The sequence below is a fragment of the Variovorax sp. FW301-JW7 genome (assembly GCF_058788795.1).
This window is the reverse complement of record NZ_JBYTBC010000001.1, coordinates 799,936-855,745: the sequence shown is the minus strand read 5'-3', so window position 1 is coordinate 855,745 and position 55,810 is coordinate 799,936. Positions and strand designations below refer to the sequence as shown.

The window sequence follows — 55,810 nt, the reverse complement described above, 5'->3', positions numbered from 1 at the left end:
TGTAATCGACCGCATCGACTTCCAGCGCGAATTGCAGCTGGCGCGTGACCTTTTCACAGTCTTCCACCGTCACAAAGGGTTCGGGCACGCCGGCCGCCACATCTTCAGAGGTGGGGGGCGCCCAGGGCAAATCAATCGTCACGCGCAGCAATCCACCGGCCGAGCGCTCGACCTCGACCAGGTCGTAGCCGAGACCGGCCACGGTTTGTTCTACTGTTTGCTGCAATGCCACGTGTTTGAAAGCGCCTTCTGAATCAATGCCCAAGCCGCAGCACCCGCCCACCACGGATGCCACGACGCCAAATAATTGCTGCTTGAGAATGCATAGACCAAAAAAAACGGGCGGTTGGTACCCGCCCGTTTGGTCGTGAGCCTCGAATTATATGCTATTCGCGTGCATAAATGAAGGACATCGGTATTCAAGCGGCCAGCGGGCGCCTGTATTTCGACCAGACCATGGCAAACAGCACCGCGCCCAATGCCAATGCGGCCGCGGCCACCAGCAAAGGCAGCTGGAAAGAGCCCGTGCGCTGCGCCAGTGGCGCCGCAAACAACGGCCCGATGATCTGCCCCACCCCGTAGGACGCCGTGGCATAGCCGATCAGCCCGGCCGCCGCATTGCCGCGCAGCCGGCGAGCTTCCCGCATGGCGAAAAGCGTGATGGCGGTGAAAGGCATGCCGAGCAGCAGGCTGCCCAGCGCAAAACCGACAATGGTCGGCCAGGCCACTGAAAACACGACGCCCAGGGCCTGCAATGCGTAGGCGGCAGCCAGCAGCAGCCGGTTGTCCCAATGCACCGGGGCGCGGGCGCCAATCAATGCGCCCGGAATGATGGCCGCGCCAAACAACGGCCAGAAGAAATCCGGCCAAGGCGAACCCGGCAGCGCCTGCCGGGCAATCACGGGCAGGAAGGTGGCCGTAATGATGTAACCAAAGCCTGCCAGCCCATAGAGCGCGACCAGCCAGACCGCATCACTGCGCGCCGAGGCCGATCTGGTGACGCCAGCGGTCGCGGCCGGACTGGCCGCCGCCCCGCCCGCCACCGCCCCTACCCGCTCGCCGTCATCGAACACCCGCCAGATCACGGCGATCAGCACCACGGCCAGCAAGCCGAGGCCGATCCAGCCCGCCTCCGAACCCCAGCGACCCAGCGCCCCGCCCAGCAGCCCGGTCATGGCGATCCCGATGCCCGGCCCGGTGTAGATCACGCCGGCCAGCGTGGGCGAATTCGTCTCGGCCAGCCGGCGCAGCCCCCAGCCCGAGGCGAACACGAAGACCCAGGCGCTCATCACCCCGGCCGCCGCGCGCAGCACGCCCCACCCGATGAAGCTGTGCAGCAGTCCCATGCCGACCAGCAACGCCGCTGTCGCCAGCAGGCCGCCACGCACCATGCTCGACGCCTTGATGCCGATGGCCGCGCAGCTGACCGCGCCGAAGAAATAGCCCAGATAATTAAGAGACGCTAGCAGCCCTCCACCGGCCAGCTCGAGTTTTCCCTCGCTCAGCATGATGGGCAGCATGGGCGTGAAGGCGAAGCGCCCCAGGCCCATGGCCACCGCCAGCGTGACCATGCAGGCCAGCGCCGCGCGCCAGGCACCGCGCCGGTCGTGTCCGATTCCCGACATTGCTTGCAATCTCCGTGTTCTATTCCAGCAGCGCCGCGGCCACCAGTTTCTGTGTGTAGGGATGCTCGGGAGCGTCGAGAACGCGCAGGGCCGGGCCCGATTCGAGGATCGCGCCGTCCTTCATCACAATGACCTGGTGCGCCATCGCGCGGATCACCTCGACGTCGTGCGTGATCAGCAGGTAGCTCAGCCCCCGTTCGCGCTGCAGCCGCTGCAGCAGGCCGAGCACCTGCTTCTGGATGGTCACGTCGAGCGCGCTGGTGGGCTCGTCGAGCACCAGCAGCCGCGGATCGACGATCAGCGCCCGGGCGATCGCCAGCCGCTGGCGCTGCCCGCCCGAGAACTCGTGCGGATAGCGGTCGAGCAGCGCCGGAAACTGCGCCTCGCTCAGCCCCACGTCCGCCAGCGCCGCGAGCGCGCGCACCCGTCGGGCGGCGGTGTCGAGCTCGGGCGCATGCACGCGCAGCCCCTCGCCCACGATCTGCTCGACCGTCATGCGCGGCGACAGCGACGAGAACGGGTCCTGGAACACCACCTGCATGGTGCGGCGCAGCGCCAGGTCGGAGGCGCGGTCCACCGCCCAGCCCTTCCCCGTCACCTGCAGTTCGCCCCGGTGCTTGAGCAGGCCGAGCGCGGCCAGCGCCAGCGTCGACTTGCCCGAGCCCGATTCGCCGACCACGCCCAGCGTTTCGCCCGGCGCGATCCGAAAATCGGCGCCCTGCACGGCGACGAACTCGCCCTTGCGGAACCAGCCCGCGAAGCCAGGGCGCGACACCGGATAGCTCACACGCAGCGCGCGGGCTTCGAGCACCGGCAGCGCCGCGCCATCGGCGGCGGCCTCGGCCACGTCGCGCGCCGGATGGCTGTCGATCAGCTTGCGGGTGTAGGCATGCTGCGGCGCTTCGAACACTGTGCCCACCGGGCCGTGCTCGACGATGTGGCCGCGCTCCATCACCGCCACGCGGTCGGCGAAGCGGCGCACCAGGTTCAGGTCGTGGGTGATGAGCAGCACGGCCATGCCGTACTTGCGCTGCAGCTCGGCCAGCAGTTCGAGGATCTGCGCACGCACCGTGACGTCGAGCGCCGTGGTCGGCTCGTCGGCCAGCAGCAGACGCGGCTTGCAGGCCAGTGCCATCGCGATCATCGCGCGCTGGCGCTGCCCGCCCGACAGCTGGTGCGGATACGACCTCGCCCGCCGCGCCGGCTCGGGAATGCCGGTGTCGGCCAGCAGCTGCACGGAAGCCTCTTGCGCCGCACGGGCCGACAGCCCTTCATGCAGCTCGAGCACCTCGGCGATCTGGTCGCCCACGGTGTACAGCGCATTGAGCGCGGTCATCGGCTCCTGGAAGATCATCGCGATCTCCTTGCCGCGGATGCCGCGCAGCTCGCGCTCCGGGATCGACAGCAGGTCGCGCGCACCGCGCTGCGCCTGCGCCCCCGACAGGGTCGCCACCCCGCCAAGGTCGGCGTTCTGCACCAGCCGCAGCAGCGACAGCGCCGTGACCGTCTTGCCCGAGCCCGACTCGCCGACCAGCGCGAGCTTTTCGCCCGCCGCGATCTGCAGGTCGATGCCGTGCACCACCGGCTTGCCGCTGAACGAGACACTCAGCCCCCTCACGTCGAGCAGGGGTGGGTTCTTGGTGTCGTGCGTCGTCGTCATTTGTCGGCCTTCCGGGGGTCGAGCGCATCGCGCAGCGCGTCGCCCATGAAGGTCAGCAGCATCAGCGTGACAACCAGCACGCAGAAGGTGGACAGCGAGATCCACCACGCATCGATGTTCCCCTTGCCCTGGCTCAGCAGTTCACCGAGCGACGGCGTGCCGGGCGGAACACCCAGGCCGAGGAAGTCGAGCGAGGTCAGCGCCAGGATGGCCGCGCTCATGCGGAATGGCAAAAAGGTGACGACCGGCACCATGCTGTTGGGCAGGATGTGGCGCCACATGATCTGCAGGTTGCCCACGCCAAGCGCGCGTGCGGCGCGCACGTAGTCCATCTGGCGGTTGCGCAGGAACTCGGCGCGCACGTAGTCCGACAGGCCCATCCAGCCGAAGAGGCTCAGCAGGATCAAGAGCAGCGACACGCTCGGCGTGAAGATCGCGCTGAAGATGATCAGCAGGTACAGCTCGGGCATCGCGCTCCAGATCTCGATCAGGCGCTGGAAGGTCAGGTCGATCTTGCCGCCGAAGAAGCCCTGCACGGCGCCGGTCGCGATGCCCAGCACCACGCCGACCACCGTGAGCGCCAGCGCGAACAGCACGCTCACGCGAAAGCCGTAGATCAGTTGGGCCAGCAGGTCGCGCCCGCGCTCGTCGGTGCCGAGCAGGTTCTCGGCCGAGGGCGCGGCGGGGTTCGGCGGCTTCGAGAAGTAGTTGAGTGTGGCCGGGCCGTAGCGGTTGGGCGCATACAGCGCCCAGTTGTCGCCCTGGGTGATGCGCTGCTCGATGAAGGGGTCGAGGTAGTCGGCCGGCGTTTCGAAATCGCCGCCGAAGGTCTTCTCGGAATAGTCGCGCAGCACGGGGAAGTAGGTCTGGCCCTCGTAGCGCACCACCAACGGCTTGTCGGTGGAGAGCACGTCGGCGAACAGGCTCAGCACCACCAGCGCCGAGAAGACGACCAGGCTCCAGAACCCCAGCGGGTTGCGGCGGAAACGGCGCCAGGCACGGCGCCCGGGGCTCAGGGACACGGCAGCGGCTTCAGTCAAACTTCACCCTCGGATCGACCCAGACGTAGCAAAGATCGGAAATGAGCTTGGTCACCAGCCCGATCAGCGTGAACAGATAGAGCGTGCCCAGGAACACCGGGTAGTCGCGCCGCAGCACGCTCTCGTAGCTCAGCAGGCCCATGCCGTCGAGCGAGAACAGCGTCTCGATGAGCAGCGCGCCCGAGAAGAAGGCGCCGATGAAGGCCGTCGGAAAGCCCGTGATGATCGGGATCAGCGCATTGCGGAACACGTGCTTCCACAGCACCTGCCGCTCGGCCAGCCCCTTGGCCCGCGCCGTCAGCACGTACTGCTTGCGGATTTCCTCCAGGAAGGAGTTCTTGGTGAGCATCGCGGTGATCGCGAAGCTGCCCAGCACCATGGCCGTCACCGGCAAGGTGATGTGCCACAGGTAGTCGACGATGCGGGCGCCCCAGCTCAGCGACTCCCAGTTCGGCGAGGTCAGCCCGCGCAGCGGGAACCACTGCAGTTGGCCGCCGAAGATCACCAGCAGCGCCACACCCAGCACGAAACCCGGGATGGCGTAGCCGACGAGCACGAGCAGCGTCGTGAAAAAGTCGAAGCGCGAGCCCGCGCGCACCGCCTTGGCCACGCCCAGCGGCACCGCGATGAGGTAGCTGATGAAGAAGGTCCACAGCCCCAGGCTAATCGAGACCGGCAGCTTCTCCTTGATGAGCTGCCACACGTCCTTGCTCTGGAAGAAGCTCTTGCCCAGGTCGAAGCGCGCGAACTGCTTGAGCATCTGCCAGAAGCGCTCGGGGGCCGGCTTGTCGAAACCGTAGAGCGCCTTGATCTCGGCCACCTGCTTGGCGTCGAGCGTGCGGCCGGTGGGGCCACCCGAGATGCGGTTCTCCTTGTTGGTGAGTTGCGAGAGCAGCTGCTCGGCCGGACCGCCGGGCACGAACTGCACGATGGCGAAATTGAGCAGCAGCACGCCGAACAGCGTGGGAATGATCAGCAGGAGGCGTCGGATCAGGTAGGCGGCCATGCGTGTTCTTCTACTTGACGCTCGGGTCGATCCACCACATCGTCAGCATCGCGGACCCCGCCAGCAGGCGCTGCGGCAAGGGCGCGTCCGGTCGACGCAGCTTTCGCTTGTGGGCAATGAAATACTGCTTGCCGTAGTACATCGGGGTCATGTAGTGCTGGTGGAGCAAGTAGCGGTCCAGCAGCCGCGCGGCCGCGGCGAGCGAGGCGCGGTCGTGGCTGTTGACGATCACCTCGACGATCTCGTCGACCACCGGATCGCTGATGCCGCTCAGGTTCTGGCTGCCCTTCTCGCTCGCCGATTTCGAGCTGAAGTCGTCGTACAGCTCGTTGCCCGGACTCGACGATCCGCCGACGAGGCTGATGGCCATGTCGAAGTCGAAGTCGTCCAGCTTCTTCTTCAGCAGGCTCGGGTCGCGCAGGCGGTAGTCGAGCCGGATGCCCAGCTTGCCGAGGTTGCGCGCATACGGCGCGAGCACCACGCCCGAGCTGCGGTCGGCGATGTCGATGGTGATCACGAACGGTGTGCCGGCCTTGTCGCGCAGCGCGCCGTCGCGGTAGGTCCAGCCGGCCTCCTTGAGCAGTTCCTGTGCCTTCACGAGGTTGCGGCGCAGGCCTTCGGCGGTGTCGCCGCTGCTGTCGGGGCGCGGCAGCTCGCCCTTCGTGTTGTCGAGGTAGCGCTGCTTGTTCTTGAGCTTGTCGATCAGCGCCTGCTCCTCGGGGCTGACCTCGGGCTGAGCCATGAGGTCGTCGCTGTTCTGGAAGTAGCTCTGCGTACGCCCGCGGCGGCCGTAGAACAGGTGGGCGTTGAGCCAGTCGAAGTCGAAGGCCAGCGCCAGCGCCCTGCGCACGCGCATGTCGGCGAAGCGCGGCTGCCGCAGGTTGGGCGCCAGGCCTTGCATGCCGGTGAAGCGGCGGTGTGCGATCTCTTCCTTGACCAGCTCGCCGGAGTCGAAGCGGCGGCCCTTGTAGCGGCGCACCCACGCGATGATCGAGCGCTCTTCCATCGCGTCGAGGGCGCCGGCCTTGAGCGATTCTTCCTCTCCGAGCGCGTCCTTGAAGTACTGGTACGACACCGTGTCGTAGTTGAACATTCCCTTGCGCACCGGCAGGTTGGCGGCCCAGTAGTCCGGGCGCCGGCGGTACGAGATGAACTTGCCGAAATCGACCTTGTCCACCACGTAGGGCCCGCTCGCGATCGGCGGCTCGGTCACGATCTGGTCGAAGGGCTTGCCCTTGCCCCAGGCGCTGGAGAACACCGGCAGCCCGCCGATGATCATGTGCAGCTCGGCGTTCTGGCGCACGAAGTCGAAGCGGATGGTGCGCTCGCCCGTCACCACGGCCTCCTTGATGTCGGCCCAGTACGAGCGGAAGGTCGGCCCGGCCAGTTTGCTGCGCAGGGTGTCGAAGGAGTACTTCACGTCTTTCGCCAGCACCGGCGAGCCATCGGAAAAGCGCGCCTTGGGGTTCAAGCGGAACGTGACGCTCAAGCGATCGGGCGCCAGCTGGATGTCTTCGGCCAGCAGGCCGTACTGCGAGAAAGGCTCGTCCTCGCTCGGCGTGGTCAGCGAGTCGAAGAGCAGGCCGTACTCGGAGAACACGAAGCCGTTGGCGCTGTAGCCCATGCCCACCGGGGGCACGCCGCGCAGGGTGAAGGGGTTGAGCTTGTCGAAGCTGCCGGCGGCCGACAGGGTCAGGTCGCCGCCCTTGGGCGCGTTGGGGTTCACGTAGTCGAAATGCGTGAACGACGCCGGGTACTTGGGCTCGTAACCCATGCCCAGCCCGTGCGCCGCCCACGAGGGCAGCGCCAGGAGCGCCAACATCCAGAGCAGCCAACCTCGCATGCGAGAATTCTGCCCAAGATTTTCACGAGGCAACTTCATGGGCTTTCTTTCCGGCAAGAAACTGTTGATCACCGGTGTGTTGAGCAATCGCTCCATTGCATATGGCATTGCCAAGGCCTGTCACGACCAGGGCGCGGAACTCGCCTTCAGTTATGTCGGCGAGCGATTCAAGGACCGTATCACCGAATATGCCGCAGACTTCGGCTCGAAACTGATTTTCGACTGCGACGTGGGCGACGACTCGCAGATCGACAAGCTCTTCACCGACCTTGCCCAGACCTGGCCCAAATTCGACGGCTTCGTGCACAGCATCGGCTTCGCCACGCGCGAATCGATCGCCGGCGACTTCCTGGAAGGCCTCTCGCGCGAAGGCTTCAAGATCGCGCACGACATCAGTGCGTACAGCTTCCCGGCCATGGCCAAGGCGGCACTGCCCTACCTCAACGACAAGTCGGCCCTGCTCACACTGACCTACCTGGGCGCCGAGCGCGCGCTGCCCAACTACAACACCATGGGCCTGGCCAAGGCCTCGCTCGAAGCCTCGGTGCGCTATACCGCCGCCTCGCTCGGCCCGAAGGGCATGCGGGTGAACGGCATCAGCGCCGGCCCCATCAAGACGCTCGCCGCCAGCGGCATCAAGAGCTTCAGCAAGATCCTCACGGCCGTAGCCGACGCCTCGCCGATCCGCCGCAACGTGACCATCGAGGAAGTCGGCAACGTGGCCGCCTTCCTGCTGAGCGACCTCGCCAGCGGCGTGACCGCCGAGATCACCTATGTGGACGGCGGCTTCAGCAACGTGGTCGGGGGCATGGCGGAGTAATTTCTCCTCTCGGCTTCCAGCGCCTGCCACCGTGTTGAACCGACGCACCCTCCTCCTGCTTGCGGGACTGGGCGCAGCCCTCTCGGGTCGCGCCGCGTTCGCGCGCGCCGCCGCACCCGCCCTGATGCTGGCCGAGGTCTACCGCCCCGGCATGTCGCTCGCGGGCTACTGGGTCAGCGAGAAGTTCGACGGCGTGCGCGGCTACTGGGACGGCCAGAAGCTCTGGACCCGCGGCGGCGAGCCCGTCGTGGCGCCCATCTGGTTCACCGCCTCGCTGCCCAAGCAGCCGCTCGACGGCGAACTGTGGGCGGGGCGTGGCCGCTTCAACCACACGATGTCCACCGTGCGCAGCCAGACGCCCAGCGACACCGCCTGGCACGAGATCCGTTTCATGGTGTTCGACCTGCCCGCCCAGGGCGGCGACTTCAACACCCGCCTCGCGGCGCTGCGCAAGCTGCTGCCGATCACCGATGCACCCTGGGTGATGGCCGTGCCGCAGCAGCCCGCCACCACGCACGAGGACCTGCAGGCGCTGCTCGACAAGACCGTGAAGATGGGCGGCGAAGGCCTGATGCTGCACCGGGGCGCGTCGATGTACCGCGGCGAGCGCAACAACGACCTGCTCAAGGTCAAGCCGTTTGACGACGCCGAGGCCCGCGTGGTCGCGCACCTGCCCGGCAAGGGCAAGCACCACGGCCGGCTCGGTGCGTTGATGGTCGAGATGCCCGACGGCCAGCGCTTCCGGCTCGGCACCGGACTGACCGACGCCGAACGCGACCAGCCGCCGCCGATCGGCAGCCTGGTGACCTACCGCTACAACGGCACGCACCCGAGCGGGTTGCCGAAGTTCGCGCGCTTCATGCGCGTGCGCGAAGGCTAGCCCCGCCTTCGCAGACCGTGCCCCTCAACGGGGCACGTCCCTTTCTCAGCTTGCCTTGCGCACGCAGTCCGCGTAGTACCGCTTCTTGCCCGTCTCGTCGACGCGCGCCACCAGACCGTGAATGTCGGTCTCGAAGCCCGGGCACTGCAGGTTGAACTCGCGCGAGAACTTGAGGTAGTCGACGATCTTCTTGTTGAACACTTCGCCCGGGATCAAGAGCGGAATGCCCGGCGGGTACGGCGTGATCAGGCTCGTCGTGATGCGGCCTTCGAGCTCGTCGATCTCCACGCGCTCGGTCTTGCGGTGCGCGATGTGGGCGAAGGCGTCGCTGGGCTTCATGGCCGGCGTCAGGTCGCTCAGGTACATCTCGGTCGTGAGGCGGGCCACGTCGTAGCGCGCGTACAGCTGGTGGATGTGCTGGCACAGGTCGCGCAGGCCCAGGCGCTCGTAGCCCGGGTGCTGCTGGCAGAACTCTGGGAGGATGCGCCACATCGGCTGGTTGCGCGCGTAGTCGTCCTTGAACTGCTGCAGCGCCGTGAGCAGCGTGTTCCAGCGGCCCTTGGTGATGCCGATGGTGAACATGATGAAGAAGCTATAGAGGCCCGTCTTCTCCACGATCACGCCGTGTTCGGCCAGGAACTTGGTCACCACGCTGGCGGGAATGCCGGTCTCGGCAAAGTTGCCTTCCAGGTCCAGGCCCGGCGTGACGATGGTCGACTTGATCGGGTCGAGCATGTTGAAGCCGTCGGCCAGCTCGCCGAAGCCGTGCCAGTTGCGCGGCGACTTCTTGCTCTTGGGCTTGCCGTTCTTCTCGCCGTGCATGATCCAGTCTTCGGCGCGGCCGATGCCTTCGTCGACGAGCTTCTCGGGGCCCCAGACCTTGAACCACCACTCGTCCTTGCCGAACTCTTCCTCGACCTTGCGCATGGCGCGGCGGAAATCGAGCGCTTCCAGGATGCTCTCTTCCACCAGCGCGGTGCCGCCGGGCGGCTCCATCATGGCGGCGGCCACGTCGCAGCTGGCGATGATCGCGTACTGCGGGCTGGTCGACGAGTGCATCAGGTAGGCCTCGTTGAAGAGGTCGCGGTCGAGCGCGCGGTTCTGCGAGTCCTGCACCAGCACGTGGCTGGCCTGGCTGATGCCGGCCAGCAGCTTGTGCGTCGACTGCGTGGCGAACACCAGCGACTCCTTCGGGCGCACGCGGCGCTTGCCCATCGCGTGGTAAGCGCCATAGAACGGATGGAAGGCGGCGTGCGGCAGCCAGGCTTCGTCGAAGTGCAGCGTGTCGACGTAGCCGTCGAGCATGTTCTTGATGGTCTCGGTGTTGTAGATCACGCCGTCGTAGGTCGACTGCGTGAGCGTCATCACGCGCGGCTTGACCTTGTTCGGATCGACGTCGGCGAGCAGCGGGTTGGCCTTGATCTTGGCCTTGATGGCGCTCTGCTCGAACTCGCTCTTCGGAATCGGGCCGATGATGCCGAAGTGGTTGCGCGTGGGCTTCATGAACACCGGAATCGCGCCGGTCATGATGATCGCGTGCAGGATCGACTTGTGGCAGTTGCGGTCCACCACCACCACGTCGTCGGGCGCCACCGTGTGGTGCCACACCATCTTGTTGCTGGTGCTGGTGCCGTTGGTCACGAAGAAGCAGTGGTCGGCATTGAAGATGCGTGCCGCATTGCGCTCGCTGGCCGCCACCGGGCCGGTGTGGTCGAGCAGCTGGCCCAGTTCTTCCACCGCGTTGCAGACGTCGGCGCGCAGCATGTTCTCGCCGAAGAACTGGTGGAACATCTGGCCCACCGGGCTCTTCAGGAACGCCACGCCGCCCGAATGGCCCGGGCAGTGCCACGAGTACGAACCGTCTTCGGCGTAGTCGATCAGCGCCTTGAAGAACGGCGGCTGCACGCCTTCCAGGTAGCTCTTGGCTTCGCGGATGATGTGGCGCGCCACGAATTCGGGGGTGTCCTCGAACATGTGGATGAAGCCGTGCAGCTCGCGCAGGATGTCGTTCGGGATGTGGCGCGAGGTCTTGGTCTCGCCATAGATGTAGATCGGCACGTCGGCGTTCTTGCGACGCACCTCGCCGATGAAGCTGCGCAGGCTCAGCACGGCCGGGTCGAGGTCGGGGCCGACCGTGAACTCTTCGTCGTCGATCGACAGGATGAAGGCACTGGCGCGGCTTTGCTGCTGCGCGAACTGACTCAGGTCACCGTAGCTCGTGACGCCCAGCACCTCGAAGCCCTCGCTTTCGAAGGCCTGCGCGAGCGCGCGGATGCCGAGGCCCGAAGTGTTTTCGGAGCGGAAGTCCTCGTCGATGATGACGATGGGAAAGCGGAATTTCATGAGCGGGGCTCCGGACAGGCAGTCAGACAGGCAATGAGCGAGGCGCGAAGTGTACGGAATTCGGATGACGGATTGCGCCGGCCGGGTTCAAGCCCGCGCAGGTGCGTGACTGCGAAGGGCTCCACCGAGCGTCATACCCCTACGCGACACAGGCGCATGGCACGCCATGCCGCAGAATGGCGACGGTCCAAGTAACAAAAGAAGAGAGGAGTTGCCATGGGAAATCCCACCTTCTGGTGGCTGATCGCAGGCGCGGCCATCGTGGCCGAGTTGTTGTCCGGCACGGTGTACCTGCTGCTGCTGGCCACGGGCTTCGCCGCCGCCGCCATCGCCGCGCACCTGGGCTTCGGCCTCGTCACGCAGCTGCTGGTGGCCGCCGTGGTCGGCGTGGGCTCGGTCGTGACCTGGTACCTGATCCGGCGCAACCGTCCGGCTGCGCCCTCCAGCGACCTCAACCTGGACATCGGCGAGAGCGTGTTCGTCGATGCCTGGAATCCCGACGGCACCGCCACCGTGCGCTACCGCGGCTCGCAATGGACCGTCGTGCTGCGCGCGGGCCATGCGCCCTCCACCGGCGAACACCGCGTGGTCGAGGTCATCGGCAGCCGCCTCGTGGTCGACAAGATCTAGCAGTTCAATCCGCCCGTCAGAAAAACGCATTCGAAAAGGAAGCACACCATGGAATTTTCAGTTCCTCTCATCATCCTGGTCATCGCGATCATCTTCATCAGCCAGTCGGTCAAGTTCGTGCCGCAGCAGAACGCGTGGGTGCGTGAGCGCCTGGGCAAGTACCACGGCACCATGACGCCCGGCCCGAACTTCCTGATCCCGTTCATCGACCGCGTGGCCTACAAGCACAGCCTGAAGGAAATCCCGCTCGACGTGCCCAGCCAGATCTGCATCACGCGCGACAACACGCAGCTGCAGGTCGACGGCATCCTGTACTTCCAGGTGACCGACCCGATGCGCGCGAGCTACGGCTCGTCGAACTACATCGTGGCCGTGACCCAGCTCGCACAGACCTCGCTGCGCAGCGTGATCGGCAAGCTCGAGCTCGACAAGACCTTCGAAGAGCGTGACGTGATCAACGCCCAGGTGGTGGCCGCCATCGACGAGGCCGCGCTCAACTGGGGCGTGAAGGTGCTGCGCTACGAAATCAAGGACCTGACACCGCCGAAGGAAATTCTGCTGGCCATGCAGGCGCAGATCACCGCCGAACGCGGCAAGCGCGCGCTCATCGCCGCTTCGGAAGGCCGTCGCCAGGAACAGATCAACATCGCCACCGGCGAACGCGAAGCCTTCATTGCCCGCTCCGAGGGCGAGAAGCAGGCGCAGATCAACAACGCGCAAGGTGAAGCCGCAGCCATCACCGCAGTGGCCACTGCCACGGCGGACGCCATCGAGCGCGTGGCCGCCGCCATCCAGAAGCCGGGCGGCGAACAGGCCGTGCAGCTGAAGGTGGCCGAACGCGCCGTCGATGCCTACGGCAAGGTGGCCGCCGATTCGAAGACCACGCTCATCGTGCCGAGCAACATGACCGAGACGGCCGCGCTGATCTCGTCGGCCATGCGCATGATCCAAACCGGCAAAAGCTCTGGCCCGACCTGAAAACGGCTGAAAACCCGCGCTACAATCGTGGGCTCAGGAGCGGTGGATGAGCGGTTTAAGTCGCACGCCTGGAAAGCGTGTGAGGGTTAATAGCCCTCCGCGGGTTCGAATCCCGCCTGCTCCGCCAAAACGATGCCCCAGTAGCTGCCAAGCTGCTGGGGCTTTTTGTTTGTGGGGCACCCGCCATGGGTTTGCCTGTGCCTTGCGGACATCGGGCATGCCGTTGCCCGACCTCCTCCGGTTCAGCTGAACACGCTTTCGAGATCGACCTCTTCCGCGCTGTCGTCCAGCTTCAGGCTCTGCTCGATGTGGTCGAGGTGATGCTGCATGAGCTTCTCGGCCCGTGCGGCGTCGCCGCGGTTCACGGCGGTGACGATCTCCTCGTGCTCGTCGGCACGGCAGCTGGTGGCCGTGGGCGCGTCGTACAGCGAGATGATCAGGCAGGTCAGCACCGACAGCTCGCGCATCGAGCGCGCCAGCGCCGAGTTGCCGGCCAGTTCGGCCAGCAGCACATGGAACTCGCCCGACAGCCGCACGATGGCGCGCTTGTCGTCGCGGCGGCGGGCGTCGGCCTCGAGTTCGATGTGGCGTTGCAGGCGCTGCTTCTTGGTGTCGTCGAGCGTGCGGATGAGCCGGCGCAGCACGCCGGGCTCGATGAGGCGGCGCGCCTCGAACACGTCCTGCGCCTGCTCGATGGTGGGCTTGGCGACGAAGGCGCCGCGCTGCGGCACGAGTTCGACGATCTGCTCGTGCGCCAGCCGGGCCAGCACCTCGCGCACCTTGGCGCGGCTGGTCGCGAAGATCGTGGCCAGCCGGTCTTCGCCCAGCTTCGTGCCCGGCGCGAGACGGTGTTCCAGGATGGCGGCCGAGATCTTCTCGGCGATCTCGTCGACGCTGTGTTCGCGGGCAGGGGTGGCACCGGTCGTGCCGGTGGCGCCAGTCGCGCCGTTCGCGCTGGTCTTGCGGGCTGGGGCTTTGGTGGGCATCGGCGCCGATTCTATCGACGCCCCCTCGAGGCTGCAGAGCGTCACGGGGCCCACCGCCTCAGCCTGGCGTGCGGGCGCCGTCGCGTGCCAGGAGCCGCGCCAGGGCCTCGGGCAGCCCCTGGTTCGGCTTGATCGGCGGCGGCGCAAAACTGCCCAGGCGCGCCGGCGCGGGCGCCAGCGAGACGAGCGTCTGCGCGTGGCACACGGCGCTCGACACGCCGTCGACCACGGGCACCGGAATGCGGTCCTTGATGGAGCGCGCCAGGCCCGCCAGCGGCGCGCCGGCAATGATGATCACGTCCGCGCCGTCGTCCTCGATGGCCGACATGCACAGGGCCTCCAGGCGCTGGCCGTGGTCGTCCTGCACGTGGCCGATGTCCTTGAGCGGACCGTCCAGGCTGCGGATGCTCGCCAGCCGGTCGCTGAGGCCGTTGGCCTGCACGCACTCGCGGTACCACGCCGTGATGCGCCGCGAGATCGCGACGATCGAGAAGCGCTTGCCCAGCAGGCACGCGCTCATCAAGGCGGCTTCGGTGAGACCGACCACGGGGATGTCGAGCGCCTCGCGCAGTCCGTCGATGCCGGGGTCGCCGAAGGCCGCGACCACGATGGCGTCGTGCCGCGTGTGGTGCTCGGCCGCGAGCGTGGCGGCGGCGTAGGCGCCGATCAGCGATTCGAAGCGGGTCTCGATGTAGGCCACGCCGAAGGGCGCCGTGAGCACCTCGATGTGCGTGTCGCTCGCGGCCGCGCGCCGGGCCTCGGCCGCGATCAGCTCGGAGACGCTTTGCGAGGTGTTGGGGTTGATGAGCAGCAGGTTCATGGCGATGGCTCCAGGTTCAGGCGGGTCGGCGGCTGGGCAGCAAGGTGGGCTCGCCCCGGCGCAGGAATTCTCCGCGTCCGGCGCGCGGATGGAAGCGTTCGCCGTCCCACACGACCTCGCCGCGCGCCAGCGTCAGCGCCGGCCAGGCCTTCACCTCGATGCCCTCGTAGGGCGTGTAGTCGACGTCGTGGTGCAGGTCGGCGTTGCGGATGGCGCGCGGCGTGGTGCCCCAGACCACGAGGTCGGCATCAGCACCGACGGCGATCGTGCCCTTGCGCGGGTGCAGCCCGTAGGCCTTGGCGGGGTTGGTCGACGTCAGCTCGACGAACTTGTTGATGGTGATGCGCCCGTCGAGCACGCCGTGCGAGAACAACAGCGGCAGCCGCGTCTCGATACCGGGAATGCCGTTCGGGATGTGGCGGAACGCCACCTCTTCGCCACCGGGCTTCTTGCCCTCGGGGGCGTCGTAGCGGAACGGCGCATGGTCCGACGAGAAGATCGTGAACAGCCCGTCGGACAGGCCGTTCCAGATCACCTGCTGGTTCTCGCGGTTGCGCGGCGGCGGGCTGCAGACGCAGCGCGCGCCCTGGTAGCTGTCGTCGATGCCCAGGTCTTCGGCGGTCAGGAACAGGTACTGCGGACAGGTTTCGGCGAACACGCTCAGGCCGTGCGCGCGCGCCCAGCGGATCTGCTCGACGGCTTCGCGCCCCGACACGTGCACGATCATGATCGGCACGTCGACCAGCTCCGACAGCGCGATGGCGCGGTGCGTCGCCTCGCGCTCGACCAGCATCGGCCGCGAATGGGCATGAAAGCGCGGCGCGGTGCGCCCGCTGGCTTCGAGCCGCTTGGTCAGCCACTCGATGCAGTCGGCGTTCTCGGCATGGATCATGGCCATCGCGCCCTGCTCTCTCGCCACCGACAGCACGTCGAGGATCTGGCCGTCGTCCAGCTTCAGATCGTCGTAGGTCATGTAGATCTTGAACGAGGTGTAGCCCTCGGCGATGAGCTGCGGCAGCTCGTGCTTGAGCACTTCCTCGGTCGGGTCGCTCACGATCAGGTGGAAGGCGTGATCGACGTGGGCGCGGCCCTCGGCGCGCTGGTGGTAGTCCTGCACGGCGGCGCGCAGCGACTGGCCCTTCTGCTGCGCGGCGAACGGGATCACGGTGGTGGTGCCGCCGCAGGCCGCGGCGCGGGTGCCGGAGCCGAAGTCGTCGGCCATGCGCACGGGCGGCTCCATCGGCTGGTCGAGGTGGCAGTGGGCGTCGACGCCGCCCGGCGTCACGTAGCGGCCAGCGGCGTCGATCTCCTGCCGGCCGGGCGGCAGGCCGAGGCCGAGCTGCACGATGCGGCCATCGCGGATGCCGATGTCCGAATCGAAGGTGTCGCTGGCGGTGGCAACGCGGGCGTTGCGCACCACGAGATCGAGGTCGCGGAAGGTCATGGTCTTTCTTTGCTTTTCTGTCTGAGTCGGGGGGTGGTTGCGAGCGCTCAGGCGTTCGCGTCGAACAGCCGGCCCCAGCCCTTCACGGCGCCCGGCGCGACGCCGACCGTCTTCAGCGCGCGCCAGACCACGGTGGCCACCGAGTCGTAGATCGGGATGCCGAGCTCGCGCTCCATCTCCTCGACCAGCTGCGCACCGCTCAGGTTCGTGCACATGATGGTGATGGCGTCGGGCCGCTGCTGCGCCACTTCGCGCAGCATGCGGCGCAGCGTGTCGGGCTCGACCTCGCTGAACGAGAAGTTCACCGTGAGGTCCAGGTGGCGCTCGGCCACGCAGTCGATGCCGATGCCCGCGTAGTTGGCGACGATGCGCCGCTGCACGTCTTCGACATACGGCGACACCAGCCCCAGCGTGCGGGCGCCCTGCGCGGCCAGCAGTTCGTTGAGCGCCAGCACCGAGGTGGTCGCCGGGATGCCGGTGGCCTCGGTGATGCGCGCGCACAGCGCCTGGTCTTTCTCGAAGCCGAGCCAGCTGGCCGAGGTGCCGCTCCAGCAGATGGTGTCGACGCGCGCGTCGGCCAGCAGCCGCGCGGCCTCGAGGATCTTGCTGTCGTCGAACTGGTTCAGCGACGCGTCGCGCATCGAGATCTCGGTGACGGTGAAGCGCGAGAAATGCGCCGAGACGCCGGGCACGGCCGCGACCATCGCGCTGGTCAGCGGTTCGAGCGCCGTGTTCGAGGACGGCGTGAGCACGCCGATGAGTTTGCGAGGGGTCATGGGATGAAAGTCGGGGTGGTTGGCCTCAGACCGGCAGCTTCTTGCTGTAGTCGATCAGCATCGTCGAGCAGACGAAGAGGCCCGCACCGGCTGCAGTGAACAGCATGAGCGCCATGAAGTACGAGCCCGTGGCCTGCACGATCAGGCCGACCACGATCGGCACGCCGATGCCCGCCACGTTGCCGCCCAGGTTCATCGTGCCGCCCAGGAAGCCGACCCGGGCACGCGTGCCGAGGATCGACGGCACGCACCAGAACAGACCGCACCAGCGCAGGAAGAACAGCGTGACCGACAGCAGCACGACCACCGCGACCGGGTCCGTGATCCGCGTCACCATGAAGATGGCGATGGTCGCGATGATCGACGAGATGCCGAACAGCGTGCGCAGCACCTTGCTCTGCGACGCGCCGGCCGCCATCCATTTGTCGGCCAGCCAGCCGCCGAACATTTCGCCGACGAAGCCCGAGAAGAACATGATGAACACCGCGCCGCCCATCTGCTTGATGTCGAAGCCGTGCACCTTCGACAGGTAGTTGGGCATCCAGGTGAGCAGGCCGTAGAACAGCGCGTTGAAGCACATCCAGCCGAAGAACATGCCCCACACCGAGCGGTAGCGGAAGAAGTCGAGCACGCGCCCGCTCGCATTGGCCGATTCCTTGGCGGCGTCGGCGGCATGGCTGGCCTCGATGTAGCGCGCCTCGGCCTCGTTCACGTCGGGATGCTGGCGCGGATGGTTGCGGATGTAGCGCCAGGCGAAGTAGCCGGCGATGACGGTGCCGACACCGGCGATCACGAAGGCCAGGCGCCACGAGCCGAGCACGGCGATCAGCGCCGAGATCAGGATCGCGCCCAGCGCCGCGCCCAGGGGCGCGCCGCCGTCGAGCAAGGTGGCGCCGCGCCCGCGTTCGGTCTGCGTCATCCAGATGCCGTTGAGCTTGCCGCCCGCGGGGTAGATCGGCGCTTCGGCCGCGCCCAGGCCCAGCCGCGTCAGCAGCAAGGGAACCCAGCCCGTGCACAAGGCGGCGATGGCCTGGAAGAAGCCCCAACCCACGGTGGCGCCGGCAATGACGACGCGCGGGCCGTAGCGGTCGGCCAGCATGCCGCCCGGGATCTGCATCAGCGCATAGGTCCAGAAGAACGAACTGAGCAGCAGGCCCTGCACGGCCGGGCCGATGTCGAATTCCTTGGCGATCAGCGGCATGGCCACCGAGAGCGAGGCCCGGTCGATGTAGTTGATCGAGATCAGGAACAACATCATCAGGAAGATCTTCCAGCGCACCTTGGTGGGCTGGAGGGCGGCGTCGGGCGCTGCGGCGGTCGCCTTGGCGCCGTCCGTCATGGTGTTTTGCATCGGTTTGTCTCCTTGCAGTGGCACGGATGCCAGCTTGCAAGGAAACGACCCTGCACGCTGGCGAACTTTGCAGTCGCGGGTCGGGCTGGTCCGGTCCAGTGCACCACCGAGGCTGTGGAGCGGAATTTAGGCTTTGTCGAAATCAACGTCAACATCAATGTTGACAATCTTGTTGACGATAATGGCAAACACCTAGATCGCCGCCCCTTCCCCGGGGGATCACGCGGCGTCGACGGCCGGTGTTTGCGCAAAGTACGCCATGGCCGCCAGCACCCCGCTGCCGGCCACCGGCACGCCCGCCAGCTTGAAACCCATCTCGATGCCCGTCAATGCGGCCATCAGCGTGAGGTCGTTGCAGTCGCCCAGGTGCCCGATGCGGAACATGCGGCCCCGCAGCTTGCCCAGCCCCGCACCCAGCGAGAGGTCGAAGCGCTGGTGGATGAGCCGGCGCAGCGCATCGGCATCGACGCCCTGCGGCGTGATGACGCCCGTCAGCACGGGCGAATGCACGCGCGCGTCGGCGCACTGCGTGGGCAGGCCCCAGGCCTGCACGGCGGCGCGCACGCCGCGGCCCCAGCGCTGGTGGCGCGCGAAGATCACGGGCAGGCCCTGCTCCAGCACCATGTCCAGCGCCTCGCTGAGGCCGTACAGCAGGTTCGTGCTCGGCGTGTAGGGCCAGTAGCCGCCCTGGTTCATCTCGATGATCTCGTCCCAGGCCCAGAAGGCCTTGGGCAGGCGCGCGGTCTTCGCCACCTCGAGTGCCTTGGGCGACACCGCGTTGAAGCTGATGCCCGGCGGCAGCATGAGGCCCTTCTGCGAGCCGCTGACGGTGACGTCCACGCCCCATTCGTCGTGCCGGTAGTCGGCACTCGCCAGGCCCGAGATGGTGTCGACCATCAGCAGCGCCGGATGGCCCGCCGCATCGATCGCGCGGCGCACCGCGGCGATGTCGGAGGTGACGCCGGTCGAGGTCTCGTTGTGCACCACGCACACGGCCTTGATGTGGTGCGTGGTGTCCTGGCGCAGGCGCTGCTCGATCAGGTCGGCCTGCACGCCGTGGCGCCAGCTGCGCGGCAGGCCGGTCTCGTCGGTGCCTTCGAGCGCGAGGAACTCGGGCTCCAGGCCGAGCCGACGCGCCATCTTCTGCCACAGCGTCGCGAAGTGGCCGGTCTCGAACATCAGCACGTGGTCGCCCGGGCTCATCACGTTGACCAGCGCCGCCTCCCACGCGCCGGTGCCCGACGCGGGATAGACGACGACCGGGTGTCGGGTCTGGAACACCTGCTGCAGCCCGCCGATGACCTTCTTGCCCAGCGTGGCGAACTCGGGCCCGCGGTGGTCGATGGTCGGCAGGCTGATGGCCCGCAGGATGCGGTCAGGCACGGGGCTGGGGCCCGGGATCTGCAGGAAGTGGCGGCCGCTGGGGTGGTTGTCGAGCGCGATCATGGGGGTTGTCTCCGTTCTGGATGGGTTGTGGAAAGGGCTAGAGCTGCACCGACGCGTGGCCGATGCCCGGGAATTCGGCGGTGACGAGGTCGCCCTCGCCCGCTTCGAGAATGCCGACCCAGGTGCCGGTCGTGACCACGGTGCCCGCGGCGACGGTCTGGCCGTGGCGCGTGGCATGGCGCAGCCACGCGGGCAGCAGCCAGGCGGGGTCGCCGAGCGAATGCGTGCCGCGGCGCACCACGCCCGCCCGCGTGCCGATGTGCACCTCGCAGGCCTGCGCGGCCCAGTCGCGGGCGACGAACGGCACCCACTCGCCCAGCACCAGCGCGCCGTGCGATTGCAGGTCGGCCAGCTTGCACAGCGCGGGCGCGTCGAGCGCCTCCTGCCAGCGGGAATCGACGATCTCGATGGAGACCGTCATGGCGCCGACCAGGGCGCGTGCGCTGTCGACGTCGAGCGTCGCCGCCGACGCCGGATCGACGTCGCGCCCGAGGCGCAGCGCGATCTCGGCCTCGATGCCCCGCAGATGAAACGACCAGTCGCCGGCCACGGCCGGGCTGGTCCACACGCCGCGCGGCGGCAGCGGCGCATGCGTCAGCACGGCATCGCGCGACGGACCGCCGGCCTTCCAGTACCGGGGCGGCGCAGTGCCGAACCAGCCGAGCGCCTGCGCCACCTGCTGCTGCACGGCGTAGGCCTCGTCGGCCTGCGCGAGCCCTCCGGCCACCTCTGCCGCCGGGCACGCGACGTGTGCGCTGCGCGCACGCACCAGCGCCTGCGCGACCGCGTCGATCGTTGAATGGGACATATCGGGTTCCTCCAGTGATCCCAGGAAAAAATTCAGAAGCGCGCGTGCAACGGCGCGAGCCCCTTCACTTCCGCCCGCACGGCCGTGCCCTGCGAGGCGAACAACATGCCGGTGCACGAACCGGTCGTCACGACCTGGCCGGCCCGCAGGCCCTGGCCCCGGGCTGCGCCTTCGTTTGCGAGCCACACGAGCAGCGCGCCGACGTCGGGGTGCGTGTGCTCCCCGACCGTGTGGGCGACGACCTGCGCGTCGAAATGCATCACGACTTCGGTGTGCGCGAGGTCGAGCCACGCACGCTCGAAAGGCGCAGGCTCGCCGAGCACGAGGCCGCCGTGGCACAGCAGGTCGGCCAGCAGCGCCGAGGGGCTGGCGTCGAGCCAGTCGATCAGGCGGGTTTCGGCCACCTCGATCACGGGCAGCACTTCCGCGATGGCATCGGCCACTTCGTCGCGCGTGTAGGGCAACGCGCGCGGCGGCAGGTCGGCGCCGAGGCGGAACGCGAGTTCGGCTTCGACGCCGCGCAGATGCCATGCACCGCCGACCAGCGACGCACCGCCGGGCAGCAGCCCCTCGGCCGGCAGCGGCGCGCACACGGGCTCGTGACCCGGCGCGCTCGCGCCGACCTTCCAGCCGCCGACCACGCCGAGCGCCGCCAGCGTCGCGTCCTGGATCGCATAGGCAGCGCGCCGGTCGTGCGACGGCAGCAGCGAGGACATCACGCGCCGCCCGTCGCGCCGCGCGCGGCACAGCGCCTGCGCGGCCTCGGCCGGCGCGAGCTGCGCCGCCACGGCCTCGGCCAGCGTCACAACGCGGGGAAGCGCCGCCACGGATGGGCCTGTTCGAACGAACTCGCGAGCGCGAGCAAGGCGTCGTCCGCGCCTTCGCGTGCCACGAGCTGCACGCCGACCGGCAGCGGCCCTGCAAAGCCGCACGGCAGCGCGATGGCGGGCAGGCCCACGGCATTCGCGAAGCCGGCGAACACCGCGTGGCCGCGCGGACCGACCTCGCGCCCGTCGATGCGCGTCGGATGGGTTTCGCCGGCAGGCCAGGGCAACGCAGCGGCGGCGGGCGTGAGCAGGAAGTCGTAGCGGTCGAACAACTGCGCCAGCGTGTTGCGCAGCCGCTCGGCCTCGTACAGCAGCTCGAACAGCTCGCTCGCGCTGGCCTTGCGGCCGTTCTCGGCGTTCGCTTGCATCGCGGGGCCGAACAGCGACGCGTCGAAAGGCCGGCTCGACAGCTCCTGCGGATGCGCCACCAGCCAGGCCAGCCCGACCTGCGCCAGCAGCGGCCAGCGCTGGTTGACCGCCTCGGCGATGCCGAAGTCCTGCGCCGTCGTCACCTCGTGGCCGAGCTCAGCCATGTGGCGCGCGGCGGCCTCGGTGAGCGCCGCGATCTGCGGATCGACCGGGTGATCGCCGAAGCGCGGAATGAAGAGAATGCGCGCGCGCTGCGGGCCCGCGCCCTCCTCCACCGGCCGGTCGCCGATCACCTGCATCACCGCCGCCACGTCGGCCACGCTGCGCGCGATCGGGCCCGCGACTTCGAAGCCCAGGAAGATCGGCGGCAGCCCGTCGCCGCGCGGGACGCGGGCGCGCGAGGGCTTGAAGCCGACCAGGTTGGTGTGCGAGGCCGGCCGACGGATGGAGCCGCCGCCGTCGGTGCCCAGCGCAATGGGGCATCGGTGCGGCGTGCTGGTCGCCCTGCGTGAAGTGGCACCCGAGGCTGCGGGCCAGCGCCAGGTCGCGCTCGCCGTCGACGCCCTTCACGAGCAGCGTCGCGTGTTGCTCGCGCGCCATGGCGATCACGCTCGCCAGGATGTGGCGGGCATGCGGGTTCTCGCGCGCCTGCACGAGCTGGCGCGCGTCGATCTGGAGCTCGCTGAACGGCACCTTGAACCAGCGGCTCAGTGTCGAGTCGCCCTGGCCGAAGCGGTCGATGGCGCAGTGGAACCCGCGCAGCCGCAGGTGCGCGACCGCGCCGGCCAGCACGTCGTTGCAGCGGGCGCCGCCGTCTTCGGCGATCTCCAGCACGAGCTGGTCGGCGGCGATACCGACGCGCTCGGCCTGTTCTGCCACGCCCTGCGCCCAGTGCACCGAAGCCGCGACCGACGCCGGCACGCGCACGCCCAGTCGCAGGCCGTGGTCCTTGTGCATGTAGCCGAGCAGTTCGAAGGCGCAGTCGAGCATGCGCTGCACCAGCGCGCCGTGCAGGCCGGCCTGCGCGATGGCGGGCAGGAAGTCGGCTGCGGGCAGCCACGTGTCGTCGGGCCGGTACCAGCCCGGCTGCAGTTCGGCGCCGCGCAGCACGCCGGTGCGCGCGCAGTGCCGGGGCTGGAAGTGGGCGGCGATCTGGCGCGTGGCCAATGCCTCGCGCAGGACCGCGGCGGTGAACGCCGGGGCGCCGCCGTTCGCGAGCGGTGCACTGCCGCGCCGCAGCCCGGCCCGGTGGCGCCGCCCGCGTGCCATGGCCTGCGCCGCCGACGCCATCGTGACCATGGTGCACGGCTTGGCGATGGCCGAGAGCACGCGCGCGCCGCGGGCCCGGGCGTAGTCCGCCGCGGCCTGCAGGATGCGCGGCGGCTGGGCGCTCATGAGCACCAGCGCCGCGGGGCTGCCGGCCTCGACCACCGCGTCGATCATCTGCAGGCCCGTGACTTCGGGCGTGTCGATGTCCACCACCAGCAGGTCGTGGCGGCGGCGCTGCACCGCTTCGACAAAGCCATGGCCGCTGCGCGTGACGTCCACGCGGGGAATGCCGGCGTGGCGCATGAAGGTGGCCAGCGCGAAGCCGGTGCGTTCGACCTGGTCGATCACGAGTGCGTGTCTGATCATGGCTGGCGGGTGGTCCGGTAGGAAGAGATGCCTTGCATCTTCCCGGGCACGGCCCCGTTCCCCCATCGGCCCTGTCCGAATCTCTTGGGCCTCGGGCTAGGACTGCGCGCCGATCTGCGTTGCGTCGCCACAACTGTGCCCGGGGACGCCCACGATCGATGCGCTCCGAGGAGGATGTGAAGAAAAAGGCCGGACGAGGACGAGGCGCCGTCCATTGCTGCACGGTTTGCGTGCGTCCATCTCCTTTCTCCTACGCGAAGCCGCCGCGCGCCACGCTACGCTATTGGTTCACACATCAAAACCGCGGCATGGCCCTCATCACGTTCCTCGTCGAGGACAACAAGACCATCAGGGACAACCTGGTCCCGGCCCTCGAGGACCTCGTCAACGGCCATGTCGTCGGTTTCGCCGAAACCGAGTCGGGCGCACTCGCCTGGCTGGCCGCCCACCCCGATGCCTGGCAGTTGCTCATCGTCGACCTGTTCCTCAAGGAAGGCTCCGGCCTGGGCGTGCTCTCGGGCTGCCGCGAGCGCGGCCCGCACCAGCGGGTCGTGGTGCTGAGCAACTACGTCACCTCGGACATCCGCACGCGCTGCCAGGCGCTGGGCGCCGACGCGGTGTTCGACAAGTCGCGCGACCTGGACGCCTTCATCGAGTACTGCAACACCGACCGCCCTTCGGGCCTGGCCGCGCTCTGAGCGCGTCCTTGGCGCGCGTTGCGGTTGCGCGCACCACCCCGGAATGAAAAAAGGGCCCGAAGGCCCTTTTTGATTGGCACGGCCCGGTGAGGGGCCGTTGGCAACAGCGATGCGCTCAGCGCACCACGGCGATCTGCGTGCGTGCGCCACCCTTGTAGGTGTACAGCGTCAGCGCGCCGTTCTTGATGTCGCCCTTTTCGTCGAAGGCGATCGGGCCGGTCACGCCCTTGTATTGCACCTTGCCGACTTCAGGCAGGTACTTTTCCGGCTCGGACGAACCGGCCTTGACCATGGCTTCGGCCAGCACGTTGACCGCGTCGTAGACGTACGGTGCATAGATCTGCACTTCGACGCCGTTCTTGGTCTTGAACTTGGCCTTGAAGTCTTCCAGCGGCTGCTTGAAGTCGCCGTCGACACCGCCGGCTTCGGCGCAGACCACCATGTCTTCACCGATGGCATCGCCCGCCAGCTTCGGCAGTTCGCCGGTGCACAGGCCGTCGCCGCCCATGAACTTGACGTTCAGGCCGAGCTGCTTGACCTGCTTGAGCATCGGGCCGCCCACGGCGTCCATGCCGCCGAAGAACAACACGTCGGGCTTGGAAGCCTTCAGCTTGGTCAGGATGGCGTTGAAGTCGGTCGACTTGTCGGTCGTGAACTCGTGGCCCACGATGGTCGCGCCTGCCGCCTTGGCGGCCTTCTCGAACTCTTCGGCAACGCCCTGGCCGTAGGCCGTGCGGTCGTCGATCACGGCGATGTTCTTGCCCTTGAGCGTTTCGACGGCGTACTTGCCGAGCGTGCCGCCCAGCTGCGTGTCGTCGGCCACCACGCGGAACGTGGTCTTGAAGCCCTGGCGGGTGTACTTGGGGTTGGTGGCCGACGGCGAGACCTGCGGAATGCCGGCGTCGCTGTACAGCTTGGAAGCGGGGATGGTGGTGCCCGAGTTCAGGTGACCGACCACGCCGTTGACCTTTTCATCGACCAGCTTCTGGGCGACGGCCGTGCCTTGCTTCGGATCGCCGGCGTCGTCTTCAGGCACCAGCACGAACTTGGCGACCTTGTCACCGATCTTGAGGCCCTTGGCATTCAGGTCTTCGATGGCCATCTTGGCACCCAGCTCGTTGTCCTTGCCGAGGTGGGCAATGGGACCGCTGGTCGGGCCGACGTGGCCGATCTTGACGACCAGGGCATCAGCCGGAGGCGCAGCAGGGGCCGGAGCCGCAGCCGTGGGTGCCGGTGCCGCCGGAGCAGCAGCTTCTTCCTTCTTGCCGCAAGCCACGAGCGTGAGTGCAGCCAGTGCGACCGCAGTCCATTTCAATTGCATGAGAACCTCCAGAACTTGGATGAAAAGATATAAAAACCGGTCGTTCGATCCGGGCGTTCAGACCTCGCAAGTTTCGCGCCGCAGACCAGCGGCACCCTCACGCCATTCCGACCTGCGGCGCAGTTTAGCCGAGGATTTATGCGCCGGAAGTTGGCGTAGACCCTGTGTTTTCCCCTGTGTTTTCACAGAGTTCAGCGGCCATGGATTCGATGACGAGCGCGCGCAGCACGGCCTCGATTTCGCCGCGCAGACGCGGCACCATTTCGTCGAGCTGATGCTGAACGGCAGCTGACACGGCGTCGCTCAATCGCTCCTCCAGCGACAGGTCGACGCGCTGCAGCACGCGGTGCAGCAATTGCTCTTCGAGGCTGACGATTTCAGCCGGCGTGAGCGACACCGACGGCGGCAAGGCCACGGCGCTCGCAGGGTCGGGCGGCGCAGGCTGCGACACCAGTGCCCCCGTGGGTCGCACCGTCTCGGCGACCGGCACGGGCTCGGCCGGGATTTCGAGCACGGTCGTCAGCGTCGGGACGAACCGGGGCGGCGTGCGCAGCGTGCTGGCCATCAGGAAGCGCTCCTTGCGAAATCGTGCGGCTGGATCGTGTAGCCCCGGTCGGCGTAGTGGCGCCAGCGCGTGCGGCCGATCTGCCGGTCGTTGGCCTCGTCGCTCACGATGTCGATCATGCGTTCGAAACGCTCGAAGCCGGCCGGCACTTCAAGGCCGAGGTTGACCAGCATCTCGCGGTGCGGCAGCGAAGCTGCGTCCGAACCTTCGGCGCACAGGATGACGGGCGAACGCGCGACCACATGGGCCGGCGCATCGGCGCGGCAGTGCGCGACGAAGTCGACCGGCGACAGCTGCCAGAGCGCGGCATCGACCGTGTCGAGCGCGCGCGCATCGCCCACCACCACCACGCGCAGGCCGCGTGTGTTCACGGCCTTGCGAACCAGCCGGCAAGCGTAGGTGAGCTTGTCGGGCGCGTTGTAGTGAAAGCCGATGTCGGTCACTGCGCGGACCGGGCCTTTCGGGCCGGCTTGGCCGGGGCCTTGGGCGACGCGGCCTTCTTCACAGGCTTGGCAGCCTTGCCGGCCTTCGGCGCGGCGGCCGTGGCGTTGCTGCTGCCCGCGCGGTTCGTCAGGTACGACACCAACAGGCCGACGGGCCGGCCGGTCGAGCCCTTGGCCGCCCCGCTCTTCCAGGCCGTGCCTGCGATGTCCAGGTGCGCCCAGGCGTAGTCGGCCGTGAAGCGCTGCAAAAACTTGGCCGCGGTGATCGCGCCGCCGGCACGCCCGGCAATGTTGGCCACGTCGGCGAAGTTGCTCTTGAGGCCTTCGGCGTAGTCGTCGTCCAGCGGCAGGCGCCAGCAGCGGTCCTGCGAAGCTTCGCCGGCCGATTCGAGCGCGGAGGCCAGCGACTCGTCGCTCGCGAACAGGCCGCTGCGCACGCCGCCCAGAGCCACCACGCAGGCGCCTGTGAGCGTCGCGATGTCGATGACGGCAGCCGGGTCGAAGCGCTTGGCGTACGTGAGCGCGTCGCACAGGATGAGACGGCCTTCGGCGTCGGTGTTCAGGATCTCGATGGTCTGCCCGCTCATGCTGGTGACCACGTCGCCGGGCTTGACGGCCTTGCCGTCGTTCATGTTCTCGCACGAGGGGATCAGGCCGACCACGTTGATCGCCGGCTGGATCGCGCCGAGCGCGCGGAAGGTGCCGAGCACGCTGGCGGCGCCGCACATGTCGAACTTCATCTCGTCCATCTCGGCCGCGGGCTTGAGCGAGACGCCGCCGGTGTCGAAGGTGATGCCCTTGCCCACGAGCACCACGGGGGCCTCGTCTTTCGCACCGCCCTGGTAGCGCAGCACGATGAAGCGCAACGGTTCGGCCGAGCCCTGGGCCACGGCGGCGAACGCGCCCATGCCGAGCTTGTCGACTTCCTTCGGGCCCAGCACTTCGCACTTGATGCGCGGCAGCTTCGCCAGCCCCTTGGCGGCGTCGGCCAGCAGCGAGGGCGTGGCGTGGTTGGCAGGACGGTTGCCCCACTCCTTGGCCAGCTCGATGCCGGCGACCGTGGCGCGGGCGTCGTCGAAGGCCTTGGCGACGGCGGGGCTGGCGGCCTCGGACACGCCCAGCGTCAGGTGGCGGATGCTGCGCGGCTCGGCCTTCGACTTGGTCGTGGTGTAGACATAGCTGGCATCGGCCGCAGCCGTGACGGCGGCGGCCACCGCGGCGGCGTCGGCCGGCTGCGCGAAGACGATCACGACGCGCTTGGGGCCATTGGCCTTGGCGGCGGCCACCGCCGCGCTCACGGCGCTGCGCACCGAAGCGGCCTTGCCGTCGCCGATGGCGGCGAGCAGCACGCGCGACGGCACCACGGCCTCGGGGCGGTACAGCGCGAGCAGCTTGCCGGCCTTGTCGGGCAGGTCGCCGGCCTTGCGGGCGCTGGCGGCGAGCACGGAAACGGGGTCTTTGGCGGTGGGGAGAGCGCTGCCGACGAGCACGATGAGGAGGTCGGATTTCTCGGCGGCGGCCTGGGCGACGGTGAGGGTCTTGAGTTGAAAGTCCATAATCCTTTTTTTCCTCGAACGATGTTATTCCATTCTTCCCTACGCAAGGAGCTGTCGCGCAGCTTCGGAGCGACCCTCGTCGTCCTGGTCACCATCGTGATGACCATGATGCTCATCCGTACGCTCGGGCTGGCGTCCAAGGGCAGCGTGAACCCTCAGGAGGTCTTCCTCGTGATGGCGTACACGGTGCTCGGCTACATGCCGACCATCCTGAGCCTGAGCCTGTTCATCGCCATCGTCGGCACGCTCTCGCGCATGTACCGCGACAGCGAAATGGTGATCTGGTTCTCCAGCGGGCGCGGCCTGGCCGATTTCGTCCAGCCGCTGTTCCGATTCGCCTGGCCGGTGCTGCTGCTCATCGCGGCCATGGCGCTGGTGGGCTGGCCCTGGGCCAACTCGCAGACCATCGGCATGCGCCAGCAGTACGAGCAGCGCAGCGACATCGAGCGCGTCACGCCCGGTGAGTTCCGCGAGTCCTCGGGCCGGCTGCGCGTGTTCTTCATCGACAAGGACACGCCCGACGGCGCCACCGCCACCAACGTGTTCATCTGGGCCGTCGAGCGCGGCCTGCAGATCACCACCTCGGCGCGCAGCGGGCGCATCGAGGACATCGACAACCACCGCTTCCTGCTGCTGAGCAACGGCCAGCGCCTGGAGCGCCCGCTGTTCGAAGCCACCGGCCTGAAGATCAGCGAGTTCAAGACCTACGGCACGCGCGCCGGCGGCAGCTCGAACGCCACCGACGACAGCACGCCCACGCGCGCGCGCTCCACGCTCTCGCTGCTGCGCGACCGCAGCGATGCCAGCCTGGGCGAGCTGGGCTGGCGCTTCGGCATGCTGCTGGCCGCCATCAACTTCGTGCTGCTGGCGCTGACGGTGTCCAGCGTCAACCCGCGCGTGGGACGCAGCGGCAACCTGGTGTTCGCGCTGTTCGCCTTCGTCGTCTACTACAACCTGCTGAACCTGGGCCAGAGCTGGATCAGCTCGGGCCGCTACGGCATGGGTTCGTTCATGCTCCTGCTGCACGGCGGCGTCTTCCTGTTCGCCACGGCCTGGCTCACGCTGCGCAACAACAACTGGTCGGCCCGCCGCCAGGCCCGCGCCAGCGCCGCTGCCACCGCCGGCGCCCCGCCGGCCGCACCGCCTTCCCGGATCGACCCGACCTCGTGAAAACCATCCGCCGACTGATCTATGTCGAGGCACTGAAGGCCGTGGCCTTCGTGACGCTCGGCTTCCTGAGCCTGTTCTTCTTCTTCGACTTCGTCGACGAGCTGCAGTCCGTGGGCAAACCCGAAAGCCTGGCCTACGGGCCGGTGCAGGCGCTGATCTACGTGCTGCTGTTGGTGCCCAGCCACCTGTACGAACTGCTGCCGATCACGGTGCTGATCGGCTGCATCTTCGTGATGGCGCGGCTGGCGCAAAGCTCCGAATACACCATCCTGCGCACCAGCGGCCTGGGCCCGTGGCGCGCGCTGCGCACGCTGCTGCTGCTGGGGCTGGGCTTCGTGATCCTCACCTTTGCCATCGGCGACTACATCGCGCCGCTGTCGGGGCGCACCGGCCAGCTGCTCAAGTCGCGCTACCAGGGCACCTACTCGCTGGTGGGCAACACCGGCGCCTGGCTGAAGGAAAAGCGCGGCGACACGTCGTATGCGGTCAACGTGCTGTCGATTTCGCGCGACGGCTCGCTGCAGAACACCCGCATCTTCGAGTTCGACGGCAACGGCTACGTGAGCAAGCAGCTCATGGCCAAGTCCGCGCGCATCCGCGACGACAAATGGGTGCTCTCCGAAGTCGAGCAGCAGGACTACGAAACCCGCAGCGCCGACAAGGCCCGCATCACGACCACCCAGGTCGACACGATGGACTGGCCGACCTCGCTCACCGCCGAAATGGTGTCGGTCGCGCTGCTGCGGCCCGACCGCATGAGCACCATCGACCTGTTCGACTACATCCGGCACCTGAACGCCAACGGCCAGACCGCGCAGCGCTACGAGATCGAGTTCTGGCGCAAGGTGTTCTATCCGCTGTCATGCCTGGTGATGGTGGTGCTCGCCCTGCCCTTCGCCTACCTGCACTTCCGCCAGGCCGGCATCACGACCTACGTGTTCGGCGGCGTGATGATCGGCATCAGCTTCTTCCTGCTGAACAACGTGTTCGGCTACCTGGGCAACCTGAGCAACTGGTCGCCCTGGCTCACCGCGGCGGCGCCGGGAATGATCTATTCGGTGCTGTCGCTGACCGCCTTCAGCTGGCTGGTCCTGAGGCGATGACCGCGCAGGTGCCGGGCACGGTGCTGCTCGCGCACGGCTCGCGCGACGCGCGCTGGCGCGAGCCCATCGAGGCCGTCGCCGCCCGCATGCGCGAAGACGACCCCGCCGTGCGCGTGCTGTGTGCCTACATGGAACTGGCCACGCCCGACCTGCCGACCGCCGCCGCCGCGCTGATTGCCGACGGCGCCACCGCGGTGCACGTGGTGCCGCTGTTCCTGGGCATGGGCAAGCACGCTCGCGAAGACCTGCCGCTGCAGCTGGACGCCCTGCGCCAGCGCTGGCCCGCCGTGGCGTTCTCGCTCGCCCCGATCGTCGGCGAATCGCCCGAACTGGTCGCTTTGCTGGCCCGGATTGCCATCAAATCCTGAAGTCCCGGTCATTTTTATAGACTTCAAAGGCATAATGAATTCCGCAATCAGACGGAATTTGATATGAATCTGCACCAGTTCAAGTTTGTTCAGGAAGCCGTGCGGCGCAACCTGAACCTCACCGAGGCGGCCAAGGCACTGCACACCTCGCAGCCCGGCGTCTCCAAGGCGATCATCGAACTCGAGGAAGAGCTCGGCGTCGAGATCTTCGCCCGCCACGGCAAGCGCCTGAAGCGCATCACCGAACCCGGCCAGCACGTCATCGCGAGCATCGAACTCATCATGCGCGAGGTCGGCAACTTGAAGCGCATCGGCGAACAGTTCAGCGCGCAGGACAGCGGCACCCTCTCCATCGCCACCACCCACACGCAGGCGCGCTACGTGCTGCCGGTGCCCGTGGCCAACCTGCGCGAGGCCTATCCGAAGGTCAACGTGAGCCTGCACCAGGGCTCGCCCGACCAGGTGGCTCGCATGGTGATCGACGAGATCGCCGAGATCGGCATCGCCACCGAATCGCTCGACGGCTATGCCGAGCTGGTCACGCTGCCCTGCTACGAGTGGCAGCACGTGCTGGTGCTGCCCAAGGACCATCCGCTGGCGGCCAAGGAGCGCGTGTCGCTCGAAGACCTGGCGCTCGAACCCATCATCACGTACCACCCGTCGTTCACCGGCCGCACGCGCATCGACCACGCCTTCGCGCAGAAGAAGCTCACGCCGCGCATCGCGCTCGAAGCCATCGATTCCGACGTGATCAAGACTTACGTGCGCCTGGGCCTGGGCGTCGGCATCGTGGCCGAGATGGCCGTGCGCGACGAGTCGAACGCCGACCTCGTGGTGCGTCCGATGGGCCACGTGTTCGGCCAGAACATCGCGCGCGTCGCCTTCAAGCGCAGCGCCTACCTGCGCAACTTCGTCTTCAAGTTCGCCGAGCTGCTGTCCGACCGCCTCGACCGCAACCTGATCGCGAAGGCCCTGAGCGGCCATCAACAAGACTACGAACTCTGATCCTCCAGCCTTTCTCCCCGCGACGACCGACCATGAGCACCGCCACCCCTTCGTCTTCTCCCCGCACGCCCGAGATCACCACCAAGCTGCCGGCTGTCGGCACCACCATCTTCACCGTGATGTCCACGCTCGCGGCCGAGAAGAATGCCGTGAACCTCGGCCAGGGCTTCCCCGATTTCCACTGCGATCCGAAGCTGCTCGAAGACGTGACCGCCGCCATGGCGGCCGGCCACAACCAGTACCCGCCGATGCCGGGCATTCCGTCGCTGCGCGATGCCATCGCCGCCAAGATCGAAGCGCTCTACGGCCGCAGCTACAGCGCCGCGACCGAGATCACGGTCACGGCCGGCGCCACGCAGGCCATCATCACGGCCATCCTGGCGATCGTGCTCCCCGGCGACGAAGTGATCGTGCTGGAGCCCTGCTACGACAGCTACGTGCCCAACATCGACCTGGCCGGCGGCAAGGTCGTGCGCGTGCCGCTCGTGCCGGGCACCTTCCGCCCCGACTTCGGCAAGATCGCCGCCGCGCTCACGCCGAAGACGCGCGCGATCATCATCAACACGCCGCACAACCCGAGCGCCACGGTCTGGACCGAGGCCGAGATGCGCCAACTCGAAGAGCTGCTCGCGCCTACCGACGTGTTCGTGATCAGCGACGAGGTCTACGAGCACATGGTGTTCGACGACGCACGCCATGAAAGCGTGGCCCGCTTCCCCGGCCTGGCGGCGCGCAGCTTCATCGTCAGCAGCTTCGGCAAGACCTACCACGTCACCGGCTGGAAGGTCGGCTTCGTGGCCGCGCCCGCGCCGCTGATGGCCGAGTTCCGCAAGGTGCACCAGTTCAACGTGTTCACCGTGAACACGCCGATGCAGCACGCGCTCGCGCAGTACATGGCGCGGCCCGAGCCCTACCTGGAGCTGCCGGCCTTCTACCAGCGCAAGCGCGACCTGTTCGCGGCCGGCCTGGCCGAGAAGACCCGCTTCAAGCTGCTGCGCAGCGAGGGCAGCTACTTCCAGTGCGTGGACATCTCGGCCGTGAGCGACCTGTCGGAGGCCGAGTTCTGCCTCTGGCTCACGCGCGAGATCGGCGTGGCGGCGATCCCGCTGTCGGCGTTCTACGGCGACGGCTTCGACCAGCGCGTGGTGCGCTTCTGCTTCGCCAAGAAGGACGAGACGCTGCTCGCCGCGCTCGACCGCCTCGCAAAGCTCTGACACCGGCCGCCGCGATCCGGGCACCGCGATGACGATGAACCGGCCGCGCTGGATCCTGCTGGCCCTGGGCCTGTCGTTCCTCGTGGTCGGCATCGCCGACGCCTTCGTGCCGCCGCTGCGTGGCAAGGACTACACCGCGTTCGACGTGGTGCATGTGTTTCTCATCTCGGCCCTGTGCTACACGTGGTGCCGGGCCGACGGCCTCGTGCGCGGCGTGCCCGCGCCCGGTCGCTCGGCGCTGCTCGCAGGCATCTTTCCGTTGCTGGGCATTCCGGTCTACTTCTTCCGCACGCGGCCCTGGCGACGGGCGCTGCTGGCCACGTTGGGGGCCGCAGCCTTCCTCGTGATCGGCCTGGTGCTCGCCGCTGTCGGCACCTTGTCGATCGAGTGGATGCGCAGCTGACAGCCAGCCGAATGAAATCCACCCGCATCATCACGCGCATCTTCGCGCTCGTAGGCGCGCTCATGCTCGTCGGCGCCTGGCTGCTCTACCAGAACACCGCGAAGTTCATCGCATCGGCCGGCAAGGCACAGGGCGAGGTGATCGCGCTGCAGTCCGCGGGAAGTTCGAGCCGCAGCAATGCGCCGACGTGGCGCCCGCTGGTGCGCTTCACGTTGCCCTCGGGCGCGATCGTCGAGTTCTCGCCGTCGAGCAGCAGCAACCCGCCGGCCTACGACAAGGGCGAAGTCGTGGGCGTGTTCTTCAACCCCGCGAACCCGCAGGACGCCCGTCTCGACGGCTTCTTCGACCTGTGGGGCGGTGCCGCCATCGTCGGCGGTCTGGGCGCCCTCTTCCTGGCCGTGGGCGCGGCCATGCACTTCCTGCTGGCAGGCGCACCGGTAAAGCGCCGACGCCCACGGTAGGACAGACCTGACCGCCTCAGGGGCGGCTCTCCGGCGCTTGCGGCGCCCCGGGGCGATGAGCATGGAGGCTCGTCACAACAAACGCCCCAGGAGAAAACCATGTCCCTCTCGCTCATTCTGCTGATCGTCCTGATCCTGATGCTGATCGGCGCGCTGCCCAGTTGGGGACACAGCCGGAACTGGGGCTACGGACCCAGCGGCGGCCTCGGCCTCGTGGTGCTGATCGTGGTGATCCTCGTGCTCATGGGCCGCATATAGCGCCCGGCCCGCAATGAAAAAAGCCCGCGTCGCCGCGGGCTTTTTTACGCCTGCAGCTGCGCCCAGGCCTTGTCGAGCCGCTTCACGCTCACCGGCTGCGGCGTGCGCAGCTCCTGCGCGAAGAAGCTCACGCGCAGCTCTTCGAGCAGCCAGCGGAATTCGAGCATGCGGTCGTCCACCACGCCCTTGCGCTCGGCCACGAGGCGCCAGTAGCGCTGCTCCTGCGGCTTCAACTCGGCCAGCTTGGCCGTGTCGCGCGCGGGGTCGGCGCGCAGCTTGTCCAGGCGCAGCACGATGGCCTTGAGGTAGCGCGCGAAGTGCTGCAGCTGCGTCCACGGCGCATCGGCGATGAAACGCTTGCCGACGAGCTTCTGCAGCTGCTGCGCCGCGTCCTGCACCGCCTCGGGCTGGATCTTCGTGTCCTTGATCTTGCGCGCCGCCGCCGCGTACTCCACGAGGATGACGCCCGCGAGTCGCGCCACCTCGTTGGCGATCAGCGTGAGCCGCCCGCGCCCTTCTTCGAGCCGCTTCTTGAAGGCGAACTCGTCGGTCGGCAGCGGCTCCTGCAGGAAGGCGCGGTCGATCGCCACGTCGATGATCTGCGTGCGCAGCTCTTCCGACGTGCCCAGCGGCATGTAGGCGACCGACATCTTCTGCAGGTCGGGGATGTTCTTCTCGAGGTACTTCAGCGCGTCCTTCAGCTGCAACGCGAACAGGCGGCGCAGGCCGGCGCGGTGCTTGGCGGCGGCCACGGCGGGCTCGTCGAACACCTCGATGGTCACGGCATCGCCTTCGTCGCGCAGCGCCGGGAAGCCGATGAGCGACTGCGAACCGCGCCGCACTTCCATCAGTTCGGGCAACTCGCCGAAGGTCCAGGTCGTGTAGCGCTGGCCGGCGGGCAGCGTGGGTGCTGCCTTCTCGGGCGCGGCGCTCTTCGCCGGGGCCTGCCCCCCGTTCGCGGGCGCGGCCTTGGGCGCCGGCGACGCCTTCACGTTGAGCCCCGCCAGCGCCTGGAACGCGCCCCGCGCCTGCGCGCCCAGTTCGGCTTTCAGCGCGCCGAGGTTGCGGCCCATGCCCAGCTGGCGACCGTGCTCGTCGACGATGCGCAGGTTCATGAACAGGTGCGGCGGCAGCATGTCGAGCTTGAAGTCGGCGCGCTTCACGTCGATGCTCGTGAGGTCGCGCACACGCTTGAGCAGCACGTCGGTGAGCGAGCCGGTGCCGAAGAGTTCGGGCGCCGACAGCTCCTCCGCCAGCTTGGTGGCCGACTCGGGCAGCGGCACCAGCCGCGAGCGCGGGCGCTGCGGCAGGCTCTTGAGCAGCGCCTGGATCTTGTCCTTGAGCATGCCGGTCACCAGCCACTCGCAGCGCTCTTCGTTCACCTGATTGAGCACGAACAGCGGCACGCTGACCGTGAGGCCGTCTTTCGCGTCGCCCGGTTCGTGCAGGTAGCTCGCGGCGCAATCGACACCGCCCAGGCGCAGCGTGGGCGGGAACGACTGCGTCGTGATGCCGGCCGCCTGGTGGCGCATGAGCTCGTCGCGCGTGAGGTACAGCAGGCGCGGCTGGTCCTTCGAGGCATGGCGGTACCAGTTCTCGAAGGTGATGCCGCTGGCCACGTCGGGCGGCAGCTGCGCGTCGTAGAAGGCGAAGATCAGTTCGTCGTCGACCAGCACGTCCTGCCGGCGCGCCTTGTGCTCCAGACCTTCGACCTCGCGCACCAGCTTGCGGTTGGCCGTGAGGAACGGGAACTTGCTTTCCCATTGCCCTCCGACCAGCGCTTCGCGGATGAAGATCTCGCGCGCCGACACCGGATCGACCTTGGTGAAATCGACGCGCCGCCCGCTGTAGACCACAAGGCCGTACAGCGTCGCGCGCTCCAGCGCCGAGACCTGCGCGCCCTTCTTTTCCCAGTGCGGATCGAGCAGCTGCTTCTTCAGCAGATGCCCCGCCACCTGCTCGAGCCACTGCGGCTCGATGTTGGCGATGCCGCGCCCGAACAGGCGCGTGGTCTCGACCAGTTCGGCCGCGACGATCCAGCGGCCGGGCTTCTTCTTCAGGTGCGCGCCGGGGTGCTTGTAGAACTTGATGCCGCGCGCGCCCAGGTAGGCCTCGTCGTCCTCGAGCTTCCAGCCCACGTTGCCCAGCAGGCCCGCGAGCATCGACAGGTGCAGCGGCTCGTAGCCGGCCGGCGTGGCGTTGATGCGCCACTTGTGCTCGGTGACCACCGTGAGCAGCTGCGAATGGATGTCGCGCCACTCGCGCACGCGGCGGATGTTGATGAAGTTCTGGCGCAGCAGCTGCTCGTACTGGCGGTTGCTCAGCTTGTGCGTGTCGCCGTGGCCGCCGCGCGCGTCGGCGATCCATTTCCACAGGCGCAGGTAGCCGCTGAACTCGCTCTTCTCGTCGTCGAACTTCGAGTGCGCCTGGTCGGCCTGCTGCTGCGCGTCCATCGGGCGGTCGCGCACGTCCTGCACGCTGAGCGCCGAGGCGATGACGAGCACCTCTTCGAGCGCACCGCGCGTGCGGGCTTCCAGAATCATGCGGCCCACGCGCGGATCGAGCGGCAGCTTGGCCAGCTCGGCGCCGGTGGCCGTGAGCTCGTTGGCGTCGTCGACTGCGCCGAGTTCATTCAGCAGCTGGTAGCCGTCGGCAATCGCGCGGGGCGATGGCGCTTCGAGGAACGGAAAGCGCGCCACGTCGCCCAGCCGCAGCGACTTCATGCGCAGGATCACGCCTGCGAGCGACGAGCGCAGGATTTCCGGATCGGTGAAGCGCGGGCGGCCCGCAAAGTCCTTCTCGTCGTACAGGCGGATGCAGATGCCGTTCGCCACGCGCCCGCATCGGCCCGCGCGCTGGTTGGCCGCGGCCTGGCTGATCGGCTCGACCAGCAGCTGCTCGACCTTGCTGCGGAAGCTGTAGCGCTTGACGCGCGCCGTGCCGGTGTCGATCACGTAGCGGATTCCCGGTACGGTAAGCGAGGTCTCGGCCACGTTGGTGGCCAGCACGATGCGTCGGCCGTGGTGGCTTTCGAAGATGCGGTCCTGCTCGGGGCCCGAGAGCCGTGCGAACAGTGGCAGCACCTCGGCATTGCGGAACAGCGGCTGGTGGCTGACGTGGCGGCGCAGGTGGTCGGCCGCCTCGCGGATTTCGCGTTCGCCGGGCAGGAAGATCAGGATGTCGCCCGCGTTGTGCGGGTCGCGCCAGAGTTCGTCCACCGCGTCGGCAATGGCGTCGTTCAGGTCGTGCTCGCGCGACTCCTCGAACGGCCTGTAGCGCTGCTCGACGGGGAAGGTTCGGCCCGACACCATGATCGTTGGTGCCGGCCCTTTGGCCGAAGCGAAGTGCTGCGCGAAGCGGTCGGCATCGATGGTGGCCGAAGTGACGATCACCTTCAGGTCGGGCCGGCGCGGAAGAATCTCGCGCAGGTAGCCCAGCAGGAAGTCGATGTTCAGCGAGCGCTCGTGGGCCTCGTCGATGATGAGCGTGTCGTAGGCCTTGAGCAGCGGGTCGGTCTGCGTCTCGGCCAGCAGGATGCCGTCGGTCATCAGCTTGACCGAGGCGTCGCGGCTCAGGCGGTCCTGAAAGCGCACCTTGAAGCCGACCACGTCGCCCAGCGGCGTCTTCAGCTCTTCGGCGATGCGCTTGGCGACCGAGCTGGCGGCAATGCGTCGCGGCTGCGTGTGGCCGATGAGGCGGCCCTTGCCGGGCTCCGCATTGAGCTTGCCGCGCCCGAGCGCCAGCGCGATCTTCGGCAGCTGCGTGGTCTTGCCCGAGCCCGTTTCGCCGCAGACGATCACGACCTGGTGCGCCGCAATGGCGGCCATGATCTCCTCGCGCCGGCCGGAGACCGGGAGCGATTCGGGAAACTCGATGCGCAGGGGGGCGGGAGGTGTGAGGGTCGTCAAGGCAAGGCAGTCGTCGGTCGTTGCGCGCGGCGGCAGGCGGGCAAACCGCCAATTATCGCGGGGCCCCGGCGCTGTTGCATGGCATCCACAGCGAGGCCGCATGCGGCAGGTGGCGCAGAAAATTTCGTAAAGACTCTTTACTCCACCGCATGCCGCCGCTACGATCGCGGCCATGACCTCCTTCCTTGCCCCCCTTTCGATGCGCATCCGCTGCGCAAGCCGCGTCCTTGCACGCGGCGGGGTCAAGGCGACCCGCCCGGCCTGACGAAGCCCGCGCGCCGGCTTCAGCTTCCTTCGCGGAACTGAACGCCCACCGCTCGCGCTTCACTTCGGTCGAAGCGCGCCAGCCTGACCCGCACAGCGCCTGCACCACCGCCCTCCCCGCATCTCGCGTGGAGCAGCGGCTGCATTCCTGTTTCCGTGTCCCGAATCATTCGAAGAAAAAAAGAACCTCATGTCGCATCCAGACATTTCCCGTGACCTGCACACCACGCTGGCCGAGCGCACGCGCCACCTGCAGGCCATTGCCCATTCGCTGAAGACCGAGCTGTTCGGCATCGACGAGATCATCGATCGCGTGATCGATTCGCTGCGCGCCTGGTACGTGCTGCCGCAGCTCATCAGCCGCCCGGTCGTCATCTGCCTGTGGGGCCTGACCGGCACCGGCAAGACGCAGCTCGTGCGGCGCCTGGCGCAGCACCTGGGCTTTTACGACCGCTTCATCGAAGTGCAGATGGACGGATTCAGCCACGGCTCGGGCCACCGCACTGCCGGCTCGATCTCGGCCATGCTGGCCGAGTCGGGCATCGCCGAGGGCGCGCCCGGCATCCTCGTGCTCGACGAGTTCCAGCGCTTTCGCACCGTGGACGCCAACGGCAAGGAAGCGCGCGTGGAGCGCTACCAGGACGTGTGGGCGCTGCTCTCGGACGGCCGCCTGCCGCCGTCACTGTCGGTGCTCAGCGAAATCGAGTCGTCGCTGGCCTGGGCCGAGTACGACCAGGACCGCCGCACCGATGACGACGAAGAAGACGAAGAGGAAGAGGAAGACGGTGCCAAGGCCGGCAAGACCAAGCGCAAGCGCCGCCTGCAGCTCTCGCCCTGGGAAGCCCAGGAGTTCAAGCGCTGCCTGAAGCTGCGCGAGTCGCTGCTCGACATCATGACCTGGAAGCCCGACGAGATCCAGGCGCGGCTGCGCGCTTTTCGCGCCTCGCAGGACCACTGGGAAACCGACTACTCCAAGCTGCTGGTCTTCGTCTCGGGCAACCTCGACGAAATGTACGCCGAGACCGCCAAGCGGGTGGAAGACTGCGACACCGACGCCGACATCTTCCACGCGCTGACGAAGAAGCTCTCGCTCATCGACGTGAAGAAGGCGCTGGCCGAGCGCTTCAAGCCCGAGCAGGTCGCGCGGCTGGGCAACAACCACGTGATCTACCCGTCGTTCAGCCGCGCCACCTACGTGCGCCTGATCCTGTCGATCTGCGACCGCTACGTGGGCGAGATCCAGGAAAGCTCGGGCGTGCGCTTCGTGCTCGACGCGAGCGTGTACGAGCAGATCTACGCCAACGCCGTGTTCCCGGCGCAGGGCACGCGCCCGCTGTTCTCGTCGATCCACGCGATCCTGAGCGCGACGCTGGTCAACGCCGCGCTGTGGGCGCTCGAACAGGGCGCGCACGGCAGCGAGCCCGTGTGGCTGATGCTCGACCCCGGCGAGATCACGCCCGGCGGCCCGCGCCTGGTCGCGCGCTTCCGGCTGGCGCGGCGCGAGTTCCCGGTGGCGCTGGAGCTGAACCGGCTCAAGCAGCGCGCCAACGCCGACTTCCGTGCACTGCTCGCGGTGCACGAGGCCGGCCATGGCCTGGTGTACGCCCTGCTCTTCGGCCGCGCGCCGCAGGAGATCCGCATCAACGTCGCCTCGTTCGAGGGCGGCTACAACAGCTACGTGAAGCGCAAGGCCTGGTCGAAGCGCAACCTGCTGGACAGCGTGTGCGTGAGCCTGGCGGGCCGCGCGGCCGAGCGGCTGGTGTTCGGCGAATCGGGCTGCACCACCGGCGCCGAGCGCGACCTGATGCAGGCGACCGCGACGGCGGCGCGCCACGTGCGCCACCTGGGCTTCGGCACCCGCTGGAGCCGCACCGACGTGACGACCGATGCGAACGACAACCTCAACACCGACGTGGCCGCCACCAACCGCGAGATCGAGGCCATCCTGGCGCGCGAACACACCCGCGCGCTGGGCCTGCTCGAAGCGCACGCCACCGCCTTCATGGCGGTGATCGATGCGCTGATGGCGCAGGGCTCGATCGCGCCGGACGAGCTCGCCGCTCTGCTCGGCCTGCCGCTGGCGCCGGCCTCGCCGGCGGGTGCGGCCGAGGCGGCGGTGGAGCCGCTGGACGCCTACGCCGACCAGCTCGAGGCCTTCAAGGCCCGCGGCACGCCCGCCGCGGCCGGGGCCGGCCGGCTGCTGCGCGCCCTGGCATGACGCGCTGCACCAAAACCTTGCCAAGAATGCACAATCACGCCCCATGTCCACCGTCTTCAATTTCACCTTCGTGCCGTGGTTCCGCTCGGTCGCGCCCTACATCCACACGCACCGCGGCAAGACCTTCGTGGTCGCGCTCGCGGGTGAGGCCATCGCGGCGGGCAAGCTGCAGAACATCGCGCAGGACCTGGCCCTGATCCAGAGCATGGGCGTCAAGATCGTGCTGGTGCACGGCTTCCGACCGCAGGTCAACGAGCAGCTGGCGGCCAAGGGCCACGAGGCGAAGTACTCGCACGGCATCCGCATCACCGACGCCGTGGCGCTCGATTCGGCGCAGGAAGCCGCGGGCCAGCTGCGCTACGAGATCGAGGCCGCCTTCAGCCAGGGCCTGCCCAACACGCCCATGGCCGGCTCGACGGTGCGCGTGATCTCGGGCAACTTCATCACCGCGCGCCCCGTGGGCGTGGTCGACGGGGTGGACTTCAAGCATTCGGGCCTGGTGCGCAAGGTGGACGCGGCCGGCATCCGCCGCACGCTCGACTTCGGCGCGATGGTGCTCATGTCGCCCTTCGGCTTCTCGCCCACCGGCGAGGCCTTCAACCTGACGATGGAAGAAGTGGCGACCAGCGTGGCCATCTCGATCCAGGCCGACAAGCTGATCTTCCTGACGGAAGTGCCGGGCATCCGCGTGGACAGCGAACTGCCCGAGAGCGAAGACAACCCGATCGACACCGAGCTGCCGCTGGCCGCCGCCGAAAAGCTGCTGGCCTCGCTGCCGCCCGCGCAGAAGCCGACCGACACCGCCTTCTACCTGCAGCACTGCGTGAAGGCCTGCAAGGGCGGCGTGGAGCGCAACCACATCCTGCCGTTCGCGCTCGACGGCTCGCTGCTGCTCGAGATCTACGTGCACGACGGCGTCGGCACCATGGTGATCGACGAGAAGCTCGAGAGCCTGCGCGAAGCCACGGTGGACGACATCGGCGGCATCCTGCAGCTCATCGAACCCTTCGAGCGCGACGGCACGCTGGTCAAGCGCGACCGCACCGAGATCGAGCGCGACGTGGGCCACTACACGGTGATCGAGCACGACGGCGTGATCTTCGGCTGCGCGGCGCTGTACCCGTACCCCGAAGCGAAAACCGCCGAGATGGCCGCGCTCACGGTGTCGCCGCAATCGCAGTCGCAGGGCGACGGCGAACGCATCCTCAAGCGCATCGAGCACCGCGCCAAGGCCATGGGCCTGGAAAGCATCTTCGTGCTCACCACCGTCACGATGCACTGGTTCCTCAAGCGCGGCTTCCAGCAAGTCAACCCCGACTGGCTGCCCGAGGCGCGCAAGCGCAAGTACAACTGGGACCGCAAGAGCCAGGTGCTGGTCAAGAAGATCTAAGTACCCACAGAAAGAAAGACGCCCCGATGACGCTCGCCACCGCCCTGCTGTTCGCCATCGTGGCCTTCGCCGCCATCGCCACGCCCGGCCCCACGGTGCTGCTGGCCCTGAGCAACGGCTCGCGCCACGGCGTGCGACGGGCGCTGCCGGGCATGCTCGGCGCGGTGCTGTCCGACTTCGTGCTGGTCGGCGCCGTCGCGCTCGGCCTGGGCGCGCTGCTCGCGGCTTCGGAGTTCTGGTTCTCGATGCTGAAGTGGGTCGGCGCGGTCTACCTGGCCTGGCTCGGGCTGCGCATGCTGCGCTCCCAGGGCGGCTTCCAGCTGCCGAACGCGGACGCCGCAGCCACCGTCACGGCGGGTGAAAGCCGGCGCATCTTCTTCAAGTCCTTCCTGGTGGCGGTGACCAACCCCAAGGGCTACATCTTCTGCTCGGCGCTGCTGCCGCAGTTCATCGACCCGGCCGCCGCGCAGGCGCCGCAGTACCTGATCATTGCGCTGATCTTCGCGGGCCTCGACATGCTGGTGATGCTGGGCTATGCCTTCGTCGGCGCCCGCGCGATCCGGCTGCTCACGGTGTCGGCCACCCGCTGGATCGACCGCGCCTGCGGCAGCATGCTGCTGGCGCTGGCGGGCTCGCTCGCCTTCTATCGGCGCAGCGCGGCCACCGCCGTCTGACCGACCTCGCGTCCCCTCGACCGCTGTCCTCAGGCAGCGGCGCTCCTCCCCACGATGTTTTTCTGGCAAGCCGTGCCATCCCGCGGCCTGCCCGTGCTGTTTTTTTCAACGGAGGAAACGAAAGAATGAAGAAGTACCAAACCCTGCTGGGTGCCACCCTCGTCGCCGTCTCGGCGCTCGTCGCGGGCTGCGGCGACAAGGCGGACAAGACCGCCCCGCCCGCTTCCGCCGAAGCCAAGCCCGCCGCCCAGGCCGGCAACGACCAGCAGCAGCTTGTCGAAAAGTACAACCTCTACGTCGACGTCTCGAACAACCTGCGCACCTCGTTCCAGGAAGCCCGCGAGAGCTACGTGACCGGCCAGGTGCCGCTGCTGCAGGCCAAGGCGCCGCTCACCAGCCTGCGCATCCAGAACGACATCCTGGTCGACCGCTCGGCCCAGAAGCTCGATGCCGCCGCCGCCATCGCCGCGCCGCTGCCCGAGATCGACGAATCGGCCAAGGCCTTTTCAGCCGCGCTCAAGGTGCTGTCGCCCCTGAGCCGCGAGCTGAACGACTACGCCAATTCCAAGGGCTACCTCGCCGACAACGGCGACAAGGCACGCCAGATGAGCGCCGACTACCTGGCCGCGCTCACCAGCGTCGCGCAGGCCGAAGCTGCCTTCGACAAGGGCCTGAGCGCCCGCGACCAGGCACTCACCAAGGAAGCCTTCGAGAAGGCGCCCAAGGACACCGCCGCCTACTACCGCGCCGGCCTGATCTACCACGGCAAGCTCAACCACGCCGACGCCATGGCGCTGTTCGCCGCACCCAACGACCCGCAGGCGCTGGCCGCCTTCGAGGCCTCGCTGGCGCTGGTGGTCGACTCGGCCGCGGGCTGGAGCAAGAAGACCGCCGAGCCGTCGGCCCAGAGCGGCAAGAGCTGCAGCGGCGGCATGCTGCAGATCAACGAGTTCATCGGCCAGTCGCGCTCGGTGATCAAGGACGCCAAAGACGGCGTGTTCAAGCGCAAGGAAACCGGCGCGATGGCCCGCATGGGCCGCTCGGCCATCGTCGACGCGGCCCACCGTTACAACCAGAACTTCGCCAACATGATCGGCCAGTTCAACCACCCGCTTTGCTGAGCGGGCCAAGGCGTGCGGAGCGTGCGGGCCGCCCGGCCCGTCGCCGATAATCCGGGGCATGAATCCTTTGCTTTCCAAATTGCAGCCGTACCCCTTCGAGCGGCTGAAGCAACTGTTCGCGGGCGTCACGCCCGCCCCCGAATTCGCCCCCATCAGCCTGGGCATCGGCGAGCCCAAGCACGCCACGCCGGCCTTCATCAAGGACGCCCTGAGCGCCGGCCTCGGCGCCCTTGCCGCCTACCCGGCCACCGCCGGCGAGCTGAAACTGCGCACCGCCTTCACCGACTGGCTGCATCGCCGCTACAGCCTGTCGCTCGACCCGGCCACCCAGGTACTGCCGGTCAACGGCTCGCGCGAGGCGCTGTTCTCGCTCGCCCAGACCGTGGTCGACGCCAGCGGCAGCACCAAGCCGGTGGTGATGTCGCCCAACCCGTTCTATCAAATCTACGAGGGCGCGGCCCTGCTCTCGGGCGCCGAGCCGTACTACGTGCCCAGCGTGCCCGCGCGCAACTTCGCCGTCGACTGGGACAGCGTGCCCGAGGCCGTCTGGGCCCGCACCCAGCTCGTGTTCGTCTGCTCGCCGGGCAATCCCACGGGCGCGGTGATGTCTCTGGACGAGTGGAAGAAGCTCTTCGCGCTGTCCGACCGCCACGGCTTCGTCATCGCCGCCGACGAGTGCTACAGCGAGATCTACTTCCGCGACGAACCGCCGCTCAGCGGCCTCGAAGCCTCGATGAAGCTCGGCCGCCCCGACTTCAAGAACCTGATCGCGCTCACCTCGCTGTCCAAGCGCAGCAACGTGCCCGGCCTGCGCAGCGGCTTCGTGGCCGGCGACGCGGCCCTCATCAAGGGCTTTTTGCTCTACCGCACCTACCACGGCAGCGCCATGAGCGGCGCCGTGGCCGCCGCCAGCATCGCGGCCTGGGGCGACGAGTCGCACGTGGTCGACAACCGCGCCCAGTACCGCGCCAAGTTCGCCGCCGTCACGCCGCTGCTCGAACCCGTGCTCGACGTGCGCCTGCCCGACGCCAGCTTCTACCTCTGGGCCGGCGTGCCCGAAGTGTGGGCTGGCGACGACGAAGCCTTCGCCCGCGCGCTCTACGCTCAATACAATGTCACGGTTCTGCCGGGGAGCTATCTGGCGCGCGACACCGACCACAGCGCCAACCCGGGCCGCGGTCGCATCCGCATGGCGCTGGTGGCCGAAACCGCCGAGTGCGTCGAGGCCGCCCAGCGCATCGTCCGGTTCGTCAAAGACGGCCGTCGCTGACCCCCTGTCGCCCCGCTTCCCTGCCCCCTTTTTCACCCGAGACTCTCTCCATGACACAGCAACTGCAACAAATCATCGACGCCGCGTGGGAAGACCGCGCCAACATCTCGATCACCGCCGCCCCCGCCGAAGTGCGTGACGCCGTCGAGCACGTGATCACCGAGCTGAACAACGGCAAGCTGCGCGTCGCCACCCGCCAGGGCGTGGGCCAGTGGACCGTGCACCAGTGGATCAAGAAGGCCGTGCTGCTGTCGTTCCGCCTGAAGGATAACGAGCAGATCCAGGCCGGCTCGCTGGGCTTCTACGACAAGGTGCCGACCAAGTTCTCGCACCTGTCGGCCGCCGAGCTGAAGGAATCGGGCGTGCGCATCGTGCCGCCGGCCGTGGCCCGCCGCGGCAGCTTCATCGCCAAGGGCGCGATCCTGATGCCCTCGTACGTGAACATCGGCGCCTACGTGGGCGAAGGCTCCATGGTCGACACCTGGGCCACCGTCGGTTCGTGCGCGCAGGTCGGTGCCAACGTGCACCTGTCGGGCGGCGTGGGCCTGGGCGGCGTGCTCGAGCCGCTGCAAGCCAACCCGACCATCATCGAAGACAACTGCTTCATCGGCGCACGCTCCGAAGTCGTCGAAGGCGTGATCGTCGAAGAGAACTCGGTGCTGGGCATGGGCGTGTACCTGGGCCAGAGCACCCCGATCTTCAACCGCGACACCGGCGAAATCTCGTACGGCCGCGTGCCCGCCGGCAGCGTGGTCATCAGCGGCAGCCTGCCCAAGAAGACCAAGTCGGGCCAGGACTACAGCACCTACGCCGCGGTCATCGTGAAGACGGTCGACGCGCAGACGCGCTCCAAGACCAGCCTGAACGACCTGCTGCGCGACTGACGCACCCAACCACCGGCCGCTGGCTTCACCGCTCGCGGCCGGTCCGCTTCTTCCCCTGAGAAAAAAACAGCACCGAGGAGAGAGACCGATGAACATGATGGAACGGATTCTTCGTTTGATGGCCGAGCGCAAGGCCTCCGACATCTACCTCTCGGCCCACTCCCCGGTGATGATCCGCATCAACGGCAACTGCCTGCCCATCAATGCGCAGGTGCTGCCGCCGACCGCGCCGCTGGCGCTGTTGTCGGAAGTGGTGCCCGAAGCCCGCATCCAGGAACTGGAAAACACGGGCGAACTCAACATGGCCGTCGCCCTCGAAGGCGCCGGCAACTACCGCATCAGCGCCATGCGCCAGCGCGGCAGCTACGCGGTGGTGGTGCGGCACATCGCCTCGGTCATCCCCAGCTTCGACGACCTGAACCTGCCCGACATCCTGAAGTCGCTCATCATGGAAAAGCGCGGGCTGATCCTGATGGTGGGCGCCACCGGCGCGGGCAAGACGACCACGCTGGCCTCGATGCTCGATTACCGCAACGAGCACGCCAGCGGCCACATCCTCACGGTCGAAGAGCCGATCGAGTTCACCTACACCAACAAGAAATCGCTGGTGAACCAGCGCGACGTGGGCAGCGACACCACCTCGCTGCAGGTGGCCCTGAAGAACGCGCTGCGCCAGGCGCCCGACGTGATCCAGATCGGCGAAATCCGCGACCGCGACACCATGACGGCCGCCATCGCCTACGCGCAGTCGGGCCACCTGTGCGTGGCCACACTGCACGCCAACAACAGCTACCGCGCGCTGAACCGCATCCTGAGCTTCTTCCCGGTCGAGGTGCGCCCCACCCTGCTGGGCGACCTGGGCTCGGCGCTGCGCGCCGTGGTGTCGCAGCGCCTGCTGCGCACGCCGGCCGGCGGGCGTGTGCCCGCGCTCGAAGTGATGCTGAACACCGCGCTGGTGGCCGACCTCATCGAAAAGGGCGACTTCTCCGGCGTCAAGGAGGCCATGGAGCAGTCGATGGCCGAAGGCTCGCAGACCTTCGAGGAAGACATCGCCCGCCTCATCACCGAGGAGCGCGTGACCCGCGAAGAAGGCCTGGCCAACGCCGACTCGCCCACCAACCTGATGTGGCGCCTGCAGAACCGCGACGCGCCCAAGAAGCAGGCCGAGGATCGCGACCTGACCGACCAGCTCGACGAACCGACTTTCACCGACATCACGCTAGACGTGAAGTTCTGACCGCCCCCTTAATCCCCGCTCCCTCGATGTCCCGTACGCTCCAGCTCGCCGAACAACTGATCTCGCGCCCTTCCGTCACCCCCGACGACGCGGGTTGCCAACAGATCCTGGGCGAACGCCTCGCCGCGCTGGGCTTCACGCTGGAAACCATCGAGAGCGGCCCGGCCGATTTCCGGGTCACCAACCTCTGGGCCGTGCGCCGCCCCACGAACGGCCGCGCGACGAAGACGCTGGTCTTTGCCGGCCACACCGACGTGGTGCCCACCGGCCCGCTCGACCAGTGGAGCAGCCACCCGTTCACGCCCACGCACCGCGACGGCAAGCTCTACGGCCGCGGCGCCTGCGACATGAAAACCTCGGTCGCGGCCTTCGTGACCTCCATCGAAGAGTTCCTGCAAGGCGAGCCCGACCCGGCACTCACGCTGGCTCTGCTGCTGACCAGCGACGAAGAAGGCCCGGGCGTCGACGGCACCGTGATCGTCTGCAACGCGCTGGCCGCACGCGGTGAAACCATCGACTACTGCATCGTCGGCGAGCCCACCTCGGTGGCGCGCTGCGGCGACATGATCAAGAACGGCCGCCGCGGCACCATGAGCGGCAAGCTCACGGTGAACGGCGTGCAGGGCCACATCGCCTACCCGCACCTGGCGAAGAACCCGGTTCACGCGGTGGCGCCGGCACTGGCCGAGCTGGTGGCGATCAATGCCGCCGGCGGCTGGGACGCACAAAGCAACCCCTACTTCCAGCCCACCAGCTGGCAGATCAGCAACTTCCACGCAGGCACCGGCGCGAGCAACGTCATTCCGGGCAGCGCGGTGATCGACTTCAATTTCCGCTTCTCGACCGAGTCGACGCCCGAATCGCTGCAGCAGCGCGTGCACGCCGTGCTCGACGCACACGGCGTCGACTGCACGCTGGCCTGGACCGTCGGCGGCCTGCCCTTCCTGACCACGCCCGGCGAACTCGTCACGGCCGTGCAGGCGGCAATCCGCGAAGAGACCGGCCTGGACACCGAGCTGTCGACCAGCGGCGGCACCAGCGACGCGCGCTTCATCGCCAAGATCTGCAAGCAGGTGGTCGAGTGCGGCCCCGTGAACGCCAGCATTCACAAGATCGACGAGCACATCGACGTGGCCGAGATCGAGACACTGAAGAACATCTACCTGCGCACGCTGCGCGGGCTCGACGCGGCGCTTGCGCAAGGCGCCCGATGAGCACCGTCATCGAACTGATCGAAGCCGGCGCCAAGCGGCTCGAAGACGCCGGCGTGGCCTTCGGCCACGGCACCGCCAACGCCTTCGACGAAGCCGCCTGGCTCGTGCTGTGGCGCCTGAAGCAGCCGCTGGACGACATCGACGCCGTGGCCGACACCCCCGTGTCGCCCGCCGATGCCGCCAAGGTGACCGCGCTCATCGACGAGCGCATCGCCACCCGCAAGCCCGCCGCCTACCTCACGAAAGAGGCGTGGTTGCAGGGCGTGCCCTTCTACGTGGACGAGCGCGCCATCGTGCCGCGCAGCTTCATTGCCGAGCTCATCGCCGACGGCAGCATCGACTACTGGCTGGGCGAACACACGCAGCGCGTGCTCGACCTGTGCACCGGCAACGGCAGCCTCGCGGTGCTCGCGGCGCTCACCTACCCGGATGTGACGGTGGACGCGGCTGACCTGTCGGTGCAAGCCCTCGAAGTGGCCGCGATCAACGTCACGCGCCACGCGCTCGACACCCGCGTCACCTTGATCGAATCGGACGGCCTGAAGAGCGTGCCCGGTACGTACGACCTCGTGCTGTGCAACCCGCCCTACGTGAACAGCGCCAGCATGGCCGCGCTGCCCGCCGAGTACCGCGCCGAGCCCGAACTGGCGCTGGCCGGCGGCACCGACGGCATGGACTTCGTGCGCCAGCTGTTCACCGACGCGCCCGCCCGCATGAGCGAGCAGGCCGTGCTGGTGCTGGAAATCGGCAACGAGCGCGACTACTTCGAGGCCGCGTTTCCGCAACTCGAGGTGGTCTGGCTCGAAACCTCGGCCGGCGAAGACCAGGTGCTGCTGGTCACCCGGACGGCGCTGCTGGCCGGCGCCGGCGTGCGTTAGCGGCGCCCGCCCAAGCCCCCTTTTTTGCCTTGCATGCAGCCTCGTGGCTGCCCCCCCTTTCATCGGGTGATGTCCGCCTTTGCCCCTTCGCGCCGGCTCGCTGAAGGTCGGACGGGATAATCCCCCCTACGGTTCCTATTTCATGATTACTCTCAAAAACGTCATTCTTCGCCGCAGCGCCAAGAAACTGCTCGACGGCGCCACCGTCAATCTCAACCCCGGCGAAAAGGTCGGCCTGGTGGGACGCAACGGCGCCGGCAAGTCGTCGCTGTTCGCGCTGTTCAACGGCACGCTGCACGAAGACGGCGGCGATTTCTACATTCCAAAGCAGTGGCGCATGGCCCAGGTCGCGCAGGACATGCCCGAGACCGAGGAGTCGGCCACCGACTTCGTGGTCGGCGGCGACACCCGCCTGACCGAGCTGCGCGCCACGCTGGCCGCCATTGAAGCCGCCTACGCCGAGAACCCCGACGACGCCGACATCGGCATGGAGCTGGCCCACGCCTACACCGACCTGGCCGATGCCGGCGAGCACGACGCCGTGCCGCGCGCGCAGGCGCTGGTGCTGGGCCTGGGCTTCAAGTCGCACGAGCTCGACGAGCCCGTCAACAGCTTCTCGGGCGGCTGGCGCATGCGCCTGCAGCTGGCCCGCGCGCTGATGTGCCCCAGCGACCTGCTGCTGCTCGACGAACCGACCAACCACCTGGACTTGGACGCCCTGGTGTGGCTCGAAGCCTGGCTGCAGAAGTACGCCGGCACCATGATCGTCATCAGCCACGACCGCGAGTTTCTCGACGCCGTGACCGACGTCACCCTGCACATCGCCAACGCGCAGCTCACACGCTACGGCGGCAACTACAGCAAGTTCGAGGACATGCGCGCGCTGCAGATGGAGCAGCAGCAAGTGGCCTTCAGCAAGCAGCAGGACAAGATCGCCCACCTGCAGAAGTTCATCGACCGCTTCAAGGCCAAGGCCAGCAAGGCCAAGCAGGCACAAAGCCGGGTCAAGGCACTGGAGCGCATGGAACGGGTCGCGCCACTGCTGGCCGAGGCCGACTTCACCTTCGAGTTCAAGGAGCCGGGCAACATCCCGAACCCGATGCTCTCGATCGACAACGCGAGCTTCGGCTACGAGATCGAAGGCGAAGCGCCCAAGACCATCCTGCGCGGCGTCAGCCGCTCGGTGCTGGCGGGCCAGCGCATCGGCATCCTGGGCGCCAACGGCCAGGGCAAGTCGACGCTGGTGAAGACCATTGCGCGCGAAATGGGCGCGCTGGCCGGCCAGGTCACCGAAGGCAAGGGCCTGAACATCGGCTACTTCGCGCAGCAGGAACTCGACGTGCTGCGCCCGCAGGACAACCCGCTCGAGCACATGGTGCGCATGGCGCGCGAACTCGGCAGCAATGCCAAGGAAGCCACCGGCGAGCAGGCCCTGCGCGGCTACTTGGGCAGCTTCAACTTCAGCGGCGACATGGTCAAGCAGCCCGTGGGCACCATGAGCGGCGGCGAAAAAGCCCGCCTCGTGCTCGCGATGATGGTCTGGCAGCGCCCCAACCTGCTGCTGCTGGACGAGCCCACCAACCACCTGGACCTCGCCACCCGCGAAGCCCTGGCCGTGGCGCTCAACGAGTTCGAAGGCACGCTGATGCTGGTGAGCCACGACCGTGCACTGCTGCGTTCGGTGTGCGACGAGTTCTGGCTCGTGGGCCGCGGCGTCGTTGCCGACTTCGACGGCGACCTGGACGACTACCAGCGCTACCTGCTCGACGAGTCCAAGCGCCTGCGCGAAGAGGCCAAGGTGGCCGTGCGCGAAGCGGACGCCGTGGCGGCGGCAGCCGCTGCCGCAGCAGCCGCCGCGGTACCGGCCAAGAGCAGCAGCAACACCCCCGAGCAGCGCAAGCAGGACGCCCAGGAGCGCCAGCAGCGCAGCGAGCAGGCCAAGCCGCTGAAGAAGGAACTCGCCAGGATCGACGAGCGCATGGCCGCGGCCAGCACCGAGCGCAGCACGCTTGAAGCCCGGCTGGCCGAACCGCTGCCGCCCGCCGAGATCGCCGAGGCCGGCAAGCGGCTGAAGGCGCTCAACGACGAGATCGCGCAGCTCGAAGAGCGCTGGCTGGCGCTGTCCGACCAGCTCGAAGCGCTGGCCGCCTAAACCCTTTGGCCGCGCGCGGCTGGCAATCAGCCAGCCTGCGCGGGCCGGGTAGCATGGCAAGGTCAGGGAACCCGCCAAGGAGCCACGCTGCATGCCTTCTTCGATCGAACTCGCCCGGGGCGATGAAAAACTCATCGCGGCCATCCACCGCAGCCGACGCCTGATCGGCCGCAAGGCCCTCATGGCCGCCGCCGCCAGCGCCATCCCGCTGCCCGGCGTCGACTGGATGGCCGACGCGGCGCTGCTCTCGCGCCTCGTGCCGCAGATCAGCTCCGAGTTCGGCCTCTCGGTCACCCAGGTCGAAAAGCTCGCGCCGCACCAGCGCGAGCGCATCCAGAAGGCCGCCACCACGCTCGGCGCCCTGCTCGTGGGCCGCCTCGTCACGCGCGAGCTGCTCATGAAGCTCGCCCGCCACGCCGGCATCCGCCTCACCGCCAAGCAGGCCACCAAGTACGTGCCCATTGCCGGGCAGGTGGTGTCGGCCGCGCTCGGCTATGCCGCGCTGCGCGCGCTGGGCGAACAGCACATCAAGGACTGCGTGCGCGTGAGCACCACGCTGGCCCTGACGCCACCTGAGCCGCCCGCGCCCGCCGAACGGCTCAAGCCGGCCTGAGCCTGCCGCCTCAGTCGCGGGCTGGCGGCGACACGCTGTGCGCGGCCGGCCGCAGCGCCTCTTCCTTCATGCGCTGCTCGTAGGCGGCCAGCAGCGCGACGTAGTGGCGCGACATCACGTCGCTCACCCGCCCCAGCCCGATCTTGCTCACCGTGGGCTGCGGAATGCCCGTGCGTTCCTGGATCTGCTTTTGCGTCAACCCGAGCGCCCGCAGCGCTTGCACCAATTCGCGTGGCTTCATATCGATCCTCCCTTTTTTTCCTATTTTAGAGTCCAATACGAATATTCATCTGCGCTTGAATCTCCACCCCATGGAGACTATTGCTTCTCGTGCCCTGGCCGCACGCAAATTCGCCAAGATGACGCAGAAGCAGGCCGAGGCCGCTTCGGGTGTCAAGCAGTCGAGCATCTCGAAGATCGAGCGTGGCGACACCAGCCGGTCGATGAGCGTGCTCGCCCTGGCGCGCGCCTACCGCGCCGATCCCAACTGGCTCGACACCGGCGACGGTCCCGCCCCGTGGGACGAGGTGCAGATCCGCCTGGCACGCGACAACGCCCACGAGCCGCCCGGCCCCTACCGCGTCACCCGCATCCCACCCGCCGGCCCGGGCTTTGCGCCGCAGACGCCCGGCACCGTGCCGCTGATCACGTGGGAGCACGCAGGCGAATGGCGCGGCGCCGAATCGCCGCCCCGGCCGACGCTGGCCGAACGCTGGATTCCCTGCATCGCGCACCACAGCGCCGGCACCTACGCGCTGCGCGTGCGCGGCGACAGCATGACCTCGCCGCACGGGCACCTGAAGAGCTACCCGGCCGGATCGATCGTTTTTGTCGACCCGCAGCACACCACGCCCGACGACGGCGAACGCGTGATCGCCAAGCTCGACGACGACACCAGCGGCGAAGTCACCTTCAAGGTCTACAAGGCCGACGCGGGCCGCCGCTGGCTGCTGCCGCTGAACCCCGCGCACGAGGCGGTGCGCGTGCCCTTCACCGTGCTGGGCACCGTGATCGGCAAGTGGGAAGACGAAGACTGAAGACCGAAAGAGCCTCTTTTCGCGAGGTCAGGTTGCGTACAGATTCGCTGGGCACAGTGAGGTTTCTCCCGGTGGCTTGCACCTCTGATCCTCCCTCCTCCAGCAAGTCACCCTTCCAGCCCGCCCTCGTGCGGGCTGTTTTTTTGCCTGCATGCTGCGCGCCTGCATGAAGATTTTGAGGGGCTGATTCATTTTGGTATATAATCGACGGTTGCCCGAAACGATCGGGCATTTGCCTGGCCAGGCAAGCTGAATCTCATACCAGCGCGTCGAAGTCATAGCGACGAGAAAAACAACAATGACTTCCGCAAACGAATCTTTGCCGTAGCGTGGACCGCGTAAGAGTTCACGACCAACTTCCGAACAAAGCCCTCCTCGTGAGGGCTTTTTCATTTCCGGCCTGCTAACGGCGCCAAGGGGCCCCAAGGCGTTTGCCTGCCGTCAACCCCTCTTTTTTCCTACACGGTGTAACGGAATGCGGCCTACGCGGTTCCACCCGGGCGCAAGAGACGATTCGTTCACTGTCAGCACAGGGAACAAAGGGAACGACATGAGCCTCAGGGACATCCGCGAACGCTACGGCGTGAGCTTCGAAAGAGGAACCCGCGTCATCTGCGGCGGCCGCCTCGGCACCGTCGCCGGCGCGAGCAATTCGCACATCCGCGTCAAGTTCGACGGGCGCCAGATCAGCAGCCCGTGCGATCCGATGGAAGTTCAGCCGTGCCGTGAGGGCGCCACGGGCCCCACCGGCCTCGCGGACCTCGCGCCACAGGCCAGCGCGCAGGACTGGCACGCCCCGGCCTGACACCCGCACGGGGGCCTCGAAGGCCCCTTGTCTTCGCCGCTTCTCAGATTTCGCTCAGCACGCCGAAATCGCTGTCGCTCTGCTGCACCGCGTTCACCAGTTGCACGCGGTTGCGCGCGGCGAAGCGGCGCCGCAGCTGGCGCATGTGGTAGTCGACCGTGTGGGACGACAGGTCCAGCCGGTTGGCGATTTCCTTGTCGCTGCGCCCCTGCAGCAGGTGCTGAAGGATGTCCTGTTGCGTCGCCGAGATCTCGATGCGCCCTGTGCCCGGCGCGCCGACGATGCGCGTGTGGCGCGTCACGTACTCGTGCACGCTCAGGCCCAGGACCAACCCCTGCCCGATCACGCTGTCGGTGATCCAGTCGCGCCCGGGCCGGCGCGACAACAGGCTGATCACGGTGTGCTGGTTCACGTGCGTGGGCGAGGCCAGGCGAAACATCAGCCCGCTGCGGATGTCGCTGGCCTCCAGGTCATCGAGAAAGCGCTGGCGCTGGCCGCCCGGGTCGTCGGGCTCCTGCGCCGCCAGGGCTTCGAGCTGCGTCACGTCCCACACCAGCGGCACGCTCGACGCGGGCACGCCCTGCTGGCGCAGGTCGCCGCCGCAGTAGCTGTGCGCGAAGTAGCGTTGGGTCCACTCGGGGTTCGCATACGCCGTGAAGAAGCTCAGCGGCCACCAGCGTCCCCGCATGTACGCCACCGCGCCATAGCCCAGCCAGTCGAAGTCGAGCGTGTGCAGCATGCCGCGCACCAGCGCCGCACGGGACTCGATGTCGGGGGCGTCCAGCAGGTCGCCGACGATGCTGGGCACGCTGCCGGCCGGGCGCTGCACGGTCTGCGGCAGGAACAGCTGCTCCTCGCCATAGAACTGCGGGATCGGCTGGGTGCACTGCTGCAGCTCGGCATCGGACAGCGACGCGGGATCGACATCCTGCGGTTGTTGCTGCGGCGCGTGTGACAGCGACGCCAACGGGGCTCGATAGAACAAGGTAGACAGAATCATGGGAGGCCTGATGGATGTGCCGCCGGCACCAGACAGTATTCAGTGGGGCGGACTGGGAGCCAAACTACCAAAAGGGCGGAGACACCGCCTTGTAAATTCTTAGCAACCGACGGGCGCGCAGCATGCCGCGCAGGCGGTGCGCGGCAATGTCCTACAGCCCGCGCTTCCAACTGAATACCTTCGCCTGAAGCGCGCGCGGCACCGGTCGATTCCTGTGCGATCGAGGCTTCACAGATGCAAACCTCGCTGGCATGCTGCGCACCGCACGCAGCAATTGCCCGACGTTCGCAAACCCCCGTCTCCCGATGGAACCCGTTGCCTCCCGCTACTGGCGAGACGCCGATCTCGCAGGTCTTCAATTCACCGCCAACCGCTTCCGCCATCGCGAGGTGCGGCCGCATCGGCACGTCGGCTTCACGCTCGCGGTGGCCGACACCGAACTGCATGTGCGCAGCGGCACCCGCGTGACCGTCGTGCCGCCCGGCACGCTGCTGCGCATCGCGCCGCATGTCTGGCATTCGGTGCAGGCGCGCACGACACCGTGGCACGAAGACGCGCTCTACTGCAGCTTCGCCGTGGCGCGCTGCATCAGCCCCGTGGACGACGCACTGCCGCGTGCGCGCGTGCAGGACGACGCGGGCATCTCGGTGTTCCTCGATGCCGCCGCGGCGCTCGAATTCCTCGAATGCCATCGCCTGCTCTTCGCGCCCACGCGCAACGGCAACGCCGACGACGTCGTTGCGGCGCGCACGCTGCTGCGCCGGCGCCTGGCGCAATGGATTCCTGCCGAGCCGCCACCCGTGCACGCGCACGGGCCCGACGACGCGCCACCGCTGCCCGACAGCGGCGACGAACGCCTGAACCGGCTCTACGCCCTGATCGCGTCGGGCTTTCACCAGCGCATGACGCTCGACAGCCTCGCCGACGAGGTCGGCTGGCATCCGGTGCATCTGCAGCGGCGCTTCCGGGCCGCATGGGGCTTCACGCCGCACGAGATGCTGGTGGGCCATCGCATCGAGTACGCGCGCGACCTCATCGCCGGCGGCGCACACGTCACCTACGCGGCGCATGCGGCGGGCTTCACCGACCAGAGCCATCTGCACAAGACCTTCATGACCACCTACGCCGTGCTGCCCGGCGACTACCGCAAGCTCGCCGCGCTCGACGCGCTGCAGCCGCTGTCGGCCCGCAACGGCATCGCCGGGTAGGTGACTCGTGTTCATTGCGCGGCAACGATGGACACGCCGTGGTCCGCCAGGTACAGGCTCACCGGCGCGCCCTGGCTCAGCGGCT

The 55,810-nt window shown here is 67.9% G+C and carries 51 protein-coding genes, 1 tRNA gene and 1 pseudogene (2 of these 53 running past the window's edge); 28 read left to right on the top strand and 25 right to left on the bottom strand.

Going from position 1 to position 55,810, the window contains the following annotated elements; translation table 11 throughout:
- From rimP to AC3WQM_RS03785, 6 genes are all read right to left on the bottom strand, one after another.
- A protein-coding gene (gene rimP / locus AC3WQM_RS03810; protein WP_492676994.1) for a ribosome maturation factor RimP crosses the window boundary here: on the bottom strand, positions 1-232 show its 5' portion. 398 nt of this gene lie to the left of the window's left edge; the window shows 232 of its 630 coding nt (coding positions 1-232); the start codon lies at positions 230-232; its stop codon lies beyond the left edge, outside the window.
- Positions 233-419: 187 nt separating this feature from the next.
- On the bottom strand, positions 420-1,625 hold the full coding sequence (locus AC3WQM_RS03805; RefSeq protein ID WP_492676993.1) for a YbfB/YjiJ family MFS transporter: 1,206 nt from the start codon (positions 1,623-1,625) through the stop codon (positions 420-422).
- Between the two features lie 19 nt (positions 1,626-1,644).
- Positions 1,645-3,285 carry an ABC transporter ATP-binding protein gene (locus tag AC3WQM_RS03800; RefSeq protein ID WP_492676992.1) on the bottom strand — a complete coding sequence of 547 codons (1,641 nt, stop codon included), beginning with the start codon at positions 3,283-3,285 and terminating at the stop codon, positions 1,645-1,647.
- Positions 3,282-4,325, bottom strand: a complete 1,044-nt coding sequence (locus AC3WQM_RS03795) for an ABC transporter permease (protein WP_492676991.1) — start codon at positions 4,323-4,325, stop codon at positions 3,282-3,284. The genes AC3WQM_RS03800 and AC3WQM_RS03795 overlap by 4 nt, the downstream gene beginning before the upstream one ends.
- Positions 4,318-5,331, bottom strand: coding sequence for a microcin C ABC transporter permease YejB (locus AC3WQM_RS03790; RefSeq protein WP_099789303.1), 1,014 nt, complete (start codon positions 5,329-5,331; stop codon positions 4,318-4,320). Before AC3WQM_RS03790 ends, AC3WQM_RS03795 begins: the two co-directional genes overlap by 8 nt.
- A gap of 10 nt (positions 5,332-5,341) precedes the next feature.
- On the bottom strand, positions 5,342-7,174 hold the full coding sequence (locus AC3WQM_RS03785) for an extracellular solute-binding protein (RefSeq protein ID WP_492676990.1): 1,833 nt from the start codon (positions 7,172-7,174) through the stop codon (positions 5,342-5,344).
- A gap of 37 nt (positions 7,175-7,211) precedes the next feature.
- On the opposite strand from AC3WQM_RS03785, the gene fabI reads away from it, so the two are divergent.
- Together fabI and AC3WQM_RS03775 are read left to right on the top strand one after the other, a co-directional pair.
- Complete coding sequence (gene fabI / locus AC3WQM_RS03780; RefSeq protein ID WP_492676989.1) at positions 7,212-7,994, top strand: enoyl-ACP reductase FabI; 783 nt, start codon at positions 7,212-7,214, stop codon at positions 7,992-7,994.
- Between the two features lie 31 nt (positions 7,995-8,025).
- Entirely contained in the window at positions 8,026-8,874 is an 849-nt protein-coding gene (locus tag AC3WQM_RS03775) for a DNA ligase (RefSeq protein ID WP_492676988.1), read from the top strand.
- A gap of 45 nt (positions 8,875-8,919) precedes the next feature.
- On the opposite strand, the gene AC3WQM_RS03770 is transcribed toward AC3WQM_RS03775, so the two are convergent.
- Positions 8,920-11,217 (bottom strand): Orn/Lys/Arg family decarboxylase, encoded by a 2,298-nt coding sequence (locus AC3WQM_RS03770; protein ID WP_492676987.1) that lies wholly within the window; start codon positions 11,215-11,217, stop codon positions 8,920-8,922.
- Positions 11,218-11,433: 216 nt separating this feature from the next.
- On the opposite strand from AC3WQM_RS03770, the gene AC3WQM_RS03765 reads away from it, so the two are divergent.
- The 3 genes from AC3WQM_RS03765 to AC3WQM_RS03755 all read left to right on the top strand — a co-directional run bounded on the left by AC3WQM_RS03765 (position 11,434) and on the right by AC3WQM_RS03755 (position 12,952).
- On the top strand, positions 11,434-11,847 hold the full coding sequence (locus tag AC3WQM_RS03765) for an NfeD family protein (RefSeq protein ID WP_489056678.1): 414 nt from the start codon (positions 11,434-11,436) through the stop codon (positions 11,845-11,847).
- A gap of 48 nt (positions 11,848-11,895) precedes the next feature.
- Positions 11,896-12,825, top strand: a complete 930-nt coding sequence (locus tag AC3WQM_RS03760; RefSeq protein ID WP_099789315.1) for an SPFH domain-containing protein — start codon at positions 11,896-11,898, stop codon at positions 12,823-12,825.
- Between the two features lie 36 nt (positions 12,826-12,861).
- Positions 12,862-12,952 (top strand) — tRNA-Ser (locus AC3WQM_RS03755).
- Positions 12,953-13,067: 115 nt separating this feature from the next.
- On the opposite strand, the gene AC3WQM_RS03750 is transcribed toward AC3WQM_RS03755, so the two are convergent.
- The 10 genes and pseudogenes from AC3WQM_RS03750 to AC3WQM_RS03705 form a co-directional block, all read right to left on the bottom strand.
- The gene (locus AC3WQM_RS03750; protein WP_492676986.1) at positions 13,068-13,811 is read right to left on the bottom strand and encodes a GntR family transcriptional regulator; all 744 of its coding nucleotides are present in this window, start codon (positions 13,809-13,811) and stop codon (positions 13,068-13,070) included.
- A 58-nt stretch (positions 13,812-13,869) separates the two neighbouring features.
- On the bottom strand, positions 13,870-14,631 hold the full coding sequence (locus tag AC3WQM_RS03745) for an aspartate/glutamate racemase family protein (protein WP_492676985.1): 762 nt from the start codon (positions 14,629-14,631) through the stop codon (positions 13,870-13,872).
- A gap of 16 nt (positions 14,632-14,647) precedes the next feature.
- Positions 14,648-16,075, bottom strand: coding sequence for a dihydropyrimidinase (gene hydA / locus AC3WQM_RS03740; RefSeq protein WP_062482546.1), 1,428 nt, complete (start codon positions 16,073-16,075; stop codon positions 14,648-14,650).
- Between the two features lie 47 nt (positions 16,076-16,122).
- On the bottom strand, positions 16,123-16,851 hold the full coding sequence (locus AC3WQM_RS03735; protein ID WP_307588422.1) for a maleate cis-trans isomerase family protein: 729 nt from the start codon (positions 16,849-16,851) through the stop codon (positions 16,123-16,125).
- 25 nt (positions 16,852-16,876) lie between these two features.
- A complete protein-coding gene (locus AC3WQM_RS03730; protein ID WP_492676984.1) occupies positions 16,877-18,202 on the bottom strand; it encodes an MFS transporter in 1,326 nt (441 codons plus the stop codon).
- 219 nt (positions 18,203-18,421) lie between these two features.
- Entirely contained in the window at positions 18,422-19,648 is a 1,227-nt protein-coding gene (locus AC3WQM_RS03725) for a pyridoxal-phosphate-dependent aminotransferase family protein (RefSeq protein WP_492676983.1), read from the bottom strand.
- A gap of 37 nt (positions 19,649-19,685) precedes the next feature.
- On the bottom strand, positions 19,686-20,456 hold the full coding sequence (locus AC3WQM_RS03720; RefSeq protein ID WP_492676982.1) for a fumarylacetoacetate hydrolase family protein: 771 nt from the start codon (positions 20,454-20,456) through the stop codon (positions 19,686-19,688).
- Positions 20,457-20,488: 32 nt separating this feature from the next.
- Positions 20,489-21,283 (bottom strand): 2-keto-4-pentenoate hydratase, encoded by a 795-nt coding sequence (locus tag AC3WQM_RS03715; RefSeq protein WP_492676981.1) that lies wholly within the window; start codon positions 21,281-21,283, stop codon positions 20,489-20,491.
- Complete coding sequence (locus tag AC3WQM_RS03710; protein WP_492677187.1) at positions 21,259-22,098, bottom strand: amidase family protein; 840 nt, start codon at positions 22,096-22,098, stop codon at positions 21,259-21,261. Before AC3WQM_RS03710 ends, AC3WQM_RS03715 begins: the two co-directional genes overlap by 25 nt.
- Before the next feature lie 49 nt (positions 22,099-22,147).
- Positions 22,148-23,287 (bottom strand): annotated as a pseudogene (locus AC3WQM_RS03705) (EAL domain-containing response regulator); the annotation flags it as partial.
- 308 nt (positions 23,288-23,595) lie between these two features.
- Between AC3WQM_RS03705 and AC3WQM_RS03700 the strand changes: the two are divergent.
- Positions 23,596-23,985: a response regulator gene (locus AC3WQM_RS03700; RefSeq protein ID WP_489056664.1), complete on the top strand. Its 390-nt coding sequence runs from the start codon at positions 23,596-23,598 to the stop codon at positions 23,983-23,985.
- A gap of 115 nt (positions 23,986-24,100) precedes the next feature.
- On the opposite strand, the gene AC3WQM_RS03695 is transcribed toward AC3WQM_RS03700, so the two are convergent.
- The 4 genes from AC3WQM_RS03695 to AC3WQM_RS03680 all read right to left on the bottom strand — a co-directional run bounded on the left by AC3WQM_RS03695 (position 24,101) and on the right by AC3WQM_RS03680 (position 27,870).
- A complete protein-coding gene (locus AC3WQM_RS03695; protein WP_492676980.1) occupies positions 24,101-25,306 on the bottom strand; it encodes a branched-chain amino acid ABC transporter substrate-binding protein in 1,206 nt (401 codons plus the stop codon).
- A gap of 136 nt (positions 25,307-25,442) precedes the next feature.
- The gene (locus AC3WQM_RS03690) at positions 25,443-25,871 is read right to left on the bottom strand and encodes a hypothetical protein (protein WP_492676979.1); all 429 of its coding nucleotides are present in this window, start codon (positions 25,869-25,871) and stop codon (positions 25,443-25,445) included.
- Positions 25,871-26,314, bottom strand: a complete 444-nt coding sequence (locus tag AC3WQM_RS03685; RefSeq protein ID WP_492676978.1) for a DNA polymerase III subunit chi — start codon at positions 26,312-26,314, stop codon at positions 25,871-25,873. Before AC3WQM_RS03685 ends, AC3WQM_RS03690 begins: the two co-directional genes overlap by 1 nt.
- Positions 26,311-27,870 carry a leucyl aminopeptidase gene (locus AC3WQM_RS03680; RefSeq protein ID WP_492676977.1) on the bottom strand — a complete coding sequence of 520 codons (1,560 nt, stop codon included), beginning with the start codon at positions 27,868-27,870 and terminating at the stop codon, positions 26,311-26,313. The genes AC3WQM_RS03685 and AC3WQM_RS03680 overlap by 4 nt, the downstream gene beginning before the upstream one ends.
- Positions 27,871-27,891: 21 nt before the next feature.
- Here AC3WQM_RS03680 and lptF point away from each other — a divergent pair, with 21 nt between their 5' ends.
- From lptF to AC3WQM_RS03640, 8 genes are all read left to right on the top strand, one after another.
- A complete protein-coding gene (gene lptF, locus AC3WQM_RS03675) occupies positions 27,892-29,040 on the top strand; it encodes an LPS export ABC transporter permease LptF (protein ID WP_492676976.1) in 1,149 nt (382 codons plus the stop codon).
- Positions 29,037-30,143, top strand: coding sequence for an LPS export ABC transporter permease LptG (gene lptG, locus AC3WQM_RS03670; RefSeq protein ID WP_492676975.1), 1,107 nt, complete (start codon positions 29,037-29,039; stop codon positions 30,141-30,143). Before lptF ends, lptG begins: the two co-directional genes overlap by 4 nt.
- Positions 30,140-30,511: a sirohydrochlorin chelatase gene (locus AC3WQM_RS03665; protein ID WP_492676974.1), complete on the top strand. Its 372-nt coding sequence runs from the start codon at positions 30,140-30,142 to the stop codon at positions 30,509-30,511. Before lptG ends, AC3WQM_RS03665 begins: the two co-directional genes overlap by 4 nt.
- A 63-nt stretch (positions 30,512-30,574) precedes the next feature.
- Positions 30,575-31,516: a CysB family HTH-type transcriptional regulator gene (locus AC3WQM_RS03660; RefSeq protein ID WP_056580504.1), complete on the top strand. Its 942-nt coding sequence runs from the start codon at positions 30,575-30,577 to the stop codon at positions 31,514-31,516.
- A gap of 32 nt (positions 31,517-31,548) precedes the next feature.
- Positions 31,549-32,730, top strand: coding sequence for a pyridoxal phosphate-dependent aminotransferase (locus AC3WQM_RS03655; protein WP_492676973.1), 1,182 nt, complete (start codon positions 31,549-31,551; stop codon positions 32,728-32,730).
- A gap of 28 nt (positions 32,731-32,758) precedes the next feature.
- The gene (locus tag AC3WQM_RS03650) at positions 32,759-33,133 is read left to right on the top strand and encodes a rard protein (RefSeq protein WP_492676972.1); all 375 of its coding nucleotides are present in this window, start codon (positions 32,759-32,761) and stop codon (positions 33,131-33,133) included.
- 11 nt (positions 33,134-33,144) lie between these two features.
- Positions 33,145-33,594 (top strand): DUF3592 domain-containing protein, encoded by a 450-nt coding sequence (locus AC3WQM_RS03645; protein WP_492676971.1) that lies wholly within the window; start codon positions 33,145-33,147, stop codon positions 33,592-33,594.
- A gap of 99 nt (positions 33,595-33,693) precedes the next feature.
- Positions 33,694-33,852: a DUF3309 family protein gene (locus tag AC3WQM_RS03640; protein WP_099789379.1), complete on the top strand. Its 159-nt coding sequence runs from the start codon at positions 33,694-33,696 to the stop codon at positions 33,850-33,852.
- 44 nt (positions 33,853-33,896) lie between these two features.
- Here the strand turns inward: AC3WQM_RS03640 and hrpA are convergent, their stop codons facing one another.
- Complete coding sequence (gene hrpA / locus AC3WQM_RS03635; protein WP_492677186.1) at positions 33,897-37,862, bottom strand: ATP-dependent RNA helicase HrpA; 3,966 nt, start codon at positions 37,860-37,862, stop codon at positions 33,897-33,899.
- Between the two features lie 352 nt (positions 37,863-38,214).
- On the opposite strand from hrpA, the gene AC3WQM_RS03630 reads away from it, so the two are divergent.
- From AC3WQM_RS03630 to AC3WQM_RS03580, 11 genes are all read left to right on the top strand, one after another.
- The gene (locus tag AC3WQM_RS03630; RefSeq protein ID WP_492676970.1) at positions 38,215-40,242 is read left to right on the top strand and encodes an AAA family ATPase; all 2,028 of its coding nucleotides are present in this window, start codon (positions 38,215-38,217) and stop codon (positions 40,240-40,242) included.
- A 43-nt stretch (positions 40,243-40,285) separates the two neighbouring features.
- On the top strand, positions 40,286-41,632 hold the full coding sequence (gene argA, locus AC3WQM_RS03625; protein WP_062470199.1) for an amino-acid N-acetyltransferase: 1,347 nt from the start codon (positions 40,286-40,288) through the stop codon (positions 41,630-41,632).
- 26 nt (positions 41,633-41,658) lie between these two features.
- Positions 41,659-42,306: a LysE family translocator gene (locus AC3WQM_RS03620; RefSeq protein ID WP_492676969.1), complete on the top strand. Its 648-nt coding sequence runs from the start codon at positions 41,659-41,661 to the stop codon at positions 42,304-42,306.
- Positions 42,307-42,431: 125 nt separating this feature from the next.
- On the top strand, positions 42,432-43,427 hold the full coding sequence (locus tag AC3WQM_RS03615; protein WP_492676968.1) for a DUF3829 domain-containing protein: 996 nt from the start codon (positions 42,432-42,434) through the stop codon (positions 43,425-43,427).
- 58 nt (positions 43,428-43,485) lie between these two features.
- Entirely contained in the window at positions 43,486-44,697 is a 1,212-nt protein-coding gene (gene dapC, locus AC3WQM_RS03610; protein ID WP_492676967.1) for a succinyldiaminopimelate transaminase, read from the top strand.
- Positions 44,698-44,747: 50 nt separating this feature from the next.
- Positions 44,748-45,581 carry a 2,3,4,5-tetrahydropyridine-2,6-dicarboxylate N-succinyltransferase gene (gene dapD, locus AC3WQM_RS03605; RefSeq protein WP_095745420.1) on the top strand — a complete coding sequence of 278 codons (834 nt, stop codon included), beginning with the start codon at positions 44,748-44,750 and terminating at the stop codon, positions 45,579-45,581.
- 88 nt (positions 45,582-45,669) lie between these two features.
- Positions 45,670-46,818, top strand: coding sequence for a PilT/PilU family type 4a pilus ATPase (locus AC3WQM_RS03600; protein WP_062470184.1), 1,149 nt, complete (start codon positions 45,670-45,672; stop codon positions 46,816-46,818).
- Between the two features lie 26 nt (positions 46,819-46,844).
- Entirely contained in the window at positions 46,845-48,032 is a 1,188-nt protein-coding gene (dapE, locus tag AC3WQM_RS03595; RefSeq protein ID WP_492676966.1) for a succinyl-diaminopimelate desuccinylase, read from the top strand.
- Complete coding sequence (gene prmB, locus AC3WQM_RS03590; RefSeq protein ID WP_492676965.1) at positions 48,029-48,910, top strand: 50S ribosomal protein L3 N(5)-glutamine methyltransferase; 882 nt, start codon at positions 48,029-48,031, stop codon at positions 48,908-48,910. The genes dapE and prmB overlap by 4 nt, the downstream gene beginning before the upstream one ends.
- 142 nt (positions 48,911-49,052) lie before the next feature.
- Positions 49,053-51,062: an ABC-F family ATP-binding cassette domain-containing protein gene (locus AC3WQM_RS03585; protein WP_492676964.1), complete on the top strand. Its 2,010-nt coding sequence runs from the start codon at positions 49,053-49,055 to the stop codon at positions 51,060-51,062.
- A 91-nt stretch (positions 51,063-51,153) separates the two neighbouring features.
- A complete protein-coding gene (locus tag AC3WQM_RS03580) occupies positions 51,154-51,675 on the top strand; it encodes a hypothetical protein (protein WP_489056645.1) in 522 nt (173 codons plus the stop codon).
- A 10-nt stretch (positions 51,676-51,685) separates the two neighbouring features.
- Here the strand turns inward: AC3WQM_RS03580 and AC3WQM_RS03575 are convergent, their stop codons facing one another.
- Positions 51,686-51,916, bottom strand: coding sequence for a helix-turn-helix domain-containing protein (locus AC3WQM_RS03575; RefSeq protein ID WP_489056644.1), 231 nt, complete (start codon positions 51,914-51,916; stop codon positions 51,686-51,688).
- 70 nt (positions 51,917-51,986) lie between these two features.
- Here AC3WQM_RS03575 and AC3WQM_RS03570 point away from each other — a divergent pair, with 70 nt between their 5' ends.
- Together AC3WQM_RS03570 and AC3WQM_RS03565 are read left to right on the top strand one after the other, a co-directional pair.
- Positions 51,987-52,712, top strand: coding sequence for a helix-turn-helix domain-containing protein (locus AC3WQM_RS03570; protein WP_489056643.1), 726 nt, complete (start codon positions 51,987-51,989; stop codon positions 52,710-52,712).
- A 550-nt stretch (positions 52,713-53,262) separates the two neighbouring features.
- Positions 53,263-53,517, top strand: a complete 255-nt coding sequence (locus AC3WQM_RS03565; RefSeq protein WP_492676963.1) for a hypothetical protein — start codon at positions 53,263-53,265, stop codon at positions 53,515-53,517.
- Between the two features lie 43 nt (positions 53,518-53,560).
- On the opposite strand, the gene AC3WQM_RS03560 is transcribed toward AC3WQM_RS03565, so the two are convergent.
- Complete coding sequence (locus tag AC3WQM_RS03560; protein WP_492676962.1) at positions 53,561-54,517, bottom strand: helix-turn-helix transcriptional regulator; 957 nt, start codon at positions 54,515-54,517, stop codon at positions 53,561-53,563.
- A gap of 305 nt (positions 54,518-54,822) precedes the next feature.
- On the opposite strand from AC3WQM_RS03560, the gene AC3WQM_RS03555 reads away from it, so the two are divergent.
- Positions 54,823-55,725: a helix-turn-helix domain-containing protein gene (locus tag AC3WQM_RS03555; protein ID WP_489056640.1), complete on the top strand. Its 903-nt coding sequence runs from the start codon at positions 54,823-54,825 to the stop codon at positions 55,723-55,725.
- A gap of 11 nt (positions 55,726-55,736) precedes the next feature.
- Here the strand turns inward: AC3WQM_RS03555 and AC3WQM_RS03550 are convergent, their stop codons facing one another.
- Positions 55,737-55,810 carry the 3' end of an ABC transporter ATP-binding protein gene (locus AC3WQM_RS03550; RefSeq protein WP_099789430.1) on the bottom strand. It continues 973 nt past the right edge of the window, so the window shows 74 of its 1,047 coding nt (coding positions 974-1,047); the start codon falls outside the window, past its right edge — the gene reads right to left on this strand; its stop codon occupies positions 55,737-55,739.

Excerpts from the sequence above, each read along its gene's own strand:
- AC3WQM_RS03805 (WP_492676993.1), bottom strand. The coding sequence starts at position 1,625 with ATGTCGGGAATCGGACACGACCGGCGCGGTGCCTGGCGCGCGGCGCTG.
- AC3WQM_RS03800 (WP_492676992.1), bottom strand. The coding sequence starts at position 3,285 with ATGACGACGACGCACGACACCAAGAACCCACCCCTGCTCGACGTGAGG.
- AC3WQM_RS03790 (WP_099789303.1), bottom strand. The coding sequence starts at position 5,331 with ATGGCCGCCTACCTGATCCGACGCCTCCTGCTGATCATTCCCACGCTG.
- AC3WQM_RS03785 (WP_492676990.1), bottom strand. The coding sequence starts at position 7,174 with ATGCGAGGTTGGCTGCTCTGGATGTTGGCGCTCCTGGCGCTGCCCTCG.
- fabI (WP_492676989.1), top strand. The coding sequence starts at position 7,212 with ATGGGCTTTCTTTCCGGCAAGAAACTGTTGATCACCGGTGTGTTGAGC.
- AC3WQM_RS03770 (WP_492676987.1), bottom strand. The coding sequence starts at position 11,217 with ATGAAATTCCGCTTTCCCATCGTCATCATCGACGAGGACTTCCGCTCC.
- AC3WQM_RS03765 (WP_489056678.1), top strand. The coding sequence starts at position 11,434 with ATGGGAAATCCCACCTTCTGGTGGCTGATCGCAGGCGCGGCCATCGTG.
- AC3WQM_RS03760 (WP_099789315.1), top strand. The coding sequence starts at position 11,896 with ATGGAATTTTCAGTTCCTCTCATCATCCTGGTCATCGCGATCATCTTC.
- AC3WQM_RS03750 (WP_492676986.1), bottom strand. The coding sequence starts at position 13,811 with ATGCCCACCAAAGCCCCAGCCCGCAAGACCAGCGCGAACGGCGCGACT.
- AC3WQM_RS03745 (WP_492676985.1), bottom strand. The coding sequence starts at position 14,631 with ATGAACCTGCTGCTCATCAACCCCAACACCTCGCAAAGCGTCTCCGAG.
- hydA (WP_062482546.1), bottom strand. The coding sequence starts at position 16,075 with ATGACCTTCCGCGACCTCGATCTCGTGGTGCGCAACGCCCGCGTTGCC.
- AC3WQM_RS03735 (WP_307588422.1), bottom strand. The coding sequence starts at position 16,851 with ATGACCCCTCGCAAACTCATCGGCGTGCTCACGCCGTCCTCGAACACG.
- AC3WQM_RS03730 (WP_492676984.1), bottom strand. The coding sequence starts at position 18,202 with ATGCAAAACACCATGACGGACGGCGCCAAGGCGACCGCCGCAGCGCCC.
- AC3WQM_RS03725 (WP_492676983.1), bottom strand. The coding sequence starts at position 19,648 with ATGATCGCGCTCGACAACCACCCCAGCGGCCGCCACTTCCTGCAGATC.
- AC3WQM_RS03720 (WP_492676982.1), bottom strand. The coding sequence starts at position 20,456 with ATGTCCCATTCAACGATCGACGCGGTCGCGCAGGCGCTGGTGCGTGCG.
- AC3WQM_RS03700 (WP_489056664.1), top strand. The coding sequence starts at position 23,596 with ATGGCCCTCATCACGTTCCTCGTCGAGGACAACAAGACCATCAGGGAC.
- AC3WQM_RS03695 (WP_492676980.1), bottom strand. The coding sequence starts at position 25,306 with ATGCAATTGAAATGGACTGCGGTCGCACTGGCTGCACTCACGCTCGTG.
- AC3WQM_RS03690 (WP_492676979.1), bottom strand. The coding sequence starts at position 25,871 with ATGGCCAGCACGCTGCGCACGCCGCCCCGGTTCGTCCCGACGCTGACG.
- AC3WQM_RS03680 (WP_492676977.1), bottom strand. The coding sequence starts at position 27,870 with ATGGACTTTCAACTCAAGACCCTCACCGTCGCCCAGGCCGCCGCCGAG.
- lptF (WP_492676976.1), top strand. The coding sequence starts at position 27,892 with ATGTTATTCCATTCTTCCCTACGCAAGGAGCTGTCGCGCAGCTTCGGA.
- AC3WQM_RS03665 (WP_492676974.1), top strand. The coding sequence starts at position 30,140 with ATGACCGCGCAGGTGCCGGGCACGGTGCTGCTCGCGCACGGCTCGCGC.
- AC3WQM_RS03660 (WP_056580504.1), top strand. The coding sequence starts at position 30,575 with ATGAATCTGCACCAGTTCAAGTTTGTTCAGGAAGCCGTGCGGCGCAAC.
- AC3WQM_RS03655 (WP_492676973.1), top strand. The coding sequence starts at position 31,549 with ATGAGCACCGCCACCCCTTCGTCTTCTCCCCGCACGCCCGAGATCACC.
- AC3WQM_RS03650 (WP_492676972.1), top strand. The coding sequence starts at position 32,759 with ATGACGATGAACCGGCCGCGCTGGATCCTGCTGGCCCTGGGCCTGTCG.
- AC3WQM_RS03645 (WP_492676971.1), top strand. The coding sequence starts at position 33,145 with ATGAAATCCACCCGCATCATCACGCGCATCTTCGCGCTCGTAGGCGCG.
- AC3WQM_RS03640 (WP_099789379.1), top strand. The coding sequence starts at position 33,694 with ATGTCCCTCTCGCTCATTCTGCTGATCGTCCTGATCCTGATGCTGATC.
- hrpA (WP_492677186.1), bottom strand. The coding sequence starts at position 37,862 with ATGCGGCCTCGCTGTGGATGCCATGCAACAGCGCCGGGGCCCCGCGAT.
- AC3WQM_RS03630 (WP_492676970.1), top strand. The coding sequence starts at position 38,215 with ATGTCGCATCCAGACATTTCCCGTGACCTGCACACCACGCTGGCCGAG.
- argA (WP_062470199.1), top strand. The coding sequence starts at position 40,286 with ATGTCCACCGTCTTCAATTTCACCTTCGTGCCGTGGTTCCGCTCGGTC.
- AC3WQM_RS03620 (WP_492676969.1), top strand. The coding sequence starts at position 41,659 with ATGACGCTCGCCACCGCCCTGCTGTTCGCCATCGTGGCCTTCGCCGCC.
- AC3WQM_RS03615 (WP_492676968.1), top strand. The coding sequence starts at position 42,432 with ATGAAGAAGTACCAAACCCTGCTGGGTGCCACCCTCGTCGCCGTCTCG.
- dapC (WP_492676967.1), top strand. The coding sequence starts at position 43,486 with ATGAATCCTTTGCTTTCCAAATTGCAGCCGTACCCCTTCGAGCGGCTG.
- dapD (WP_095745420.1), top strand. The coding sequence starts at position 44,748 with ATGACACAGCAACTGCAACAAATCATCGACGCCGCGTGGGAAGACCGC.
- AC3WQM_RS03600 (WP_062470184.1), top strand. The coding sequence starts at position 45,670 with ATGAACATGATGGAACGGATTCTTCGTTTGATGGCCGAGCGCAAGGCC.
- dapE (WP_492676966.1), top strand. The coding sequence starts at position 46,845 with ATGTCCCGTACGCTCCAGCTCGCCGAACAACTGATCTCGCGCCCTTCC.
- prmB (WP_492676965.1), top strand. The coding sequence starts at position 48,029 with ATGAGCACCGTCATCGAACTGATCGAAGCCGGCGCCAAGCGGCTCGAA.
- AC3WQM_RS03585 (WP_492676964.1), top strand. The coding sequence starts at position 49,053 with ATGATTACTCTCAAAAACGTCATTCTTCGCCGCAGCGCCAAGAAACTG.
- AC3WQM_RS03580 (WP_489056645.1), top strand. The coding sequence starts at position 51,154 with ATGCCTTCTTCGATCGAACTCGCCCGGGGCGATGAAAAACTCATCGCG.
- AC3WQM_RS03575 (WP_489056644.1), bottom strand. The coding sequence starts at position 51,916 with ATGAAGCCACGCGAATTGGTGCAAGCGCTGCGGGCGCTCGGGTTGACG.
- AC3WQM_RS03570 (WP_489056643.1), top strand. The coding sequence starts at position 51,987 with ATGGAGACTATTGCTTCTCGTGCCCTGGCCGCACGCAAATTCGCCAAG.
- AC3WQM_RS03565 (WP_492676963.1), top strand. The coding sequence starts at position 53,263 with ATGAGCCTCAGGGACATCCGCGAACGCTACGGCGTGAGCTTCGAAAGA.
- AC3WQM_RS03560 (WP_492676962.1), bottom strand. The coding sequence starts at position 54,517 with ATGATTCTGTCTACCTTGTTCTATCGAGCCCCGTTGGCGTCGCTGTCA.
- AC3WQM_RS03555 (WP_489056640.1), top strand. The coding sequence starts at position 54,823 with ATGGAACCCGTTGCCTCCCGCTACTGGCGAGACGCCGATCTCGCAGGT.